The organism is Chromobacterium violaceum ATCC 12472, assembly GCF_000007705.1.
Taxonomy (GTDB): Bacteria; Pseudomonadota; Gammaproteobacteria; order Burkholderiales; family Chromobacteriaceae; genus Chromobacterium; species Chromobacterium violaceum.
This window is the reverse complement of sequence record NC_005085.1, coordinates 838,696-895,245: the sequence shown is the minus strand read 5'-3', so window position 1 is coordinate 895,245 and position 56,550 is coordinate 838,696. Positions and strand designations below refer to the sequence as shown.

The window sequence follows — 56,550 nt, the reverse complement described above, 5'->3', positions numbered from 1 at the left end:
CGAAAGCCGCGCCGGCGGCCTGGCGGTGACGCTGGACAACTACGAGCGGGCGCTGGAAGCCTACGCCGGCTACCTGGCCGGCCTGCCGGAAGTGGACGCCGGCCGCATCGGCATGTTCGGCATCAGCATGAGCGGCTACTGGGGCATGCGCGCCGCCGCCGGCGACACCCGGCTGGCCGCGCTGGCCGCCTACGAGCCGGTATGCGGCGACTTCCTCACCATCTTCGAGCGCGCCCAGCCCAGCTTCAAGAAAAACTACATGTATATGAGCGGCTACCGCGACGAGGCCCTGTTCGACCGCGAGATGCGCGACCGCATGCCGCTGGACGCGCTAGCCGCCGACATCCGCATCCCGGTGCTGCTGGGCATCGGCGAGTTCGACGAGCTGACGCCGCTGGAACAGGCGCTGGCCTGCTACCGGCGCATCCGCGCGCCCAAGGAGATGCGCGTATACGAGAACGAGTTCCACCCGCTGGGCGGCGTGGCGGCCGAAGTCTTCCGCTACGGCGCGGAGTGGCTGGAGCGCGCGCTGTCCGGCGACCCGGCATTGCGCGAGCCGGGCCGGGACGTCCGCCACTACCTGCGCCGCGACGGCCATATCGGCGACGGCAGCGCCGCGCCGGACTGGTGGCAGGGAGCAGACCCGACGGCAGAGTAAGCGCCCCGCCGGCGCCGGCAGGCGTTTGAACGATTGACGCCGCCCGGCGCCGACGCCAGACTGCCTTCATGCCAAAGACATGGAGGCGGTCATGAGTCAGCCTGTTCAGGCTCTGCTGTTCGACGTATTCGGCACGGTGGTGGATTGGCGCGAGGGCGTGGCACGCGACGCCGCCGCCTTTCTGCGGCGCCGGCCCGCAGCCAGGCAGGACGCTTACGCCTTCGCCGACGCCTGGCGAGCCCTCTACTCGCCGGCAATGGAAGCGGTGCGCGCCGGCCGCCGGCCGTTCACCCGGCTGGACCAGCTGCACCGCGAAAACCTGGAGGCCACGCTGCCGGCCTTCGGCGTCGATCCCGCCTCGGCGCCGGAAGACGAGCTGCAATGGCTGAACCGCGCCTGGCACCGGCTGGATCCGTGGCCGGACAGCGTGGCGGGCCTGGCGCGACTGAAGGCGGGCCATATCATCGCCACGCTCAGCAACGGCAACACCAGCCTGCTGCTGAATATGGCCAAATACGCCGGCCTGCCATGGGACGCGATACTCGGCGCCGAAGCGGCCCAGGCCTACAAGCCGATGCCGCAGGCCTATCTGCGCACCGCGGAACTGCTGGACCTGCCGCCGGAGCGGATCTGCCTGGTCGCGGCCCATAACGGCGATCTGGCCGCCGCGCGCCGCTGCGGATTCAAAACCGCCTTCATCATGCGTCCCCGCGAATTCGGCCCGGAGCAGCGGACGGATCTGGCGGCGGAACAGGATTGGGATTGGGTGGCGAGGGATTTGGTGGAGTTGGCGGGAATACTTGGGTGCTGAAACGTAAGGAAGACAAGCATTTGCGCTTGCCCTCCTGATGATGCCGCGCCTCTTCGGACCAGCTCAAGAAGCCAGAGGATGCTCCGCCATCCACTTGGCGGAGCCTCGACGTCCCTCCAACAAACCAATCAGAGATACATCCTCCTCCAAAGTCTCAAAATATACTCCCAGCCCCGAAGGACTGATTTCTATCTCACGCAACTGCTCTGGAGTTGCGCCATAAGTCGCCTGCAAGTCGTCAGGCCGAAACTTGAGTTCTCTGTCATTAGCCAGAATGAAGACGATAACCCCCTCCTCTGACCGATACTGGACCGATCGCAGGGTAGAATATTCCCGCTGCAGCATCTCCATCCGAGAAGACGCTGCTTCCAGCTCATTAGCAGACACTTCCATGGATATCTCCCCATGCTGTGCATAGCTCATTCAAGCGGGCATGTAACTCCTTGATGAGCTTGTTGATCTCATGGGCACCGAATCCCTTCTGCTCACGCAACCAAGGGGGCCCATCCGGACAATTCAAAATAAAAGCAGCTTCCCTCTTCCCATCGATTACGTGAACATGGGCTGGATTGTGATCGTTTGTCCGTATCACCACCCGGTAACCATTCCACTTCAACACATTTGGCATATCCGCCTCGTAATGGGATGATGTTGCCGCATAGCCAACCTTACTTTAGTTAGACCAACGCATAGCTCTATCACCCATCTAACTTTGGGAAAACACCCGATAAATTAAGCATTTATTTTTCACTATACGCTCACTGAGACAAGATTTTCTTGCCTCTATCAATGCGTTAGACATCCGCCCCTCTAGCCTAAAAACCATCAAACACTACATATAGCAAACAAATGGACACCGTCTCCCTCCTCCTGTGGTAAGCGTAGTTTTGTCAGGAAGACACGCAGCGCTCTCCCGCCATCTCCGGGTCAAGTCGACAAAGAAAAACGGGGCCGCTCTCGCCGCCCCGCTGCTGTTTACGCCTGCTCGCCGCCGTCCACCCGCCGCCGCGTCTGCAGAATCGGCGGCGCCCAGGTTTCGCCCGGCCGCTTCTTGCGGGTGGCCAGCGTCAGCTCGGACGGGGCGAAGATGTTGATGTTGTGGGTGTTGGGCGTAGTGATCAGGTACTGCGCCTCGGTGGCTTTCAGGAAGCCGGCGACGCGGTCGATGTTGAAGATGTCGAGGTGGGCGAACGGCTCGTCGATGAAGACGAAGCCGGACGGATTGGACTCGTCCATCATCAGGCCGATCAGCAGGATCAGCGACTTCATCACCTGCTGGCCGCCGGAGGCCTCGCCGTCGTTCATGCCCATCATGCCCTTCTGGTCGAAGTTGAACTTCAACACCAGGCCGGCCTGGGCCAGCACCGCGTCGTCGTTGGACAGCTGCGGCAGCTCCACTTCCACCTGGATGCCGGCCAGCTCGCCCAACCGCTTCACGTTCTGCCCATAGGCGCGCACGGTGGCGCGCAGCTTGCCGATGTAGGCGGCGCGCGCTTCGTCGGTCAGCTCGCGCGAGCGGTCCACCTCGCCCTGGCGGCGCTGGCGCTCGCGGTCAAGCGACGTCAGGTCTTCCACCAGCTTGTCCTTCAATGCCAGCACCGAGTCGTCCTGCTCCCAGTCGCCGCTCTGCAGCTTCTCTTCCAGGTAGTTCAGCTGGTGCTTGGCGTCGGCGGCGGTGTCGAACTCGTCCTCCAGCGCCGCCACATGCTCCGGCGCCAGCGCATCGGCCGACAGGCGTTCGGCCCATTCGCGCAGCTCGCCGCTCAGCCGGCGCAGCTGGCGGCGCGCCTGCTCCACCTCCTGCAGCTTCTGGTTGTACTTGGACAGGCTTTCCATCTCGCGCTGGCAGACGCGGTCGTGCGCCAGCCGCGCGTCGCCGTAGCGCTGGTCGGCGGCGTCCTTCTCCGCGCCGGCGGCGGCCAGCGCCGCGCCCTGGCGGGCGATCTCGGCCTCCAGCTCGGCCTTGCGCGATTCCAGCGCGGCGAATTCGTCGGCGCGGCTGTCCAGCTGGCGTATCGCGTCCATGCCGCCCAGGTACTCGGCCAGGCCCGCCGCCTCGCGCGTGGCGGCCACCAGCCGCTCCTCGTCGGCCAGGATGCGCACGTTCAATGCCTTCAACTCGTCGCGCACCGCCAGCAACCGCGACTGCCGCGCCGCTTCGCCGAACGCGTATTCGTGCGCCGGCACGCCGATGTGGCGCGCGCCGCGGCGCTCGCGGAAATACCCGTCGCGGGTGATCCAGTCTCCTTCAGCGCTGGCGCCTTCTAGTGCGTTCTCCACCCGCGTCACGCTGTTCATCTGCCGGTACAGCCAGTCCGGCGCGTCGGCGGAGAAGCGCACCACCTCCAGCAGGCTGCCCTTGTTGGCGCGCGGCGGCGCGGCGCGCTCCGGCACCACGAAATGGCGATAGCGCAGCTTTTCGCCTATCTTCCAGGCCTCGCGGCGGTCGGATTCCCGGTCCAGCAGCACCACGTGGCGGTAGCCGCGCAGCAGCGCCTCCACCGCGCCCTGCCAGTTGGAATCCATCACCTCGACGATGTCGGACAGCATCGCGTGCGGGATGCCGGCCTCGTCCAGCGCCGCCTTGAACTGGCGCACATCCTCCGGCGAGCGGCCGCGGCCTATCTCTAGCGCCTGCAGGTGCTCCGAGCTTTCCTGGCGCTGCTTTTTCAGCTCGCGCAGGCCGTCCTTCAATTGATCCGCCTCTGCGCGCAGCGCGGCCAGCTTGTCGGCCAGCTGGGCGGCGTCGGCGCCGTATTCCTTGCCGGCCAGGGCCTGCAACCGGTCGCGCTCTTTCAGTTGGCCGGCCACCCCGGCGTGCTCGCCCTTGGCCTTCATGAAGGCGTCCTGCGCCGCCAGCCGCATCGTCTCCGCCGCGGCGCGCGCCTCGGCGGCGCTCACTTCGGCGGCTTTCAGCTTGGCCACCAGATCCAGGGTGTCGGCATGCTCGGCGCGCGCCTGGTTCAGCACGTGGTAGCCGGCGCGATAATCGCCCCATTGCTTGCCGAAGGCGGCCTTGGCGTCCAGATAGGCCAATACCGGCAGCGCCTCGTCGCGCAGGCGGGCGATGCCGGTCTGCAGCTGCTTCCATTCCAGGTAGCGGTTGGCGCGGTTCCGCATCGCCTCCACCCGCACCTGCAGCGCTTCCTCCTGGCGGCCCAGCGCCTCCAGCTCCAACTCGGTGGCGCGCTGCTCGTCGCGGGCGCGCTGGTAGTTGTCCAGCACGTCCTTGTCGCCGAACACTTGGAACACCAGGTCCAGCAGCTGGCGCGGACTGTATTCGGTCAGCTTGTCGGTATCGCCCTGCTCCAGCGCCAACACCTCGGCCACCGCCGGAGTCAGGCCGGCCGCTTCCAGCCGGCGGCGGTATTCATGCACGCCCAGCCATTGCGCCTGGCCCTCGGCATGCTCCAGCGCGATGTCGCCGTCCAGGATCGCGTAGTGGCGCACCCAGTCGCCGCCCTGCTTCTTGATCCGGCACAGCAGCGTCACCGACTCCGACACGATGGGGAAGAACGGCGTCGGGTACAGGCCGCCGGACGGGCGGCGCGGATTGTCGACCACGCCGCGCAGATAGGCGAAGGCTTCCTTGTTGTTGCGCACGTAGCGCTTGTAGTCGCGCTTGCCGGAGCATTTGATGGCCAGCAGCGTGCGCATCGCGTCCAGCAAGGTGGTCTTCCCGGAGCCATTGGGCCCGATGATGGTGACGATCTGGGCGTCCAGCGGCACGCTCAGCCGTTGCCAGAAGTCCCAGTGCACCATTTCGACGGATTTCATCTGGAACATCAGCGCATCTCCTCGTCCGCCGCGTCGTCCGGCGGCAGGTCGAACAGCGGGCCGGCCGACTCCATGCCGCCGTCCGCGCCTTCTTCTTCGATATCGTCGTCTGCGCGCTTGTCGACCAGCGCCTCGCGTCCCTCGCGGCGCAGCAGCATGTCGGCCAGCGCGCCCTCGATGATGCGCGGCGCCAGCTGGGCGTAGTCGATCATCAAATCCAGCATCGGCCCCTCGTCCAGCCAGCGGTTGCGGCGGACGATGAAGCCCAGGTTGACCAGACGGCCCAGATTGGCGTTGAAGCGGGTGCGCCCGCCCAGCGCCTTGCCGAAGTCAGCGTAGAGCGCGTCCTCGGAAATGCCGGTGGACACGGCTTCGCCGGTTTCCAGCGGCTTCTGCGCGCCGAACATATCGCTCTGGTTTTCCTTGCCTGCCTCGACGCGGGCGATCTGCCGCTCGCGCTTGGGCAGGATGATCAGCGCCCACAGGATGACCAAGAGCGCCACGCCGTCGCGCGGCAGGCCCAGATTGTTGTTGAGCCAGGCGTCGCCGGAGCCGAACACCGGCTCGGTCATTTCCGGCAGCAGCGCCACGGCGATGTGTTCGGCGTACGGGTTCTCCACCAACCGGAGACCGACCGCGGCCAGGCTCTTGTCCAGCTCGGCGCGGAAGATATCGTCCAGCAGCGCCTTGCGCGCCAGCGCGTCGGCGCGCGGCACCACCCGGTGCGCCAGCAGGCGGGCGGTGAGGGTCTTGATTTCGTGTTCCATATTATTTCTTGGCTTGCGCCACGCCCTGGATCAGCATCAGCGCGGCGGAGGCCGCCAGCGCGGCATCGCGCGGGTCGGCCAGATTCTGGTTGAAGCGCGGCGGCAACTGCCGGTAATGGGCCAGCAAAGTCTGCACTTCCCGATTCTCGCTCTGGCCGAGACGGGCTTCCATCCGGCCCACGGTAGCGGTCAACTCAGCGAATGTGGCCATCATCGGCTTCCCTTGACGGCATGCGCCACCAGCCGCGCATCGGACAGCGTCGCCACCTCCGGGTGGTCTGGCGCGATCACGCCGTCGCCGCCCTGCAGGCTGAACGGCAGCTTGGCCAGCGCCGCGACGATGCTCTGGTCGTTGCTGGTTTCCGGGTCGCCGATCAACGACAGCAGGGACAGCCGGTATGCGGTTTCGTTGTAGCTGCCGGCCAGCACCGCCTGGCTGATATGGGCGTCGGCCTTGCCGCTCATGCCCAGCTCCAGCAGCAGGTCGTACATTTCCTCGGCCTCCAGCAGCCGTTCCATTTCCGGCGCGTCGGCCAGCGGCGCGGCCTCGCCGCCCGGCAGCACGTGCTCGCCTGCCTTGGCGCGCTCGCGCGCCAGCAACTCGAACTCGGCCACGTCGGCCAGCTCGGGCGTCGACAGGAAGGCCGGCTCCGGGCAGATGGACCAGCCGCCCGCCAGCTTGCCGGCCAGCATGGCCGCGCCCTGGCGGCGCAGCCAGTCGGCGATGTCGGTGGAGGTGAGGCCGGAATTGCCCAGGTGCACGCGCTGCGCGGCCAGCTGGGCCAGCCGGCGCTCGAAGGTGCCGGCCAGCGCCAGCATCCGGCTCTGCGCCAGCGCGATCGCCTGGGCCTGGTTCAGCACGGTCAGGCTCAGCGTGTCGTCCTGGGTCAGGCTCTTCACCACCTCGGTGGATTTGGCCACCCAGCGCCACACCGCTTCCAGCCGGTGCTGGGCGGCGCGGATGCGGAATTCGGACTGCGACTCCAGCGCCTCTTCGAATTCGGCGTACAGCTCGTTCAGCCGCGCCAGCAGGTGCTTCAGCGCCTCGTCCGACACCTGGCCGACCGCCTGCCCGGCTGCCACCTGGCTGGCCAGATAGCCCAGTTCGACGTCGTCGCCGGAAAAATCGACCACCGTCGCCAGCGCAGCCAGCGCGACGCGCGCGCCCTCGGACAGCTGGTAGACGCCGCCGTCGCTGTCGTAGACCAGCAGATCGCCTTCGCGCAGCCGCCCCAGAATGGTGGCCAGTTTGGTATCGTTAAGGTAGGAGAAGCGCTGGGCGATTTCCTGCGGCGTCCACAGCGGCGCCTCGGCGCGGCCGCCCAGCTCTCGCAGCACCAGGAGGCGCATCAGCACTTCCTCGTCGCCGCCGCGGAACAGCGTGACGAAAACGGACAGATAGCCCCATGCGCCTTGCAGCCGCGACACGGCCTGCAGCGAGCCGGGCTCGATGCCGGGCTGGAAGAAATCGGACAATGAATCCAAACGCGCTCCACAAGCTGGGGTGAATCAAAGCGGAGATTGTCCCGGCGGCCCGCCGCTTCGTCAACGCGGCAATGCGTTTTATCCTGGCAGCACGCGATAACAAATCACTAGAGGAGATGCCATGCTCACCCGCCACCACCCCCTGCTGTCGCCCAGCCTGGGCAGCCAGCGCGCGCTGACCAGCTTTCACTTCGGCCAGGCAGGCCGCGGCGAGAAAGTCCACATCCAGGCCAGCCTGCACGCGGACGAGCTGCCCGGCATGCTGGTGGCCTGGCACCTGAAGCAGCGGCTGCGCCAGTTGGAGGACGAAGGCGCCATCCTGGGCGAGATCGCGGTGTTGCCGGCGGCCAACCCCATCGGACTGAATCAGAACCAGAACAGCAAGCTGATGGGCCGATTCGAAGCGATGAGCGGCCAGAACTTCAACCGCCACTACCTGCCGCTGGCGGAGCCGGTGTTCGCCGCCGTGCGCCACCAGCTGGGCGCCGACGCCAAGGCCAACACCCGGCTGATCCGCGCCGCGATGCGCGCCGAGCTGGCCAGGCAGCAGCCGCAGACCGAGCTGCAGTCGCTGCGCCACGCGCTGCACTCGATGGCCTTCGACGCCGACATCATGCTGGACCTGCACTGCGACAGCCGCGCCGACCTGCACCTGTACACCGGCACGCCGCTGTGGGACCAGTGCGAGCCGCTGTCCCGCTATCTGGGCGCCTGCGCCACGCTGTTGGCCGAAGATTCCGGCGATTACCCGTTCGACGAGTCCTGCAGCCAGCCGTGGTGGCAGCTGCGCGACCTGGCCGCGCAGGCCGGGCTGTCCGCGCCTATCGAAATGGCCTGCCTGGCGGTCACGGTGGAGCTGCGCGGCGAATGCGACGTCAACCACGAATACGCGGCCCATGACGCCGAGGCCATCATCGACTTCCTGCAGCATCGCGGCGTGATCGCCGGCGACGCGCCGCCGCTGCCGCCGCTGCGCCACCCGGCCACGCCGCTGGCAGGCTCCGAAGACCTGCTGGCGCCCCACGCCGGCGTGGTGGTGTACCGCGCGGCGACCGGCAGCCTGCTCAGCCCGGGCGACTTGGTAGCCGACGTGATCGACCCGCTGAGCGACGCCGTCAGCCAGGTCTGCACCCAGCGCGGCGGCGTGCTGTACGCCACCAGCGACCGGCCCTACGCCACCGCCGGCCTCGGCATCGCCCGCGTGGCCGGCGACACCGCGTTCAAGAACGGCAAGCTGTTGACCGCCTGACGGAATTTTCGCTTGCGGCGGCGATCCAAGCTGTTTTGCATCGCCGCCGGAATCCGCCTCATGAAAACGCTCGCCCCCCTGCTATTGTCCCTGTCCATCCTGCTGCCGGCCGCGCCGGCCGTCGCCGCGCCCGCCTCCTCGGCGCCGGCCGCCGAAGCGGTGTTCGCCGAGCTGGCGCGCCAGCCGGATTACCAGGCGGCCTGGATGAGCATGACGGCAGGCGCCAAAGACGCGCCGGAGTGGCTGCGCGAAGCCCGCGCCACCAGCGCGCCCTACCACTCCGCCTTCATTGCCGGCAAACGCTACCTGGCCGGCGAGATGTGCAAGCCGCACGACTGCGCGTCCAACCGCTTCTTCGGCCTGTTCAGCGCCGACAAGCGCCGCGCCGTCGGCCTGCTGGTAACGGTGGCCGACGTGCCCGAGGCGGTGGATCACCCGGCCAAGCACGCCAGCTACCGCTGGTTCGGCAAGCCGGACAAAAACCAGCGCGCCTATCTGATGCAACAACTGAAACAGGATCCGAACTGGAAATGAAAACGCTGAAACCCCTACTCGCCACGCTGCCCGCATTCCTTCTGGCCGCCTGCGCGCAAAATCCCGCGCCGCAGCCGAAGGCGGTGGGCATGGCCAATCCGGCCTCGGTCCATTGCGTGAAGCAAGGCGGCAAGCTGTTGCCGCAGAAGGACGCCGCCGGCAACGAATACGCGCTGTGCCAGCTGCCCGATGGCCGGACGGTGGAGGAGTGGACGCTGTTCCGCTCGCAGCAGCCGGCCGCCGGCGCGCCCTGACCACCTTATCCACAGCGATCCGCCAAACCTGAAGTTATCCACAACCTTCGCGCGCGCCAAAAAACAAACCCGCCGGCTGACCGCTCCGGCGGGTTTCCTACCCCCTTTGGCAGGGATAGTCTTACTTTAGACTACCGGACAGGAAAGCCTTCAGCCTTTCGCTCCTGGTGTTGCCGAACACCTCGTCCGGATGGCCCTCTTCCTCCACGCGGCCCTGGTGCAGGAACATCACGTGGTTGGACACGTTGCGGGCGAAGCCCATCTCGTGGGTGACGACGATCATGGTGCGGCCTTCTTCGGCCAGCGCCTGCATCACCTTCAGCACCTCGCCGACCAGCTCCGGGTCCAGCGCCGAGGTCGGCTCGTCGAACAGCATCACCTCCGGCTCCATCGCCAGCGCGCGGGCGATGGCCACGCGCTGCTGCTGGCCGCCGGACAGATGGGCCGGGTATTTGGCCTGGGCGCGCTCGTCCAGCCCCACCTTGGCCAGGTATTTCTTGGCGCGGGCGATGGCCTCGTCGCGCGGAATGCCCAGCACGTGCACCGGCGCCTCGATCACGTTTTCCAGCACCGTCATGTGGCCCCACAGGTTGAAGTGCTGGAACACCATGGCCAGCTTGGTGCGCATGGTCTGCAGCTGCTTCTGGTCGGCCGGCACCAGCTCGCCCTGCTTGTTGCGCGCCAGGCGGATTTCCTCGCCGTTCAGCGCGATGGTGCCGTCGTTCGGCTTCTCCAGGAAGTTGATGCAGCGCAGGAAGGTGCTCTTGCCCGAGCCGGACGAGCCGATGATGCTGATCACGTCGCCGGCCTTGGCCTTCAGCGAGATGCCTTTCAGAACTTCGTGGTCGCCGTAGCTCTTGTGAATGTTGCTGATGTTCAGCTTGTCCATCTAATAAATCCCCAGTATTTCTCAGCTCTTGGTCGGATGCAGGTAAGCGAGCCAGCGGGCTTCAGCCTTGCGGAACAGGCCGACCAGAATAAAGGTGATGCTCAGATACAGCAAGGCTGCCAGGCCGAAGGCGTTGAAGGAATCGTATGTGGCGGCGTTGACGTCGCGCGCGACCTTCAGGATATCCGGCACGGTGGCGGTGAAAGCCACGGTGGTGGCGTGCAGCATCAGGATCACCTCGTTGCTGTACGCCGGCAGCGCCCGGCGCAGCGCCGACGGGATGATCACCCGGCGGTACAGCGTGAAGGGGCTCATGCCGTAGGCGCGCCCGGCCTCGATCTCGCCGTAGGGCGTGGCCTTGATCGCGCCGGCGAAGATCTCGGTGGTGTAGGCGCAGGTGTTCAGCGCGAACGCCAGGATGGTGCAGTTGTAGCCTTCGCGGAAAAAGTGGTTGAGGAAGCCCACCTCGCGCACCACCTCCAGGCTGTACATGCCGCTGTAGAAGAAGATCAGCTGCACGTAGAGCGGGGTGCCGCGGAACACGTAGGTGTACAGCCACACCGCGCGCGCCAGCCATTTGACCTTGGACACGCGCGCCACCGCCAGCGGGATGGACACGACGAAACCGAAGGCGATGGACAGCACCAACAGCCACATGGTGACGGCCAGGCCGGACAGGTGGTAGCCGTCGCTCCACAGGAAGGCCCGCCAGTATTGCTGGATGATGTCTATCATAGGTCGGCCTCCCGCACGCCGGTGGAATAGCGGCGTTCCAGCTTCGCCAGCACGAAATTGGACAGCGTGGTCAGCGCCAGGTAGATGGCGCCCGCCACCAGCGTGAAGAAGAAGACTTTATAAGTGCTCTTGCCGGCGTCCACCGATGCCTTCACCACGTCGGCCAGGCCGATGATGGACACCAGGGCGGTGGCTTTCAGCATCACCTGCCAGTTGTTGGAGATGCCGGGCAGCGCGAAGCGCATCATCTGCGGAAACTGCACGCGATGGAACACCTGCCAGCTCGTCATCCCGTAGGCGATGCCGGCCTCGATCTGCCCCTTGGGCACGGACAGGAAGGCGCCGCGCAGCGTCTCGGTGAAATAGGCGCCGTAGATGAAGCCCAGCGTGACGATGCCGGACACGAACGGGTCGAGGTCGATCTGCTCGATGCGCAGCGCCTCGGTGATCTTGTTCATGCCGATCTGCAGGCTGTAGAAGATCAGCAGCATCAGCACCAGGTCGGGCACGCCGCGCACCAGCGTGGTGTACAGCGTGGACACGCCGCCCAGCAGCGGGTTGTGCGACAGCTTGGCGCCGGCGCCGACCAGACCAATGGCGAAGGCCAGCAGCAGCGACAGCACCGACAGCTCCAGCGTCACCAGAGTCCCCTGCCAGATAATGGGACCGAATCCATCCAGAAACATATGTTCCCCTTGTCGAGTGGCCGCGGCCTCCGGCTTATGTTGCCGAATGGCGGCGGACGCTCCAGATCAATACGCCCCGCAAAGCGGGGCGCATCACAGCGCGGGCGGGCGGACGGGCCGCTCGCCCGGAACGGCGTCAGCCGCCGTACACGTCGAAGGTGAAGTATTTCTTCTCAATCTTCTTGTAGGTGCCGTCCTTCAGCATGTCGGCGATCGCCTTGTCGATGCCGGCCTTCAGGTCCTTGTCTTCCTTGCGCAGGCCGATGCCGGCGCCTTCGCCCAGGGTCTGCGGGTCGACCAGGTCCTTGCCGGCGAAGGCGAAGCCCTTGCCCTCAGGCTTCTTCAGGAAGCCGATGTCGGCCTGCACCGCGTCCTGCAAGGACGCGTCCAGGCGGCCCGCGGTCAGGTCGGCCAGCACCAGGGTCTGGTTCTGGTAGGGGACCACTTCCACGCCTGCCGGCGCCCAGTGCTTCTTGGCGTAGGCTTCCTGGATGGTGCCCTGCTCCACGCCCACGCGCTTGCCCTTCAGCGAGGCCGGGGTCGGCATCAGGCCGGAACCGGCCTTGGCGACCATGCGGGTCGGAGTGTTGAACAGCTTGGCGGAGAAGGCGATTTCCTTCATCCGGGCCTCGGTCATCGACATCGACGACAGCACGCCGTCGAACTTCTTGGCCTTCAGCGCCGGGATCATGCCGTCGAAATCGTTTTCCACCCACACGCACTTGGCTTTCATGCGTTTGCAGATTTCGTTGCCCAGATCGATGTCGAAGCCCACCACCTGGCCGTTCGGCGCCTTGTACTCGAACGGCGCGTAGCTGGCGTCGACGCCGAAGCGGATTTCCTTCCAGTCCTTGGCGTAAGCCCCCAGAGATGCGGCCATCAGGCCTACGGCCAGCGCAGCAAGTGCTTTCTTCATTTCCTTCTCCTCATCAATCGTACTGCCTTGTTGGTATCCGGACCGTGCCGGACTTTCTCTCCGGGCCGATCCCGCCCGGCCCGCGCCGCCCGGTGCGGCCCCGGTCCAAAGCGGCGGCTGCACCAGTTATATAGTTAGAGTATTTCGTCTAGCAAGCCGGATTTCGCCGCTCCGCCCGCCGGGCCCCCGGCTGGCGGATGACAAAACCTGGCGCCTGGTCCCGGACCGGCTCCTCCCGCCCCGCCGGCGAAACGGCGCGACAGGAAGGCGCGGCACGGCGCCCGGGGCTTTGTCTGCGGCTCTTCCCGGCTTCGGCTTCGACAAGCAGAATTCATGCCACGGCCATCCGGAGGCGGCTGTCGCCAGCGCGGCCGCCTGATGACAAAATACAACATCCAATCGACTTGGGAAGTAACGACGCGTGAAGGTATTGGTGTACAGCAAAGCGACGTAAATTGCCAGAAATCCGCCAAAACCCCGCATTTTGCCCAAGTGGAATAAAAAAACGGGCTAGATATGCATCCAGCCCGTCTCTCGTAGCAGTTAAATACTGCAATTTCGTTACGCGTCGTCACCTTCGCTGACGGCTGGCGCTTCCGGCATGATCACCTTCTGCTTGGCAGCGGCGGCCTGCTGCTGCAGCGCCTCGGCCTCCTTGCGCGCCTGGGCGCGCACCACGTCCAGGTAAGACATGATGGCGAAGGTCAGCTCGCGGGTGCCCTCGTGGTTCAGCGCGGAGATGGTGAACACGCGCGGTGCCTTGATGTCGAAGCCGAGGGAATCGTCCGGCCGCTCCTGCGGCCAGCCGTAGGCGTTGAGAAAGGCGGACACGGTCAGTTCGCGCTCGTCTTCCGGCAGCATGTCCACCTTGTTGAGCACCAGCCAGCGCGGCTTGCCGTGCAGCTCCTCGTCGAACTTCTTCAGTTCTTCGACGATGGCGCGCGCCTCGCGCACCGGGTCGACATCGGGATCGAACGGGGCGATGTCCACCACGTGCAGCAGCAGGCCGGTGCGCTGCAGATGCTTCAGGAAGCGGTGGCCCAGGCCGGCGCCTTCGGCCGCGCCCTCGATCAGGCCCGGAATGTCGGCGATGACGAAGCTGCGGGTATCGTCCATCCGCACCACGCCCAGATTGGGGTGCAGCGTGGTGAACGGATAATCGGCCACCTTCGGGCGCGCGGCGGACACCGAGCGGATGAAGGTGGACTTGCCGGCGTTGGGCATGCCCAACAGGCCGACGTCCGCCAACACCTTCAGCTCCAGCTTCAGCGTGCGCTGTTCGCCCTGTTCGCCCGGCGTGCACTGGCGCGGCGCGCGGTTGGTGGACGACTTGAAGTGGATGTTGCCCAGGCCGCCCTTGCCGCCCTTGGCGATCATGACGCGCTGGCCGTGGTGGGTGAGGTCGGCCACCAGCTCGCCGGTGTCGGCGTCGTGGATCACGGTGCCCACCGGCATCTTCAGCTCGATGTCGTCGCCGCCCTTGCCGTAGCAGTCGGCGCCGCGGCCGCGCTCGCCGTGCTGCGCCAGGTATTTCTTGACGAAACGATACTCGACCAAGGTATTGACGTTTTCGTCGGCCACCGCGTACACGCTGCCGCCCTTGCCGCCGTCGCCGCCGTCCGGACCGCCGAAGGGGACGAACTTCTCGCGGCGGAAACTGGCCACGCCGTTGCCGCCGCGTCCGGCCATCACTTCAATCCGGGCTTCATCGATGAACTTCATTGCACTCAACCTCTGTCTTGCGAGGAGTCAGGGGTCAGGGTTGGCCACGCCAGCCCTCACGCCTTGCCCCTCGGGTATGAAAAAAGCCCTATCGGAAGGATAGGGCTTTCTCGGATGTCAGAAAGCGAATTATTCGCCGTCTACACCGGTGTACGGAACCACGTTAACGGTCTTGCGCTGTTGCGCGCCCTTAACGGTGAATTCAACGTAGCCGTCAACCTTGGCGAACAGGGTGTGGTCCTTGCCCTGGCCGACGTTTTCGCCAGCGTGGAACTTGGTGCCGCGCTGACGCACGATGATGGAACCGGCCGGAATCAGTTCGCTACCGTAAACCTTAACGCCCAGGCGTTTGGCTTCGGAGTCACGACCGTTGCGGGAGCTGCCGCCTGCTTTTTTGTGTGCCATGACTGTTTATCCTTACTTCGAAATCGCGTCGATGCGGATTTCGGTGTAGTTCTGACGATGACCCTGGTGTTTCTGGTAGTGCTTGCGACGACGCATCTTGAAGATGCGGATCTTTTCGCCACGACCATGGGAAACAACGGTGGCCTTCACGGTGGCGCCGGAAACCAGCGGGGCGCCAACAACAACCTGTTCACCGTCAGCAATCATCAGCACTTCTTCAAGTACGATCTGGCTGTCGACGTCTGCAGGTATCTGTTCTACTTTGAGTTTTTCACCGATGGCAACCTTGTATTGCTTGCCGCCGGTTTTTATGACCGCATACATTCGCATGAGCTCCTGATAAATGAATCCCCCGCACATGATGCGCAGGGAACGCGAGACTATACAGGGCTGCCCGGCAAGTTGTCAATGATTTCATCGACTTAAGCGGCAAGCACGGCGGCATGGCGGCTGCGGGGGCTTTTCTGGTAACATCCAGAGCTTTGGCGTAGCCATCGCAACGATAAAACTGGTTGAAAACGTGTCCACCCCGCTTTTCCGAACCCTGATAGCCGACGACATGCAGACGGTAGACGGCGTGATCCGCGCCCGCCTGCACTCCGACGTCGTCCTGATCCGCCAGGTGGCGGAATACATCATCTCCGCCGGGGGCAAGCGCCTGCGCCCCATCCTGACCCTGCTGTCGGGCCGCGCGCTGGGCTACCGGGGCGAGCACCTGTTTGAACTCGCCGCGATGATAGAGTTCATTCACACCGCCACCCTGCTGCACGACGACGTGGTGGACGAATCAGACCTGCGCCGCGGCCGCAAGACCGCCAACGCACTGTTCGGCAACGCCGCCAGCGTGCTGGTGGGCGACTTCCTCTACACCCGCGCCTTCCAGATGATGGTCACCACCCGCAACATGACCATCCTGGAAGTGATGGCCGAGGCGACCAACATCATCGCCGAGGGCGAAGTGCTGCAATTGCTGAACATCGGCAACACCGACGTCAGCGAAGACGAATACCTGAAGGTCATCCAGTACAAGACCGCCAAGCTGTTCGAAGCCGCCGCCCGCGTCGGCGCGCTGATCGCCGACGCCTCCGCCGAGCAGGTGCGGGCGATGGCCGACTACGGCATGTACCTGGGCACCGCCTTCCAGATCATCGACGACGTGCTGGACTACAGCGGCGACGCCGACACCATAGGCAAGAGCCTGGGCGACGACCTGGCCGAAGGCAAACCCACGCTGCCGCTGATCTACACCATGCGCAACGGCAGTTCGGAAGCCTCCGCCCTGGTGCGCGACGCGCTGGAAAACGCCAACCGCGACCGTTTCCACGATGTGCTGAATGCGGTACAATCCTGCGGCGCGCTGGAATATGCCAAGAACGAAGCCGTGAAAATGGCCGAACAGGCCATCGCCTCCTTGCAGAGCATTCCCGATTCGGAAGTCCGCCAGGCTCTCATCGAGCTGGCCCGCCTGTCAGTGGACCGCAGCGCCTGACCAAACCAGTTTTCCAAGCGTCTCCGTAGTTAAATGGATATAACGGCCCCCTCCTAAGGGGCAGTTACAGGTTCGATTCCTGTCGGGGGCGCCACCCACTCTTCCAAAGCAGTCCAGGAAAGTCCACAAACCCGCAGCACGAGGCTTTGCGGGTTTTTTAACGTCCAAATAGGCCTGATCTCCTTCCAGCTAGAATCAGGATATCCGGAACTAAAAACGTGGTCTGTCCCCGCTTTCCCCTTTACCCGTTCAAACCGCGCAACAGCAAACCCTTGCATACGCAAATATGACAGAGACACTCGCAATCCGGCGAGAACGGCCGAAAATCACTGGTTTCCACGCCATTGGGTGCGGGAGGATGCGAAAAAAATCCGTATACAGCCCCCTCTTCATCAGCTAAGCCATTGATTGTTTAGAAAAACCCATCCACGGTTTCGCCCCCCACTTCCACGGTTTGCCCCATTTCTTCCACATCGTAGTTTTACGGACTTGCCCCACTTCTTCTCTTCTTCTTTTATAAAAAAACAAAGAGATAGAGAAGGAAAGCAGTGAAAAAGGAAGACAGGGGCTATCCACGGTTTCGGAGCGCTGCTTAAAATTTAATCCACGGGTTTGCCGGCCGATGTGGTGGAAATGGTGGATTCGCCCTTCCCTTCATAGCATTGATTTTATTGAGGTTTATGGAACATCCACGGAATCGGGGGGAGAGGTGGTGGACAAACCGTGGATGAAAAGCCATTGTAGGACAAGGACTTAGGAACCAATCCACGGTTTCTGGGGGATTTTAGGTGTGTGTGCCTAGCTGGGCGGCGGGAAAACTGCGGCTTACAATTGGCTGCTAACGGCCAAAAGTGGTCCTTCAAGAAACAGCCCCTGTGCCGTAATTCGTCAAAGCTAGTGAATTTGTTGAATAATTGTTATGCCTGTACTGCCACCTTAGTCGAGATTAATAATGGATGATGCAAACAAAATAAAATTCGCTCTCTATCTAGAAGGATGGAGTTATAACTCAGATGAAAAAAGTATTCTACGATTAAAAGCCATTGAAGTTACTCCGACTGAATACACATTAAATATGAAAGGCCATATATTCTGCCCTGAATGTTGCGTTGGGCTTTTCCGCTCACCAGAGGACAAAGAATATGATAGTAAAGGACGCAAGGCATTCTATGCGCACAGTAGAGCTTATACCCCAGAGTGTAGCCTTCGCGTTAAGAAAGCTGAAGGGAAGAGATTCGAGAATGAAGAATTAGCAAAGAAAGCCATTGAGAATGGCGAGCTAGCTATTGTAAAAGAATTTTTGAAGAAAAGACCGATTAGACCAGAAATTGATGAGCCTTTAGAATATCAAGGCAATCCAGTAGAAGATCAAAGCGGCAAACTTTCACTTGCACCCATTGGAAGGCATAGTGGAGATGAATTCAAGTTGCCAGGGGAATTTACATCAATTCGAGGACTTTGCCGAAACTTCAATAAAAATCTATATCGATACATTTATCTACCAGGAAGTAGATCTGCTTATACCCTGAAGGATCTATTGACAAATATCGAAAACGTCACAGAAACCTGCGACGAGCCGAAATTGTATTTTGGCAGAGTTACCAAATCTTGGAACTGCGGAAAGACACCAGAAAACATTCGGCAAACAATGCTTCGGTATCGCAGAAACCCTAAATATAAAGACTTCTGCCTAAAGGCTACCGACAAAGATAGCCAAGACCACGGAATTGGAGACGAATCAAGCGGGAAAGTGGTTATTATTTTCGGAAAAGTATTGGAAAGTGGTATTGGCTTGTGCATTAATAATTTGGGGTGGGGTGAATTTGCTATCTTGCCTGATAAATATGTACATCTACTCTACGAATAATCGACATAGTCCTTTGAAATCAAGCGATATTCCACAGCAAGCACAAGCCCATACTATTGAATTTTAACGAGGAAAGACAAGTGCGCACCCAGGATATGCGTATTGATTAATTTAATATACACCTGCGCAGGTGTATATTTCACGCCAGGCTTTTCAAGTATGAGTCATCGTCACGCAAAGAAGCACAAGCGCTCAAAAAAAGGACAAAATGTGCCGCCCTCTGACAGCCAAGAAATTGTTCGCATTGGGTCGGCACTACTTGATCCAGAAACCCAAAAAATTGTGGTGTTCACGGAGAATATGCTGCTAAACCAGCTACGTCGTGATGGACCAAAGATCGAAGCATCCTTTGACCGTTTATGCGAGGACGATCTAATTCAGCTCAGCGCATTATTTAGCAAAACTAACGGCCTAATTTATTCCGGCCTCACAATTGCCTCTCGTGAAGAAGATGAGCTACGCATTGCTTGCGCTCAGTTGCTTATGAATGCCTCGAACTCATTCGGAGCTGCTGTTGCCGTACTACGTATGGGCTATGTCTTGCAGCCAGGCATCATCCTTCGGTCACTGCTTGAAGCTGTATCCACCGCTCTATATCTAATTCAAAATCCAAATCACTTGCCGTCGTATCAGAACCATACGCTGCAATCCCAAAAAACTATCGCAGTCGCCAAGAAAGCTGTGCCGCCTTTAGGTTCGCTTTATGGGCACTTCAGCGACAACTTCGCCCATATTGGTCGCCTGCATAAGTCCATAACACCTGTTAATGAGTACAGCGAAGAAAATGATGCATTAACCGTCAACTTGAGCTCCCTTCGCATCGCAGCTTGGCTGCTATATGTTACGGCGGAACTGCTATTTAACGAACTTTTGGAAGTGCCTCGGTACTGGCAAGCAGTGAAACAAGGCTACATGTATAACCCTTCTGAAGAGGAGAAGGCATGGATGAAGAGTTACTTTCAGATGGAAAAACTATGAGTCTGCTGAAACTTCCCATCCAAGCATCTCTTGCCAGCCTAACTAGTTGTTCAACAGGACGTCTACCAGCTTCACTGGCCTCCTGTTAACGCTGGCGAAGTGTCAGCTTTTTTATGAAGGCGTCGACCACATTGGGTAGAAAGCTGTCACCCCTGCCAGCCAAAAATAGTATTGGGGGTATCTTTAGGGGTATTCGTTCATCGCCTAAAAAAGATATCTATTTATAAACAAAAGGTTTGAAAGCCAATTCAATTCCTGTCGGGGCAAAACAGGGACAACAAACCGGCGTCGCTGCGGCATTCGCTAAGCATGTCAAACCAGCGCACACCGGCACATTCCATGTCACGCCGTAAAAATGGCGAAGCGCGATACAATCCGCGCCAGGTTCATTCACTTGCCATTGCTGATGAAACGACTCTTTCCCACTACCTACTTGGCCGCGTTGCTGGCCGGCGCCGCGATGGCTTCCCCGCCTCCCGGCGCGCTGCAAGCCGGCACGCTGGCCAATCAAAAGCTGATCCGCGACGCGATGGTGGGCGTCGCCGCAGAGATGGGCATCCGCGGCTGCGCCAAACCGGAAAGCGTCCAGCCCTACATCCTGGCCCAGCCCCAGGGCAAGCCCGGCTCCCGTTTTTGGCGCGAAGCCTGGGTGGTGACGGGTTGCGGCCAGGCGTATCCGGTCCGCATCGAATTCCGCGAGGATGGGATGGACGCCGCCAACTGGTCGATCCTCAAGTAAGAAGCGGGCCGCATGCAGCCTTCGGTAGGCGGGTGGGTGCCGGAAGCGGCCGTCCATGAAGCGACATTTTCCCTGCGGCCGCCGCGCCGCCTCCGTCCGCCGTCACCGCGGCTCGCCGCCCCCCTCGCCCTGCTGGCAGGGCTGGACGGCGTCCCGCGCGGCGGACAGGCTGTGCTCCACCACGCTTTGCAGCGCGTCCAGCGGCATCGGCCGGTGGAACAGATAGCCCTGGATCAGATCGCAGCCCAGCTGGCGCAGCGTCTGCAGCTGCTCGCCGCTTTCCACGCCCTCCGCCACCAGCTTCAGGCCCAGCGCCTTCCCCAGGCCGATGATGGCGCGGATCAGCGTCACGTCCTGCTGCTTGCGGCCGATACCGTCGACGAAGGCGCGGTCTATCTTCAGCACTTCCACCGGCAGGCGCGTCAGCTGCGCCAGCGAGGAGTAGCCGGTGCCGAAATCGTCCACGGCCACGCGCAGCCCCAGCGCGTTGAGCGCCTGCAGCACTTTCAGGTTGACGTCGATGTCCGCCATCAACGCGGTTTCCGTCACTTCCAGCAGGATGCGCGCCGGGGCGGCCCCGGTTTCCCGCAGGATGCGTCCGAACTCGTCCGCCAGCCGCGCCTCGTCCAGTTGCCTGGCCGACAGGTTGACCGACACATAGGGAGCGTCCGCGCCCCAGCGCCGCCGCCAATCCGCCTCCGCCAGGCAGGCCTGGCGGAACACCCAGTAGCCGATGGCGACGATGGCGCCGCAGCTCTCCGCGATGGTAATGAACTGGGCCGGCGGGATCTCCCCGCCGGCGGCGTGCCAGCGCAGCAGCAGTTCCGCGCCCACCACCCGGACGCCGTCCGCGTCGACGATGGGCTGGTAGCGCGCGTGCAGCTCCTCCCGCTCTATCGCCGAGCGCAGGCCCTGGATGATGGAAAACCGCTGCCTGGCCTGGCCGTGCAGGCTGTCATTGAAGAAGCGCCAGCCGTCACGTCCCTTTTGCTTCACCGCGTGCATCGCGATGTCCGCCGACCGCAGCAGATCGTCGGCCAGGTGCTGGCGGCCGCTGCCTATGGCGATGCCGATGCTGGCGGTGCAGCCCAGCGCCAGGCCGTCCAGGCGGACCTCCTCCCGCAGCGCGGCGTTGATCCGCTCCGCCAGCGCGGAAATGTCCTCGGGCCGCGCCACCTGCTCGCACAGCACCACGAATTCGTCGCCGGCGAAGCGCGCCACGGTGTCGCCCGGCCGCAGCTGCGTCAGCAGCCGGGCGGCGATGGCCTGGATCAGCTGGTCGCCTATCCCGTGGCCGTGGGTGTCGTTGATCAGCTTGAAATTGTCCAGATCGACGAACAGCAGCGCCAGGCCGGCGCCGGTCCGCCGCGAGCGCTGCAGCGCCCGCTCCAGCCGTTCCAGCAACAGCGCGCGGTTGGCCAGGCCGGTCAGCGCGTCATGAGTGGCGCTCCACAGCAGCTCTTCCTGGGTCCGCATCTGCACGCTGACGTCGTGCAGCGTGGCGATCAGCGTCCAGCGCTCGCCCTTGCGGAATTTGGCGATGGAGATTTCCAGCGGGAAACAGCTGCCGTCCTTGCGGCAGCCGGTGACGTTGCTGCGGCTGGCCATGCGCCGGATCACGTCGCCGCTGGCGACGAACTGCTTCAGCATGCCGGCGTGCGGCTGCCGGAGGGCCGGCGGCAGCAGCTGGTGCACCGGCATGCCCGCCATTTCATCCGCGGTGTAGGCGAACATTTCGCAGGCGGCGGGATTGGCGTCGATGATCACGCCTTCTTCGTCCACGGACAGGACGGCCATGTCCACCAGGGTGAGTATCTGCTGCACCTGGTCGGAATCGATGCCTTCGGCGGAATGGCTCCGGCTCCGGGGGGAAGCCTGGCTGGACGGAACCGGCGCCGCAGCCTGGACGTAGCGTTCCGGCATCATCGGCGCGTGGCAGCCGAAGCGCTCCAGGATGCGGAATCCGCCGTCCCTGCCGCATTGGGCCAGGAAGCAGCTGACCGCGGCGTGGTGGCTGGCGGCGTCCATCACCACCGTGCCCTGAGGCCCATTGACGATGACGTACTCCAGCGCGGCCAGCAGCTTGTCGGTCTCCAGCGAGCCGGCCGCCCTGGCGGCCTGGGCGAAGGCATGCACGCACAGGTAGGCCCCCTCGCCGAAGTTGGTCAGCAAGCCATTGCCTTGCGGCCACAGGCCGTCGACGCCGGGCCGGCGCGCCAGCGCCGCCAGCAGCCGCCGGTTGCGCGCGGTGTCCACCGACATGAAATAGGTGTTGCAGCCGTACAGGCCTTCCCGCGCGTCTTCCGGCAGCAAGCTGGCCATCAGGTCGTCGAAGTGGCCCATCACCGCCGCCATCTGCCGCTTCAGGCCGCGTTCGGCGAAGCGCTTCAGCACCGCGATCTGGTTGGCGCCGGCGAAATAGGGCACGAAGACGTCGGCGCCCGACTGCCTCACCTCGTCCAGCATGGCGTCGATCTCGCGGGCATCCGCGTCGAACGGCAGGTAAACCTCGCCCACAGGCTCGCCGCCGACGCGGATCAGCGCCCGCTTGGCGGCATCGATGGAGCCGCGCGGCCATTCGTAGTTGTTGCCGGCGAAGAACATCTTCTGCCCCAGCCGCGAGGCGGCCCAGGCGATCATCTTGTCTATCTGCTGATTGGGCAGCGCGGAAAAATGGAAGAAATAGCGCGAGGCGATGCCGCCGGCGTAGAAAGCGAAATTGAGATAGGGCACCCGGCGCTGGCCGGCCACCTTGTCCGCCACCGCGATGCGGGAGTGGGTCAGCAGGTTGCCTATCAGCGCCGCGCAGCCGGAAAAGTCCACCAGGCCCAATGCCGCCGGCACCGCGCTGGCCGGGAAGCTGCCGTCGTCCGCCGACACCAGCTCCAACGGCAGCCCCAGCACGCCGCCCTCGGCGTTCACCTCGTCGCAGGCGATGGACGCGGCGCGGATGATTTCCTCGCCGTACATGCCCACCAGGCCGCTCAGCGGCGCCAGCAATCCCAGCCTGATGGTATCCCCGGACGCCTGCCCCGCGCTGTCATCCATGCGCATCCCCGCCGCTCCTCCTGTGGCGTGCGGCGCGGCCCGCTGCCGGCATTTGTTTTATCTAGTAAATTTTCACCATCACGCGATTTCAGCCTAGTTGAGACATCGCCTCCCCCACGTTGCGCCAGATCAAGGGTTTCGCCTGCCCGCGCGCGCGAACTAATAAATAACCAACGCTTTGAAATGCATCGGAAGATTTCTGCCATTCCACGCCATGCGCGCCAGGCAGGATGAGCTGGCCGCCGGCCAGATCTTGCTCCAGAAGCGACATGAAAAAACCGCGCCCATCAACGCGGTTTGCTTTTTCCGCTGCGAGGCTATGCTCGGCGCCACGCGGTCCAGGATCTGCCGCTTCAGCCGGTATTGGAGGCGGCGGCGCCGCGCCTTGATCGTCCTGCCCAAGAGGCTGGCTGCGGGTTGCAGCGCGCCGACACACTCGCCGGCCTCGTTCGCTCGCCCGCCAGCGCGCGGCTGACAGCGCGGTCACGGCCGGTGGGGCGCGACGCGAAAAGAATGGCAGGGAAATGTCAGACGCCGCATCTAAGCAACTGCGACTTCGGCAGCCGCTCCACCCCCGGATGCAAGACGATGCCGGGCAGGACTTCGTCCAAAACCTGCAGAAAGGTAAAGGCCGCGGGAGACAAGGGCACGCCGTGGCGCGTAAAGATATAGACTTCCCGCTTGATGGCCGGCTCATCAATCAAGCGGTATGGCAAGGCTTGCGCAAAGGGGTGCGACGCCGCCAACGCAGAAAGCACGCAGGCGCCGATGCCCGCGCGGATCAAGCAGACCTGGGTATCCAGATTGGTGACGACCACCCTGCTGTTCACATGCTGCCAAAGCTCCGGCTGAGCGGCGCCCAACGCCGACATGATGCTGGAGTCGTCATCAGCTTGCAGCAGCGGCAGTTCTCGCAATCTCTCTGCCGTCAATGGACCTTCCGGCAGCAGATAGTCCGGCGGAAACATGACACCCAATCGAGCCGTAAGCAACAGGCGCTTGTCCAGCGTCCTGCCGACCGAGTTGACGCAAGAAGCGATCCCCAAGTCCACTTCCCCCGATGTGATGCGACGCAGCACCCCGCCGCTGGTGTCATCCACCAGCCGCACATGTATGCCCGGAAAATCCTTCCTCAACCGTTTGAACACCTCCGGCAAAACGCAGGAGGCGAAAGCCATGCCGCAAGCGACTTGCACGCTGCCGCTGCTGCCTGCCGACTGCTCGCTGAGGTCGGACAGCGTCAGCTCGAAATCATTGAGCAGGCGATGCGCATTGGGCAGGAAAGCATTGCCATGCGCGGTCAGCACCACTTTGCGTGTCGTCCGCTCAAACAAGGATAGGCCGACAGCCTGTTCCAGCTCGCGAATGGTTTTGGTCAGCGTGGACTGAGTCAGGCACAGATTCTTTGCCGCAATGGTGAAGCTCTCTACCTGGGCAACAGCCACGAAAGCCCGCAGGTGGCGTAGGGATACGGTCATGAGCCAAAGCTAAATTGATTGATGTTGTTAATTCATTTTATACAATTTAAGTTGAAATGGAAGTCCATCCGGAGCTAGATGCTTTGAATGATTGACCAGATCAAGCAGGTTTGCAGATGAAATCTGGCAAGAAATCCGGTCTTGGCTGGCAAGCGTTCGATAAAATATTGCCACAACAAAAATACAAAAAGCATATAAAGCCAAAAATACGCAAACCCTGCGCGCAGTGCCGTATCCGCCGCGCGGGCGCTTGCGAGTACTTGAGCAGCGTCCCATGGGCGTCGGCCTCAACTGCATAGCGCGACGCATCCTGTTCTGGATGGCTGGGAACGAGAAAGCGCCTGAAAAACGATTTCTCAATCCAATGTCATGCAGCGTGGGAAGCCCTCCCCGAATTCCTCTCCCCTCATGCGATGCCACGCAGCGCGCGCCCTGGCGTCGTCCACCAGCCGCGCGGCGTGCCCCCTCCCGGCGGCGCGCAAGGAGACGAAAGCCATGCCTCAGGCAGCTGGCATGCCGTCACTGCCGCTGGCCAGCTGCTCGCTCAAACCGGGCCGCGGCGGCTCGAAGCCATTGCATGGCGACGATGGCATCGCCCTTCGCGCCAGCCCCTTTGCATGTCGCGCGCGGGTTCCTCCCGCCTAGCACCCGTTCCGACTGGCGGCCCCGTGCGGACCGGGTCAGGCGCCGATGCCGCGCCACGGCATCGCCACGGCATCCATTCACTCGCTGCGCAATGGCCGCGCGCGCACCGAGCGCCAAGGATGGATTCATGGAAAAATCGACTTAATCCATTCTATTAATTCATTTTACATTGAATGATATAAAGACGAGAATTACCCAGCAACTTCAGCAACTTAGTCATTGATGGATCGGGTAACTTCGTAGATGAAACTGGGCGGTACAGAGGACTTATCGAGGGCGAACCTGACAAGATCGGGTGGCGAAAAGGAACGGCCTTCGGTATTGCGGCAGGCGGAAGTCGCCATTCCCACCGATCGCGCCCCTTGGTTTGGCAAGCCGCGCGGCATGCCGCCGGCGCCATGTTTGCCTCCACGGCCCCTTTTGCGGTTTCTGCGCGCTTCGTCCGGTTTCCATGAACACACGGCGCAGTTCCAGCGCGGGCTGAGCTTGCCGCTGGGAATCGCCGCGCTGGCTCGGGCAGAAAGACCGGGCGGCCAAAAGCCGGCCGGCAAGCGCGGCTGCGAAACCACGCATCGCCCGGGACTGGCAAAAATCAGCGGAACGATCGATATCTTGCCGCAATGGCCTTGGGTGAATAGCCCCAAACGACTCCTCGCCGGCAACAACGAAGACGCCGTGGCCCGCGGGCGCGGCTGCCAGCGCCTGGGCCGCCCGATCTATTCCCGGCCTGGTGAGGATAACGATTCCGTAGCGCAGGCCGGCAATGGCTTCTATCCGGATTGCCCCATCCTCAACATTCTATCAAGAGACGATCCCTACTTCGGCAAGCCCAAAGCGAATCCGAGGCCAGCCGCTGGACACCTTCCGTCACGCCACACGTGCGGAGCGGGTGTTCCTGCCCGATGCGCCGCGCCCTCTCGACAACGAACCCGCGCACGCATTCACACCCATCGACTTCTCAGGAAGTCGTCGTCGAAAAAATTCTCATAACAAAAACAGACTCCCTCGAGGAGCTACGCCGCGGCATGCCGCGGCATTTCACAAGGGGAAGCTAACACCGTGGCCACGGCCATTTCGGGGTTTTCTTCACAATAAACAAAGAGATTCATCGGGACATGAAAACGTACCAACAAAAACAGGCTCCAGTAAAAGGACAGATCGCGCCTCCCCCACTGTTCAAAATCACCTCGCTGGCAGTGGCAGCTGCATTCTGCGTACCGCAGCAGGCTCATGCGGCATGCTCCGGAAGCAGCACCGTCAGCTGTACCGGCAGCCTCAGCGGCAGCCTCAGTTACGGCAGCGGCACGAGCGAGATCGACCTCGTCAACGCCAACCTCAGCGGCACTGTCACCTGGAATAATCCGACCGGGCCCAGCGTCATCACGATCAGCGGCAGTACCCTGTCGACCAATACCGGCCAAGCCTTCTCCGTGAACAACGCCAATGGCGCGCTTAGCATGAGTCTCGACGCGGCGAGTCAGATCACCAGCCCGAACAGCGGATCGGGCGCGGTTTCGCTCACGACCAGCACCAGCAATACCGGGGATATCCTGCTCAACAGCGCCGCCAGCGTCAGCGGCAAGGGCGGCCTGCTGACGTGGAACAACGGAAGCGGCTCCATCACGATGAGCAATAGCGGATCGGTTGTCAGCAACAACCAGTCCGGGCTGGGCGCCACGACTGCGGCGGGCGGCTCCATCAGCATCACCAACGCGTCCGGCGGACAGACTCAGGCCAGCAATGGAAACGCCATCGATACGCACAGCAATGGCGCATCCGGCGACACGGTGATCGTCAACAACGGCAGCGCGATATCCACAGGCAACGCCTCCGGCATCAACAGCACCAGCAATGGCGGCAATATCGCCATCCAGAACAACGGCCAGGTCGTGGCCGGCGGAACCGCGATCACGGCAAGCAATACCGGCGCGGGAAACATCACCATCAACAGCAGCGGCACGATCAATCAGGCCGGCACCGCCGCTGCCGCGATCGGCGTGAACAGCAACGGCGGGCAGGTCGGCATTGATACCCGCGCCGGATCGGTCAATGGCAGCATCTTCGTCACCGCCAACAATGGCGGCGTGCAGGCGACGGTGGGCAATATAGCCAGCAACAGCAACGCCGTAGTGGTGACCTACACGGGCAGCAATGCCAACGCGGGCGGGGTGTCGTTGAATACGGCAGCCGGCACCGATATCAGCACCTCATTTGCAGGCATCGCCGTTACCTCCCAGGGCAATAACGGCGGCATCAGCGTGACGACCAACGGCACGATCGGCGGCGCGCAAGCCGTCAGGAACGGCGTCATCGGCAGCATCACGGCCTCCGGCAACAATGCGAACGTGCAGATGCAGCTGAACAACACCGTCAACGCGGTGCGCACGGCCATCGCCGGCTCGACGGCGGGCAACGGGAACGTTGCCATCGTCAGCCAGGCCGCGTTGTCCAGCCAGCAAGGCCACGGCATCAGCGCAAGCTCGGCCGGCGGCAATGTCAGCGTGACCGCCAACGGCGCCGTCACCGGCGTCACCGCCATCCGCGGCAGCTCCGCCAGCGGCAACGTGGCGCTGACAGCCAATGCCAACACCACCGGCACCGGCGCTGTCGCCTTGAGCGGCAACCAGCTGTCCGGCGCGGCCTTGCAGGTCGCCAATGCGGTCCAGGCCACCGTGGACAATTACGCCAGCGCGACGACCCAGAGCGTTTCGGTTGCAGCGGTGGACGTGAATGCCGGCAGCGCCATCGTCAACAACCATGCCGGCGCCCTGCTGGCGGGCGCCGGCGATTTCGCCGTCAATGGCCGCAATGGGAACGTCACCGTCAACAACGACGGCACGATCACCGGCTACGTGACCTTGCAAGGCAGCGGCAATACCTTCAACAACAACTCTTCGCACTCCCTGGACCTGCGCAACTACGTCGCCGGCGTGCAAAACGTGGCCGTGGCGCAAATCAATGGCGTGTTCAACAACAACGCCGACGGCGTGCTGCGCGTGCTGGCGGTGAATGCGCCGCAAAGCGTCAATAACGCTGGCGCCTGGCAAACCGGCGGCAGCCAGCTGCCGGGCAATGGCGTGGTGCAAGGCCAGCTGACCGGCGTCAGCAACTTCAACAATAGCGGCACCATCACCCTGCAGAGCGCGGATATCGGCGCGGCGCAAGCCGTGGCGGGGAAACTGCTGGTCATCACCGGCGGCCAAACCGCAGGCGCCTCCGGCGGCGGCACCTACACCTCCAATGGCGGCCAGCTGCGTTTGGACGCGGTGCTGAACCAGGGCGGCGCGGCTAGCCTGAACGACATGCTGGTGGTAGACCGCACTGCGGTGGGCAGCGGCGGCGCCACCCGGGTGTCGGTGAACAATGTGGGGGGCCTGGGCGGCTACACCGGCAATGGCCCCAGCGACGGCATCGAGTTGATCAAGGTGCTGGATGCCGGCTACTCGGCGGCCAATGCGTTCTCCCTGGCGGCGCCGCTGGGGGCGGGGGCGTTCCAGTACAGCCTGCGTCAAGCGGATGGCCAGAACTGGTATCTGCAAACAACCGACCTGGTGCCGCTTGCCAAGATACAGGCCATGTTGCCGGTGGCGCTGAGCCAATACGGCCTGGACACGCTGGGCACGCTGTGGCAGCGCGTGGGAAGCCGCCGCTACCAGCCGCAGCAGCAGGAAGAAGCCGGCCGGCCGGCAGCGTGGGTCCGCGCCGGCGGCCACCGCGGCTACACGGAAGGCAGCATCGCCGGCAACGGCTTCAGCTACGCCTCCTCGTACCAGTTGAACGACGACTTCATCGAAATCGGCGCCGACCACCGTTTGTGGCAGAGCGGCAAGGGATCCTGGATCGGCAGCCTGTTCGGCAGCCATGGCAATGGCAGCATGAAGCTGCAAAATGGCGCGGATGGCCGCGCCGACCTCAGCAGCAACAGCCTGGGCTTGGCGGCGACCTGGTATGGCAATAACGGCTATTACCTGGACATGCTTGGCAAGTGGAGCCGCATCGGCACCCGGCTGGCGGCCACCGGCGTGAATGGCAGCCCCGATGGCCACAGCGCCTTATTCAGCCTGGAAACCGGCTATCAGCGCGCCATCAGCCGCGACTGGAGCGTGGTTCCCCAGCTGCAACTGGTCTGGCAGGACAACCGCCTGGATGGCTATACCGACTCCAACGGCGTCAAGCAGCAGGCTGACAATGACCGCAATCTGATGGGCCGTCTCGGCGTGGCCATGCGCTATGCCAAGCCTGAGGCGGAAGGACGCGGCTTCAACGGCTATGTCAAGGCCGACCTGCTGCATAGCTTCCAGAACAGCGGCTTGGTGACGTTCAGCGGCACGCCTCTGGCGTTCCAGTCGTCCAGAAACAGCATGGAGCTGGGAGTGGGAGGAAACTGGAGCAATGCCAAGCGTACCGTGGATACATACGTGGAATTGAACTACCGCCACGCGCTGGGCGGCAACGCCGGCTACACCGCGGGCGGCATGCTCGGCGCGCGCTACCACTGGTAATCTAGAACCTCGACAAAACCGTAGCCTGCAAACCGGGTCTTGGCCTGGAGTGAAGCGAAGCCTGGATTTTGTCGATGCCCTGACGGCTGCTTTCAGACTTGAAAGCAGCCTTTTTCATTTCAAGCCCGGCCTATTTCCATCCAAGGATGCATAAAGCCAGGGCCAGCGGCCAAGCTCCCCCATGCGACGCCAGCCCTCAGCCGGCAACCGGCATGAAAAAACCGCGCCAGTAAGCGCGGTTTGCGTTTTTCACTGCGAGGCTATGCTCAGCGCCACGCGCCCCAGAACAACCACAGCACGATGGGGCCGCCCAGGATCAGCCACTTCAGCAGGTAATAGACGAAACGGCTTTGCGCCTTGATCTTCTTGCCCAGCAATCGCACCTGCTGGATGTAGCGGAAGGCGCGATTCAGCGCGCCGACGCGGTCGCCGGCCTCGTTCGGCGAATTGGCCGCGCCCACCAGCACCCGGCTGACGATGCGGTTGACCACCCGCGCCGGCCAGAACCACATCGGCCGCTCCACGTCGCAGAACAGGATGATGCGGTTTTGGTCGGTGGTGTTCTCCGCGTAGTGCAGGTAGGTTTCGTCGAAGATCACCGCCTCGCCGTCGCGCCAGCTGTACTGCTGGCCGTCCACGTCGATATAGCAGCGGTCGTCGTTGGGCGTGATCAGGCCCAGGTGGTAGCGCACCGATCCGGCGAACGGGTCGCGGTGGCGCACCAGGCGGCTGCCGGGCGGCAGCGCGGTGAACATCGCCGCCTTGATGTTGGGAAACTGCTTCAACAGCTCGGTGGTGTACGGGCACAACGCCTGGGCGGACGGGTGGTCCTGGCCGTACCACTTCAGGTAGAAGCGCTTCCAGCCGGTCTTGAAGAAGGAATTGAAGCCCAGATCGTCGTACTTGTCCGAGGCCTTGATGTTGCCGCGGTCGTACAGGGCCACCGCCTCTTCGCGGATCTTCTCCCAATTGGCGGTCAGCGCCTGCAGTTCGGGGAAGCGCTCCACCGGCAGATAGGGTTTGGGCGGCACCTTGGAAAACAGGTACATGAAACAGTTGATCGGGGCCATGATGGTGGAGTGGTCGCTCAACTGGCGCCAGAACCCCAGCCGCACGCGGCCGCGGAAGTGCACGTAAAGCGTGGACAGCACGAAAACGGCCACCACCAGGATCTTGAAATAAGGCATCGGCAACTCCAGACAATCAGACCGGTATTCTAAAACGACCAGACCGCCCGCGCAGGCTCATTCAGGTAAAAACTGGCCGCAAGGTACAAAAAATTGCCCTATCTTCCTGTTTTTGTACACTTTTAGACAAATACGGTTCGCACCAAATAGCCATCTCCGTCGAAGTCGAACAGCCGGTATCCATGCCGGTCGTCGATCTCGATGTCGCACGCATCCCGCCTCCACTGGAAGCAGGTGGCCGGCCCCACTTCCAGCATCTTGCCGCGGTAAGCGATGCTGTGCTCGCCATGCACGTGGCCGCAGATCGCCAGCTTCAGCGCGGCCGATGCCGCCGCGATCCGCCAGAACGGCGAGGCCGGCGCCAGCATGCAGTCGTCCAGCAAGGGCGTGCCCACCGCCAGCGGGTGGTGGTGCAGCACCACGGCGGCCGGCCCGTCGCCCGCCTCATCCAGCAATCGGCGCAATCGGTCCAGCCCGGCATCGGATAGCCGGCCGCCATCCTGCCCCGCCACGCAGCTGTCGACGCCGATAAAGGTCCAGCCGCCCAGCGCCAGTGTCTCCAGCGGCCGCAGGAAGGCGTAGCCGGCGAACACCCGCGTCATCGCCGCGCGGTCGTCGTGGTTGCCGGCGATCCAGTGCACCGGCACGCCCAGCGCGGCCAGCGCTTCCGCCGCCAAATGGTACGACGCCTCCGATTCGTCCTGCGACACGTCGCCGGTCAGCAAGACGGCCTCCACGCCCTCCACCGTCCGCAGCGCAGCCAGCACCCCGTCCAGCGCGGCGTGGGTATCGCGTCCCAGCAAGCGGCCTTGCCTGTCCGCGAACAAGTGCAGGTCGGTCAATTGCGCGATTCTCATCTTCTGCCCCGCTTTCATGTCGAAGTCATCGATTATCGCCCAGGCGGCGCGCCGGCACAGCCATAAAAAAACCGGCGGGTCAGCCCGCCGGTTGTTCGCGCCCGCAGAGGGGGGATCAGAACAGCTGATCCTTGACGTTCTCCACCGCGTCCTGGGCGGCGGGCTTGCCGCTGTCGGTATCCGCCTGCGGCGCGCTGGCGTCGCCCTCGCCGCCCGGCACCGTGCCCTGGTTGTCGATGCGCAGTTCCGGATTGGTCTTCTGGAATTCTTCGTAGTAGTACTCGTCGCCGCCGCGCTGGCCGGCGCCCGGTTTCACCACGATGCCCTGCGGCACCGGCAGCTCCACTTCTGGCTGCCCCTTCAAGGCGTTGCCCATGTAGTTGATCCAGATCGGCAGCGCCGCGGTGCCGCCGTAGCCGTAGCGGCCCAACGAGCGCGGCTGGTCGAAGCCCACCCAGGTGGCGGCCACCAGGTTGGGGTTGAAGCCGACGAACCAGGCATCCTTCCAGTCCGAGGTGGTGCCGGTCTTGCCGGCCAGGTCGGTGCGGCCCAGGCTCATCGCGCGGAAGCCGGTGCCGTAGCGGACCACGTCGCCCAACATCGAACGCATGATGAAGGCGTTGCGCGGGTCGATCGCCTGCTGGGCGTTCTGGCCGGCCACGGTGGGCACGGTCTTGGCCAGCACGCGGCCGGACTGGTCCTCGATGCGGTCAATGAAGAAGGCCTTGGTGCGGTAGCCGCCGTTGGCGAACACCGAGTAGCCCTCCACCATCTGCAGCGGCGTGACCGAGCCCGCGCCCAGCGCCATCGGCAGATAGGCGGGGTGCTGCTTGGCGGAGAAGCCAAAACGCTGGATGTACTGCTGGGCGTAATCGGTGCCCACCGCCATCAGCACGCGCACCGACACCAGGTTCTTGGACCGGGTCAGGCCCTGGCGCAGGGTGATCATGCCGGAGAACTTGCCGTCGTCGTTCTTCGGCGTCCACAGCTGGCCGTTGACGCCGGGCACCGACAGCGGCGCGTCGTTGATCAGCGTGGACGGCGTGATGCCGCGCTCGATGCCCGACGAATAGATGAAGGGCTTGAACGAGGAGCCCGGCTGGCGCCAGGCCTGGGTCACGTGGTTGAAGCTGCGGCGGTTGAAGTCGAAGCCGCCGATCAGCGACTTGATCGCGCCGGTGCGGGTGTCCAGCGACACGAAGGCGCCCTCCACTTCCGGCATCTCCACGATCTCCCAGTAGCCCTTGGGATTGGCCTGCACGCGGATCACCGCGCCGCGGCGGATCTGCAGCTGGGCCGAGGCCTTGCTGCTCAGCGCGCGGCGCGCGAAATCGAGGCCCGCGCCCTTGATGGACGCGATCTTGCCGCCGCGCATATAGGCGCGCACCTCGGATGGGCTGGCCGACAGCACGATGGCCGGCAGCATGTCGCCGCTGTCGCGCAGATCGCCCATCGCCTCGTCCAATGCCTCGGTGGCGTCCTCGCCGTCACCGCCGGGCAGGTCGAGGAAGCTTTCCGGGCCGCGGTAGCCGGTCTTGCGGTCGTAGTCGATCAGGCCGGCGCGCAGCGCGTCGTACGCCCATTTCTGGTGGCGGCTGTCCACCGTGGTGTAGACCTTGAAGCCCTCGGTGTAAGCGGCTTCCTTGTAACGCTCGTACATCGCCTGGCGTACCATTTCCGCAACATACTGGCCGGGTTGGCTGGTTTCGGCCGCCTGGCCGGCCAGGTGCAGCGGCTCGTTCAGCGCTTGCTCGTACTGGTCCTGGGTGATGAAGTTCAGCTCGCGCATGCGGCGCAGCACGTATTGCTGGCGCAGCTTGGCGCGGTCGGGATTGACGATGGGGTTGTACGCCGATGGCGCCTTGGGCAGGCCGGCCAGCATCGCCATCTGGGCGGGACTCAGATCGTTAAGCGACTTGCCATAGTAGGTCTGCGCGGCGGCGGCGAAGCCATAGGCGCGCTGACCCAGGTAGATCTGGTTGAAATACAGCTCCAGGATCTGGTCCTTGCTCAGCGTGTGCTCGATCTTGAACGCCAGCAGCGCCTCGTTGAACTTGCGGGTGAAGGTTTTCTCGCTGGACAGGAAGAAGTTCTTCGCCACCTGCATGGTGATGGTGCTGGCGCCGGAACGCGCGTGTCCGGACACCAGGTTGCCGACGGCGGCGCGCATGATGCCGAGATAGTCGATGCCGCTGTGCTGGTAGAAGCGTTCATCCTCGGCGGCGAGCACCGCCTGCTTCATCAACTGCGGCACTTCATGGATGCGGGAAAACGAACGCCGCTCTTCGCCGAACTCGCCCAACAGCTGGTTGTCGGCGGAGTAGACGCGGAGCGGAATTTTCGGACGGTAATCCGTGATTACATCAAGGCTTTGCAGGCGCGGGTAGGTTATGATGATTGCAATCGCGGCGGCACCCGCAAGCAACACCACGCCACCTAGGAATACGCCTGCCAAGATAGCAAGAAATCGTCTGAGCATATTTACGATGGGCTTTCACTGGAAACCGGATTATAACGTCTTGTGAAAGCCAACAAGACAAACAATGGCGGCAACAGTTCGAATTTCTGTTGCATGAGACCGGATCGAGGCGCGGATGCTAGTCGATAAATTGAGGCTCGGGCGCTCCTTGCTCGAACAACTGGGGCTGGGGAAATCCCATAATTCGCCGCTGCTGGGACTGGACATCAGCAGCACCGCAATCAAGCTGGTAGAACTCTCGCGAAACGGCCGCAACATCCAGGTTGAGCGGTACGTGATCGAGCCGCTGCCCAAGGATGCGGTCAACGACGGCAACCTGGTCGACATCGAAGGCATCGCCGAGGCGCTGCGCCGCGGCTGGAAACGGCTGGGCAGTCCGATACGCAGCGTCGCCATCGCCATCCCCACGCCGATGGCCATCTACAAGAAGCTGCTGGTGCCGGCCAGCCAGACCGAGGACATGGACGAGCTGATCGAGTCCGAGGCCAACCAGATCATTCCCTTTCCGCTCGACGAGGTGAACCTCGACCACCAGGTGCTGGGCCCGTCGCCGTCCAGCATGGACGACCTGGAAGTGCTGCTGTGCGCCGCGCGCAAGGAAAAAGTGGAGGAGCGGGTGGCAGTGGTGGAGATGGCCGGCCTGCGCGCGCACGTGGTGGACGTGGAATCGTTCGCGATGATGACCGCTTTCGAGCAGATCCAGCAGCAGCTGCCGGAAGAAGGCATGAACCAGACCTTCGCCCTGTTCGATATCGGCGCCACCCGCATCCACTGCAACATCATCCGCAACAACCAGCAGATCTACTACCGCGAGCAGATGTTCGGCGGACACCAGCTGACCCGCGACGTCCAGCGCCGCTACAACGTCAGCTTCGAGGAGGCGGAAAGCGGCAAACGCAGCATGGCGCTGCCGGACGGCTACGAATCCGAGCTGATGCACCCGTTCATCGATTCGCTGGCCCAGGAAATCCAGCGCGCGCTGCAGTTCTTCTACACCACGGTCAGCGTGTCGCAGTACCTGCGCGTCGACTACATCCTGCTGGCCGGCGGCTGCAGCATGCTGCCCGGACTGGACGACGCAGTGGCCGGACGCTCTCAGATCAGCACCATGATCGCCAACCCGTTCACCACCCTGGTGCAGGCGCCCGGCATCCGGCTGAAGGAGCTGTTGATGGACGCGCCATCGCTGCTGATCGCCTGCGGCCTGGCGCTCAGGAGGTTCGACTGAATGATACGGATCAACCTCCTTCCCCACCGAGAGCAGAAAAAGGCAGCCCATCGGCTGCGCTTCCAACTGATGCTGGGCGCCACCGTGCTCGCTTCGCTGCTGCTGCTGACCATAGGCTATCTGACGCTGCAGCACCAGATAGCCGGCCAGGAAGCGCGCAACCTCTTTCTGCAAAAGGAAATCGGCAAGCTGGACCGGCAGATTAAGGACATCGGCAAGCTGAAGAAACAACGCGACGACCTGCTGGCGCGCAAGCAGCTGGTAGAGCGGCTGCAGGAAGGCCGCAACTCCGCGGTGCACCTGTTCGACCAACTCGTGCGCCAGACGCCGGACGGCGTCTACCTGAAAAGCTTCAAACAGACCGGCAACCAGGTGACGCTGACCGGCTACGCCCAATCGGGAGCAAGGGTCTCCAGCTATATGCGCCTGCTCGGCCAGTCCGAGACCTTCGACGCGCCGGTGCTGGTGGAAGTCAGCTCAAGCATCGTCAACAACCAGCGCGTCAGCGCGTTTACCCTTAATGCGGGCATAAGGCAAAGCCCGCCCGCCAACAAACCCGCCGGAGCCACGCCATGACGCTGGACGAACTGCGCGCGCTCGACCCCAAGGACATGCCCAACTGGCCGCTGCAGGCGCAGGGACTGATGATGTTTCTGCTGCTGCTGCTGGTGGTCGGGCTAGGCTATTTCTTCGTGCTGGGCGAACAGCTGGACAAGCTGAACCAGTCTCGCCAGCAGGAGGCCACGTTAAAGCAGACCTTCGTCGACAAGAAACGCCAGGCGGTGAACCTTGACGCGCTGGAGCAGCAGCTAAAGGAAATCGACGCCTCGTTCGGCGCCCTGCTCAAACAGCTGCCCACCAAGTCCGACATGGATACGCTGCTCACCGAGATCAACCAGGCCGGCATCGGCCGCGGCCTGCAGTTCGACCTGTTCAAGCCCGGCGGCGAAACCCGCACCGCGGAAATGGCCGAAGTGCCGATCACCCTCCGCCTGACAGGCACGTATAACGATCTGGCAGCCTTCGTCAACGACGTGGCCCAGCTGTCCCGCATTGTCACCATCGGCGAGATCAGCCTCACCCCGACCAGCGGCAACCGGCTCACCATGGACGCCACCGCACGCACCTACCGCGCGCTCGAACCCGGCGAGCGGATGAGCGTGCAGGCGCAAAAGTGAGGGAGGCGCGCGCGATGAGAACCATAGCGATCTGCCTGCTGCCCCTGCTTTTGAGCGCCTGCGGCGACAACAGCAGCGAAGACCTGAAACAATGGATGGCCAACAGCAGCCTGGGCTTGCGCGGCCAGATCGAACCCTTGCCGCAAGTGCAAACCTACAAGCCGTTCAACTACCAGGCCTACGATCTGACCGACCCGTTCAATCCGCAGAAACTGCAGGCCGGCAAGCAGCAGAACGCGGCCAACGCGCCGGACCTGAAGCGCCCGCGCGAGGCGCTGGAGAATTACGATCTGGACAAGCTGGCGATGGTGGGCACGATACGGCGCGGCGGCGCTGTCTACGCGCTGATCCGCACGCCGGAGGGGGCGGTCTACCGGGTGCAGCCGGGCAATTACCTGGGCCTCAACTTCGGCAAGATCACCTCGATCAGCGATGCGGAGGTGCAGCTTGCCGAAACCGTCGAAGACCTGAATGGAGAGTGGGTGCAGCGCAGCAGCGGCCTGCATCTGGAAGAACAAGGGCAGAACAAATGAAAAGACTCGGCATCGCATTGTGGACAGGCCTGGCCTTGTGCCTGAGCGGGGGACTCGCCGCCGCCGCGCCGGCCATCACCGCGCTGGACGCGGGCAAGGTGGACGGCAACCGGCAGACGCTGCAGATCACCTTCGACGGCCCCGCGGTCAAGCCCAACAGCTTCGCCCTGTCCAATCCGCCCCGCATCGCGCTGGATTTCGCCAACACCGGGGTCAAGATGGCCAAGCCTTCGCTCAATGTCGACAGCCCGCTGCTGCGTTCGGCCGTCGCGGTGGAGGCCAGCGGCCGCTCGCGGCTGGTGCTGAGCCTGGCCCGCAACGCCAGCTATCGCAGCGAGGTCAGCGGCAACCGCCTGCTGCTGACGCTGGACGGCTCGATGTCGACCGAACAGGCCGCCACGCCGCAGGAGCTGGTGCCGACGTCCCGCGCCGACGCGCAGGCGCAGATCGCCGCAAAAGGCGCGGCCGGCCTGGACTTCCGCCGCGGCCGCAATGGCGAGGGCCGGGTCGAGCTGGCGCTCCCCAGCGCCAACACGCCGGTGGACATCCGCCGAGACGGCGCCAACCTGGTGGTGGACATCGCCGGCGCCTCGCTGCCGCCCCAATTGGTGCGCCGCGTCGACGTCACCGACTTCGGCACCCCGGTGGCCAAGGTGGATGCCGCCAACCTGGGCGGCAACATCCGCGTCACGGTGATTCCGCAGGGCGACTGGGAATACTCGTCATACCAGACCGACGGCAAGCTGGTGGTGGAAGTGCGCCGACCGGCGCTCGAAACGGCTGGCGGCGCGGCCGGCAAGCCCCAGTACAAGGGCGACAAGCTGTCGCTGAATTTCCAGAACATCGAAGTCCGCACCGTGCTGCAGGTGATCGCCGAATTCACCGGCCTCAACGTCGTCACCAGCGACTCCGTCACCGGCAACATCACGCTCAGGCTGAAGGACGTGCCCTGGGACCAGGCGCTTGACCTGATCCTGCAGAGCAAGGGACTGGACCAGCGCCGCAACGGCAACATCATCCAGATCGCGCCGCGCGACGAACTGCTGGCGCGCGACAAGCAGGTGCAGGAGGCGCGGCAACAGCTGGCGACGCTGGAGCCGCTGCGCTCGGAAACCTTCGTGCTGCGCTACCGCTCGGCCGAGGACTTCAAGAAGGTGCTGGATGGCGACAACAACTCTGGCAAGAAGGAGAGCCTGCTGTCCGAACGCGGCAGCGTGCTGATCGACCCCAAGACCAACACGCTGATCGTCAACGACATCGGCACGGCGATAGACAAGATCCGCGACGTCATCACCAAGACCGACATCCCCGTGAAGCAGGTGTTGATCGAGGCCCGCATCGTCGAGGCCACCGACAACTGGGAACGCGATCTGGGCATCAAGCTCACCTACGACAGAATGGACCCCAAGGGCATCATTTCCGGCAACCCGCTCGGCACCAACGTCAACAACGTCACCAACCTGAACAACAACCAACCCTACGTGATCCAGACCACGCCCGCCGGCGTCAACCTGCCTATCGCCACCCCGTACGGCACGTTGTCCGCGCTGTACAACGTCGGCCACTCGGTGATCCTGGGACTGGAGCTGCAGGCGATGCAGGCCGAGGACAAGGGCCGCATCATTTCCAGCCCGCGGGTGATGACCGCCGACCGCCAGGAAGCCTCCATCGAGCAGGGCACGGAAATCCCCTACCAGGAGGCCAGCTCCAGCGGCGCGACCTCGGTGTCGTTCAAGAAGGCGGTGCTCCGCCTCAACGTCAAGCCGCAGATCACGCCGGACAACCACGTGATCATGGACATCACCGTCAACAAGGATTCAGCCAACTTCGAGAAAACCGTCAACGGCACGCCGTCGCTGTCGACCGAGAAGATCATCACCCAGGTGCTGGTGGAAAACGGCGGCACAGTAGTGCTGGGCGGCATCTACCAGCAACAGCTGAACGATGTGATCAACAAGGTGCCCTTCCTCGGCGACATCCCCTTGCTGGGCGCGCTGTTCCGCAGCTCGCAGAAGATCGACAAACGCAGCGAACTGCTGATTTTCATCACGCCCAAAGTGATCAACGACCTGGTCGCCGAGTCTCGCTAAGCGGCCAAGACAGATTCGTTAACGATCGGCTACAATGCCTGCCATGGAGAAACTGGCAGGCAACTTTTTTCTGGTCGGTCTGATGGGCGCGGGCAAGACCACGGTGGGCAGAGCGCTGGCGCGCCGCACCGGCAAAACGTTCTACGACTCCGACCAGGAGATCGAGGCGCGCACCGGCGTGCGCGTGGCCACCATCTTCGACATCGAAGGCGAAATGCGCTTCCGCAACCGCGAGGCCTGCGTGATCCGCGACCTGGCCCAGCAGCGCGACATCGTGCTCGCCACCGGCGGCGGCGCTGTGCTGCGCGAGGAAAACCGCAAGGTGCTGGCCAGCCACGGCACAGTGATCTACCTGCGCGCCTCGATAGACGACCTTCTGGCCCGCACCCAGCACGACAAGAACCGTCCGCTGCTGCAGATCGCCGACCCTCGCGCCAAACTGGAAAGCCTGTTCAACGAGCGCGATCCGTTTTACCGCGAAATCGCCGACATCATCATCGACACCACCCAGCAGAACGTCAATCTGCTGGTCGGCCGTCTGGTCGACCAGTTGTTGGACTCCCCGCACCATCCCAAGGAAACCGACTAGTGATCACCCTCGACCTGATCCTGCCCGACACCCGATACCCGATACACATTGGCCACGGACTTCTGGAACAGGTCGACCTGCTGCTACCCCACCTGCCGCTGCCCAAGGCGGCCATCGTCAGCAACGCCACCGTGGCCCCGCTGTACCTGCAGCGGCTGCAACAGGCGCTGGAAGCGCGCGGCGTGGCCTGCTCCAGCGTAGTGCTGCCCGACGGCGAGCAGCACAAGGACTGGCAGACGCTCAACCTGATCTTCGACGCGCTGCTGTCCGGCAACGCCGAGCGCAAGACCACGCTGATCGCGCTGGGCGGAGGCGTGATCGGCGACATGACCGGCTTCGCCGCCGCCTGCTACCAGCGCGGCGCGCCCTTCATCCAGATTCCCACCACGCTGCTCGCCCAGGTGGACTCCTCGGTCGGCGGCAAGACCGCGATCAACCACCCGCTGGGCAAGAACATGATAGGCGCCTTCTACCAGCCCAAAGCGGTGATCGCGGACATGGAGCTGCTCGCCACGCTGCCCGACCGCGAACTATCGGCCGGCTTGGCCGAGGTGATCAAATACGGCCTGCTCGGCGACGCCGGCTTCCTCGCCTGGCTGGAAGCCAATATGGCCAAGCTGCGCGCGCGCGACGGCGACGCGCTGCAGTACGCGGTGAAACGCAGCTGCGAAATGAAGGCCGCCATCGTCGCCGAGGACGAAAAGGAAAACGGCGTTCGCGCGCTCCTGAACCTGGGCCATACCTTCGGCCACGCCATCGAGGCGGGCATGGGCTACGGCGCCTGGCTGCACGGCGAAGCGGTGGCTGCCGGCATGGTTCTGGCCGCGGCGGCGTCCGCCGAGCTCGGCTGGATCGGCCGGGACGAGGCCGAACGCGTGCGTCGGCTGATCGCCGCCGCCGGACTGCCGGTCAAGGCGCCCTCCATGCCAACCGAACAATGGCTGAACCTGATGAGCCACGACAAGAAGGTGGAGGCGGGCACCGTGCGCTTCGTATTGTTGCGCGAGCTGGGCCAGGCCGTGATAAAGTCGGGGTTGGACACCGCCTTGCTGGACAAGATTCTGCGCGAAAACAGCTGATCTCCGGCTGTCCGGGTGGCCGGGCTACGGATTTATACGCATTGCCAAGCCACCCGCCTCGTCAGAATAATCAACAGACTAAATAAGATGTTGTTTCACACGAGGGGGGGAGAAATAGAATGGATGTCTTTACGGCACTGGCCAGCAGCCTGGCCCTGATGCTCGTCTATTATTCGTTGCGCCAGTTCTGGCGCCATATGCGTTACACCAAACCCGTCCAGCGCGGCATCGACCCAGTCGGAGAGGCCGAAGTCTTTCTGGCCTATGGCCGTACCCGCGAAGCCGTTCGCGTTCTGAAAGATTCCCTGAAGGACGATCCCGACAATCTGCACGCCAAAGTGGCCCTGCTGCGCGCCTACTCCAATGCCCGCGACAGCAAGGCCTATGTGTCGCTGGCGCGCGATGTCCATCCCCAGGTGCAAGGCCAGCCGGTCTGGCACACGATACGGGAAAACGGCCGCGAGCTGGCGCCGCAGGAACCGCTGTTCTCCAAACGTTGAGTGATTGAGCGCTCAGGCGCGATCGCCAACGAAACAAGGCTGCCCCAGGGCAGCCTTGTCGCTTTTCGCCAGCAGCCGCGGGGTGGCTCAGTCCGCCTGCGGCTCGCTGAACTGCAGGCTGTGCAGCCTGGCGTACAAGCCGCCTTGCTCCAGCAGCGCCTGGTGGCGCCCCTGTTCGGCCAGACGGCCCTGGTGCATCACCACGATGCGGTCGGCGTTCTCGATGGTGGACAGCCGGTGCGCGATGACGATGGTGGTGCGGTTCTTCATCAGGTTTTCCAGCGCCGCCTGCACCAGCCGCTCCGACTGGGTATCCAGCGCCGAGGTCGCCTCGTCCAGGATCAGCAGCGGCGCATTCTTCAGCAGCGCGCGCGCGATCGCCAGCCGCTGGCGCTGCCCGCCTGACAGCCGGGCGCCGTTCTCGCCGATCACGGTTTCCAGCCCATCAGGCAGGCCTTCGATGAACTCCATCGCATTGGCCGCTCTCGCCGCCTCGACGATTTCCTCCCGCGACGCGTCTTCCCTGCCATAGGCGATATTGGCCGCCACCGTGTCGTTGAACAGCTCCACCTGCTGGCTGACCAGCGCGATATGGCCGCGCAGTTGCCGCAGCGGGATATCGGCCAATGGCACGCCGTCCAGCAGCAGGCGCCCGGCCGAAGGCTCGTAGAAACGGGGCACCAGGCTAGCCAGCGTGGTCTTGCCGCTGCCTGACGAACCCACCAGCGCCACAGTTTCGCCCGGCTGGATTTCCAGGTCGATTCCCGACAGCGCCGGGCTATCGACATTGGGATAGGCAAAGCTGACCGCATCGAAGCTCAGCCGGCCGCGTGTGGCCGGCAAGGCGCTGGCGCCGTCGTCCGGCTCCCCCGGCTCGTCGATGAAGGCGAATACCGACTCCGCCGCCGCCAAGCCGCGCTGCATCGCTTGCGATACGCTGGAAATCCGCTTCACCGGGGCGAACAAGCCCAGCATCGCGGTCAGGAACACCATGAAGTCGCCGGCGGTCAGTCCGCCATGCTGGGCGCGCAGACCGGCGAAGTACAAAATCGCCGCCAGCGCGCACGCGATCATCAGCTGCGTGACGCCGGTATTGGCGGCGCTCGCGGCGCTCTGCTTGACCTGGTTGCGGCGCACCGACGTCGCCGTGTGGTCGAACCGCGCCATCTCGCGCTCTTGTCCGCCGTACACCTTGATCGCGCGCTGGCACTGGATGCTCTCCGCCAGCACCTGGGTCATCTGCGCCATGTGCTGCTGGTTCTGGCGCGCCAGGCCGCGCAGGCGCTGCCCGACCAGCCGCATGCAATAGGTGACCGCCGGCATCACCACCAGGCAGATCAGCGTCAGCTGCCAGTCGGTGGTCAGCATCAGCCCCAGCATGCCGAGCGCGGTCAGGCCGTCGCGCACCGTGACGGTGATCACGTTGAAACCGGCCTCGGTCACCTGGTTGACGTCGTTGGTGATGCGCGACATCAGCCGGCCGGACTGGTGCTCGTCGTAATAGCGCGCCGGCAGATTCACCAGCTTGGCGAACATCTGCTGCCTGAGCCGCTGCACCAGTTGCCCCGTCAGCCAGCTGGCGGTGTATTCGTTGATGAAGCCGGCCAAGCCGCGTATCAGGTAGATGCCGATGATGGCCAGCGGCACCCACATGATCACCTGCGGATCCTTGTTGACGAAGCCGCCGTCTATCAGCGGCTTGAGCAGCTTGGCGACCGCCGGCTCGGTCAGCGCCGCCACCGCCATCGACAGCATCGACAGCAGCAGCACTTTCCAGTAGCCCAGCAGATAGCCCAGCAGCCGCCGGTAGATGGCCCAACTATTCTTGAACGAATCTTTCATCCGAAATCCCGTCATCCGCGCGCTTGGCGCGGCAGTCCCGCCAATTGAAGAATGCTGTCCAGATTATGCTCGACTGAAAACCGCTGCCGGACATCGTGCCGTCCCGCATCGGCCATCGCGCGCATTCCGGGCAGGTCGGACAAGGCGCGGCCCAAGGCCTGCGTCCACTCTCCCACGTCGCCCGGCGCCGCGAGCAAACCGCTCACGCCATCCGATACCGTTTCCGGGATGCCTCCCGTGCGGCTGGCCACCACCGGAACGCCCAACCCCAGCGACTCGATCTGCGACATGCCCAGCGGCTCGTAAGTGGACGGCATGACCACGATGTCGGCGCGCCGGAGCAGCGGCGCGATGGGATCGACTACGCCGGCCAGCAGGACCCGGTCCCGCAGCCCCAGCCGCTCGATCTCTCCTTCGATCGCGCCTCTTTCGCCTCCCTCGCCCGCGATCACGTACCGCAATGTCGGCCATTGTTCTCGCAAGGCAGCCAATGCCTGCAGCAGGACCCGGTGCCCCTTTTCTCCGCGCAGCATCGCCGCATGCACCAGCACCGGCCCCTGCTCCCGGGCCAGCCAGGCGGAAATGTTTTCCGGCAGCGGCCGTTCGGCCGCCAGGTCCAGCCGGGCGAAATCGATGCCGGGATACACAACATGCAGGCGCTCGGGCCGGATCGCGGGATTCCGCAGCAAGGCCTGCCGCAGGCACTCGCTCGGCAACATCGTCGCGTCCACCAGCCGATTGTAGGTCCAGGCTGAAGGATAGCCGGCCTGGTAGGTTCGGGAGCGAAGCAGGAAAGGCCGCTTTGGCAACAACCTGGCCGCCAAGGCCAGGTTGTTGCAATCGTGGCCGCTATGGCAAATGGCGAGGGCCGGCCGGTGAGCGGCCATCCAGCGCCACAAGCCCAGCATCGTCGAAGGGTGCGCGCTGTTGCGAAAGCGGAACGGCAGGATGGCCAGTCCCTTGTCTTCCGCCACCTCGGCCACCCGCGTACCCGGCCGGCACGCCAAGACGGGACGATAGCCCGCGCCCTCCAGCAGCTTCATCTGCTGCATCAACTGCAGTTCCTGTCCGCCCACGTTCGGAGAGGACTCGGTGAAAAGTATGAAATCCGACATGCGAAGTCCGTTAAGCCTCCGGCGGACACAACTCGGCCCACGGCAGGCCTTCGGCCAGGGCCGCGGCAAGGTGCTGGCACAGCTCGAACTGCGACTCGAAACCGTTGTTATAGCTGATGCTGCCGATGTGATACCAGCAGTCGTCGATCACCTGGATGGTGAAGGGGTGTCTGCTGACCGGGTCAATGATCTCGCGCATGCGATGCTTGGCCATTCTCAGACGATCAGAATCGAGCTCGCGATACAGGGAGCGCCAGTTGCGGCCGCCGGTGTCGAGCCCGTTGGAAAAGTCATAGAGGAAATTGAGCCGGCGGCGCCTCACGTGGTCGAAAAGGAACGCGCAATACCCGGCCCACAGGTGCCAGCCCCACTCGCCGTGGTTAGGGAGACCGTACACGGGCTGGTCGTCCAGGTCGACCAGCAGCCTGCTGGACGCCACCGGAATCATGTCGTGGTCGATGAAGGCGAAGCTGCGGGGCGCGGCCGGAAGCACGACATTGCGGTAAATCCAGCTCATCGCGAAACCGTGCGAGCGATTGACATGGCGGGTCGGGTTGGCCGGCAAAGCCAGATAGGGCACCTGGTTCTCGCGGCAGACCTGCTCGATCTGCCGTCTCATTTCCGGACGCCTGGAATTGTCGAACACCGCCATCCGGGTATCCGGAATATTGACGCGGGCCCGCTCCAGCTGCCAATTCAGCGCCCAGGGCTGCTCGAATGCGACAACCAGGCCCAGATTCGCGGCCGGGTCGCGCAGGTCCTCGACAAAGCGTTCCTGCCCCGCGGCGCGCTTGGCCAGATACATGGATTGCCACACATCATTCCGCCACTGCTTGAGCGCATCATGGCACGGCGACAGCCTCAGCCAGTCGGCCAAGCCAAAATCGGACAGATCACGCATTACGCACACACACTCCAGATATTATTCTTCATACATCCACCCCGCTTCCGGCGCGCCTCGGCCAAATGCTTGGGGAGGCGCAATCATCGCAGCAATAATCATGGGCAGCAAGCTTCCTCAAGAAGGCTCCCATGTCGTATATAATCGCCTGATCGTGATGCCGCCGTGGCGTCTACTAAATCGCATCAGCGCGCCCGCCGAGCCTTCCCAGGCGTCGCCCGGGACAAACATCCGCACCCTCTTATGCCCCAGACCGAAGCACCCGACCGCATCCTTCTGATCAAGCTGCGCCATCATGGCGACATTCTGCTCACCACCCCGGTGGCCCGGACGCTGAAATCGCGCTTCCCGCAGTGCGAGATCGACATGCTGGTCTACCGGGAGACCGTCCCGCTGCTGCAACACAACCCCGACATCGCCCGCGTATGGACGCTTGACCGCTCATTGCGCGGCTGGCGCAAGCTGGTCTCGCAGCTGCGCCTGCTGCTGGCACTGCGCCGGCGGCGCTACCAGACGGTGATCCACCTGAGCGACCAGATGCAGGGGGCGTTTTTCGCCAAGCTGCTGGCCCGCCGGCACGCGATCGGCTTCGACTACCCGAAACGCCGCAAGAGCCCGTGGCACCGTTTCTTCACGGCCCTAGCCCCGCTGGCGCCGAGCGACACCCTGCACACTGTCAGCCAGAACCTGCTGGCGCTATCGCCGCTAGGCATCACGCCGACTGCCGACGAGCAGCGCTGCGTGCTGCCGATCCAGGCATCCGACCGGGAAGCGGTGGCGGCGCTGCTCCGCGAAGCCGGCGTCAGCGGTCCCTACATCGTCATCCACCCATCCTCCCGCTGGTTCTTCAAATGCTGGGAGGACGATAGATTCGCCGGGCTGGCGGAAGCGCTGGCATCCGACGGCTGGTCCATCGTTCTCACCGCCGCGCCCGACCCGGCCGAGATGGACATGGTCGCCGCCATACAGGGGAAAATCCGCTCCGACCGCGTCGTCTCCGTCGCCGGCCGGCTGACCCTGAACCAGCTGGCGGCCATCATAGACGGCGCCAGGATGTTCATCGGCGTGGACTCCGTCCCCATGCACATGGCCGCGGCACTCGGCAAGGACACCGTCGCCCTCTTCGGCCCCAGCAAGATCCACGAGTGGCATCCCTGGATGACCCGCCACCGGCTGCTGAACGCCGCCGACTATGGCGAACTGATCGATCCGGATCAGGTGGACACCTCGACCCGCCAGCGCTACCTGAAAAACATCCCGCTGGAGGCGGCGCTGCGCGCCAGCCGCGAACTGCTGTCCTCCCCAGCTCAGGAATAAAGCATGCGCCACACCATTCTGTTCATCATCGACGGCCTGCCCGGGGGCGGCGCCGAGCGCGTGGTCATCACGCTGGCCGGCGAGATGGCCGCCCGCGGCCATCAGGTCACGATCGCCTCGCTGCAGGCCAGCCTCGACTACGCGATACCCGCCGGCGTCGACTACCTGCTGGTGGAAGACCGCTACCGCGGGCCGCTCCGCCGCCAGACCGAAATCCGCCGCCGGGCCCGCCAGCTCGACGGCGCGCTGCGCCGGCACTTCGCAGGACGCCGCATCGACCTGGCCGTTTCCAACCTGCCCAAAACCGACAGGATCGTGGCGGCCTGCCCCTACCTGGAACAAGCCTGGCTGTGCCTGCATTGCGCGATCCAGGCCGGGCAACTGGCGGAGCGAAGCGGCATCCGGCGCTGGCTGAAAAAACGCCAGCTCGTCCGCACCTACTCAGGCCGCAAACTGATCACGGTCTGCCAGGCGCTGCAGCGGGACGTGCTGGACTGCGGCATACGACCGGCGCGGATGGAGGCCATCTACAATCCGTTCGACCTGGACTGGATACGCCGGCGCGCGGCCCAGCCCTGCCCGATGGACGGGGAGGATTTCATCCTCCATGTCGGGCGCTTCAACCACCAGAAACGACACGACCGGCTGCTGGAAGCATTCAAGCTGAGCGGCTATCCCGGCAAGCTGGCGCTGCTCGGCCAGGGCGGCCAGGCCGAACTGTCCGCAATCCAGGTCCAGGCAGAGCGGCTGGGCGTCGCGGATCGGCTGGTCGTCGCGGGCTTCACGGACAATCCATACGCCTACATGCGCGCCGCGCGCGCGCTGGTGCTCAGCTCCGACTACGAAGGGTTCGGCAACGTGCTGGTCGAGGCGCTGGCCTGCGGCACCCCGGTGGCCAGCACCAATTGCCCCGAAGGCCCGGCGGAAATCCTGACCGGCCCGCTGTCGATCGGTCTGAGCGAGCTGAATGGCCAAGCGCTGGCCGATGCGATCAAACGCGTGCTGGCCTCGCGCCCGCTTGCCGGGCCGGAGCAACTGGCCGCATTCGCTCAGGACGCCGTCGTCGAACGTTATCTGGCGCTGGTCAATCAGTAAGCTAAAGCCTCCTCTCATCCCTGGCGTCGAATATCGGCGCCAGGTATAAGCCAAGAGCTGCAAACATCGCGCCAAACATTGCAATCTGCGGACTCAGCAACAGCACGTCACTCAGACCGAATACCAGCCAGAATCCAATATAAAACAGCGCGAATCGCCTGAAAAAACCGCCCCTCTTCCAACCGTAGACGCCGAAGCCCAGCAGGAAAATCAACCAAGACAAAGCGCCCGGCAAGCCTTGCAGCGACAAAATCTCCAGCCATTCATTATGCAGATGGACATCCCGCATGATCAGGGCGGCTTTATTGAGCGCGCCATCTTTCACCAGCTGATGAAACAAGACATCTCGCGCCTGGATGCTTTGGCCCCATGGTTGTTCCCTTACCGCATGCACCCCGGCATCCCAAAGAGAAAAGCGAATGCCCAAAGACGTATCGGCATTGCCCTGGCTATAGGCGATCAGATCCGCTTGCGCCTGCTTGACTCTACTGCCCACCGCCGCCCAGCTGAGCCAGAGCGTCGCCACTGACAGCAACGCAGCGATCGCATAGGTGCGCCAGCTCTGATGCAAACCAAAGCGCCACAGGAGTGCGCAACCCAGCACAAACAGATAAACCAGAAGCGCCGCGCGGGTGCCTGTTGCCACGATGGACATGAACTGCAATGCAATCAGCAAGCAGAGGCCGAGCCATTGCCACTTTTTAAGGCGAAAGGGATGGAACAACAGCAAGGCGAAAAAATGAATCGCACTGAGGAGATAAGCAGCGCCGGTAGCATACAAACTCCCCAAACCGACCCTGACACCATGTGCATCATACCAAGCTTTCAAAGTAATCATGGACAGCAGCGCCGACGCCGATACCAAGGCGAGCGTCGCACCTGCGGGAGACAAACGCTCCCGGAATGGACTCCACAGAGGAAATAGAAGCAAGGGCAAAGCGCTGAGCCAGATCTTATTTGAGAGCTGGTAGGCGAAGGCCACGGGGAAAAGGCCCGCATCAGTAGGCGCGGGGAAATACCAGAGCCAAGCGGCGCGAAAACCAATGAAAATCAGCAGCGCAAACGATAACAACAGGTTCAGCGCCTTCGGCTTGGCCTCAAGGCGTTGAAACATGGCCAACGGCAAAAACAGCAGGGACAACGAGCACAGGATGTAAAACAGCGTACGCCCGGATGCCGGAAGCGTCAGGATTAGACAACACCCCAAAAGCAAGGCCAATGGAGCGGCCTGAACCACGCGCCCCAGCATTGGCATCCTCTGCGCCAGCCCCGCTGCGCCATCAAACCGCATGATAATTCCTGAACCATTCGACAAAACGGGCCATACCAACCTCAAGCGAAGTGGATGGCGTGAAACCCACCGCATCTCTCAAACGAGATGTTTCGGCGTAAGTGATCGGCACATCACCATCCTGCATGGGCAGGTACTCCTTGATTGCCTCTCTGCCGCAATATTTCTCGGTCAGTTGGATGAAGGTCATCAGCTCCACCGGCTGGTGATTGCCGATATTGAAAATCGTATGCGGCAACTCGCCGGACGGAACGTGCTCCATCACCCGCACCACCCCCTCAACGATATCGTCGATATAGGTGAAGTCACGCTGCATCTTTCCGTGATTGAACACCTTGATCGGCCGACCGTTCAGAATGGCATCGGTAAACAGCCAAGGAGCCATGTCCGGCCGCCCCCATGGGCCATAGACCGTAAAGAAACGCAAGCTGGTCGTAGGCAGTCGATACAAATGAGAATAGCTGGCGGCCATCAACTCGTTCGCGCGTTTGGTGGCAGCATAAAAGCTGACCGGATGATCGGCTCGCTGATCCTCCGAAAACGGCACAGCCGAACCGCTTCCGTAAACACTGGATGATCCGGCAAAAACCAAGTGCTTGACTGGATGGCGACGGCAGGCCTCCAGTACATTGGTAAAGCCCAACAAATTGCTTTCCGCATAAGCATGGGGATTCTGCAGCGAATAACGCACCCCGGCCTGGGCTGCCAGATGAATGACATAATCGAATTTTTCAGCCGAGAACAAGCGTTCCATCGCAGGCCAGTCCGCGATGTCCTGCCGATGAAAACTGAAATTGGACCGTCCCTGCAGAGTCGCCAGCCTGGCATGCTTGAGCTCGACCGCGTAGTAGTCATTCAGATTATCGATTCCGACAACCTGAACATCTCGCCGCTCCAGCAGCTTCTCGCATACTGCCCGACCAATAAAACCGGCGGCGCCGGTCACCAGAATCTTTGTCATTGAATACCTTGTGTCCACTCTGCAGAACCATCACTTATTACATTCACACCAGTCAGAATCCGACTGTTACAATCGCAGCCGCACTCGCAGGAAGCGTATTTTCCATTTGCAGGAAACTTGTGTAGCCACAAGATATTTCCATACCGAAATGGACTGAATTTTCTCAGCAACCGCAGGCTGTGTATCCAGGAACTGTCGTCCTGTAGACGTTTTGAGCAGATCTTTGGCAAAGCCGATCCACAAATGCGCGGTCTGCCAGACAGCGATGCGCCCTGCAAACGCAGCCTCTATGCTCTGCAATGCCCTGATGTACTCCTTGCCATAGCGCCATGTCTGACCGCGATCGGACAGACTGCCCGGCCGCTTGTAATAGGCATAGACAGGCACCTCGCCCCATACGATAGACTTCGCTTCAACGATCCAGTGGGGCGTTGTCATCATGTCCTCGTAACACTCCATGGCGGCAAGATCGTGCTGCAGCAGAATCTGACGCGTCACGCACTTTCCGGCGAAGTGCCCTTGCAAACGCTGATGCTCGCAAAACAAATCGCAGGCTTGCTGAGTCGACAACGGCACTACATCTTGAAACAATCCTGCAACTTCCGTCCCATCCAACGGCTGACCGGTTTCCTGCAGCGGCGTCATCAGCAAGTCCGGCGCGCGCTGACGCAGCACATTCACCATCCAGGCCAGACCGCCAGATAAAAAGGCGTCGTCGCTGTCAAGAAAGGTCACATATTGTCCACCCGCCAGGCCGATCCCGGCCTGGCGCGCCAAACCTACATTTGCGAAATCAACCGAAATCGCCTTCAACCAGGAATGGGTCCGCGCAAACTCCACAAGTATCTTGGCCGTCTCATCGGTAGAGGCATCATCAATCGCGACCACCTCCACCTGCTCCAATCCGGCGATTTGCTGTGCCAGCAACGCCAGTGTCCGCTCCAGATAAGCTGCAGCGTTATGCGCCGGCATGATGATACTTAGCAACATCAACTCATGAACCTTTCTTCAAGCAACAGCGCTAACCGACAACAAATCCCGGTAACAGTTCAACATCCGCTCCGCCATCGCCCCCAAGCTCAACCCTTCCACGCTGCGCCGAGCCGCCTCCGCCAGAACCGGCCAGTTCCGGCTAACGGATAACCACTCAGCCACGCTTCGGGCCAGCGCCTCCTCGTCGAACGCATCGCATACCCAACCGTTTTCTCCCTGTCTGACGAACTCCGCCGCGCCACACTGACGCGTTGTCAGAACCGGCAAGCCGCTGGCAAGCGCCTCGACGCAAACGTTGGGGAAAGGGTCATACAATGTAGGCAGAATGAAAGCATCCGCCATGCCATAAAAAGGCCTGACCTCTCCTTGCGCGCCGGCAAAAACCACCCGGGCATCCACGCCCAATTCGTCAGCCAATCGGCGGTAGCGAGCCAGCCGCTTGTCACCCCCCACCACCATCAGCCACGCTCCTGGATTCGCCTGCAATGCCTTCAAGGCGCGCGCCACGCCTTTGCGCTCGAAGCCGGAACCGACATACAGCAGCAGCGGCGCATCGCCAGGCACGCCCCACTGGCTGCGCATCGCCTGCCTATGCTCGGAACGAAGGCCTGGATGGAAGGACTGCAAGTCCACCCCGTTGTAGATGACGACGATCTGCTGATCGGACAGGCCGAAATATTGCTGTATCTCGCGTTTTACCATCTGAGAGTTGCAGATCACCCGCTTCAACCGGGGGTGATGGAACATCTCGGACTCAGCCCGCTGGATATAATGATGGTAGGGGTTGCACCACAATACAAACCGGCCCCATGCCGACATGCCCTGCCGCCTCAGTTGCAGCCAACGACGATGAACGCCATCTCCTGCCCGATAAACATCACACCCCGGTATGCGTTCATGCGACTGGACAAGATCGAACCCTTCCCGCAGCCATATCCGCCGGGCTTTCCGGGCAAAGCTCCAATCCCGCCAGACATTGCCCAGATAAGGGCCATCAACCTGATAAGCCTTGACGCCCTCCACAGGCTCCCAGCGGCGCGCGATCAACGACACCTCCAGTTCGCCCTTATCGCGCAAAGCAGCCAGCGCGCGGCTGACAAAGCGCTCGGCACCGCCAGCGGGGTTGTATTTCTGACGGACAATGGCCAAGCGTGTCATGCGGGGAGACCTCTCGAAATCCGGAAACTAAAAAGCCGGGTTAGGTGCCCGGCTCTGCATTCAGCATTTGCAACAGATCGGCTATTTTATCAGGGTCTTCCGATCTGAGCATGCGCGTCGCGATGGGCGCGATCTCGTCGAGATGGCTGGTCAGCACCCGCTGCTTGACCGACAGCAGGTTGGCCGGGTGCATGGAGAACTTGCGCAGGCCCATGCCCAGCAGCAGCCGGGTCAGCCGCGCGTCGCCTGCCATCTCGCCGCACACCGACACCGGCAGGTTGGCCTTGGTCCCGGTCTTGATGGTGTGCAGGATCAGCTTCAGCACCGCCGGGTGGATGGGGTCGTACAAGTGGCTGACGGTATCGTCGTTGCGGTCGATCGCCAGCGTGTACTGGATCAGGTCGTTGGTGCCGATCGACAGGAAGTCCACGTGCTTGGCCAGGCTGCCGGCCACCAGCGCCGCCGACGGGATTTCTATCATCGCGCCCACTTCGACGTCGTCGGCGTAGCCTATGCCCTCGTCTCGCAGCTCTTCCTTCGCGTACTCGAACTGCGCGATCGCCTGCCTCAGCTCGGGCAGCGAATTCAGCATCGGGAACAGCACCCGTATCCGGCCGTGCACCGAGGCGCGCAGCAGCGCGCGCAGCTGGGCGCGCAGCAGCGCGCGCAGCTGGGCGCGGAACATCAGCGGCTCGGCCAGGCACAGCCGGATGCCGGTCAGGCCCAGCGCCGGATTCTCCGCCTGGCAGTGGTTCAGCCATTTCGGGCTCTTGTCGGCGCCCAGGTCCATGGTGCGGATGGTGACCGGCATGCCCTTCATCGCCGTCGCCACGTGGCGATAGGCCTCGTACTGCTCGTCCTCGGTGGGCAGCGTGTCGCGGCCGAGGAACAGGAACTCGCTGCGGAACAGGCCGATGCCCACCACGCCGGATTCGCGCACCTCCTCCACGTCCTGCGGCCGCTCGATATTGGCCAGGAGCTCGATCACCGTGCCGTCGCGCGTCACCGCGTTGGACTTGCGGATCGACGACAGCTTGCGCCGCGCGCCGCGCCAGGCGCGCAGCCGGCGGCGGTACTCGGCCAGCACCAGCGCGTCCGGATTGATGATCACCACGCCCTGCTCGCCGTCGACGATGATCATCTCGTCCTCGCGGATCAGCTCGCGCGCGTGGTGCAGCGCGATCACCGACGGCAAGTCCAGGCTGCGGCCCAGAATGGCGGTATGCGAGGTGGCGCCGCCGACGTCGGTGACGAAGGCGGCGAAATTGGAATCCTTGAAATAGACCATGTCGGCCGGCGACAGGTCGTGGGCAACCAGGATGTGGTCCTCGACCAGGTCCTCCGGCGCCGGCAGCTGCGGCGAATCGCCGTCGAGATTGGTGAAGATGCGCTCGATCACCTGCAGCACGTCGTTCTTGCGCTCGCGCAGGTAGTCCTCCTCGATCGCGTCGAACTGCTCGACCAGGTGGTCGCACTGCAGCTTCAGCGCCCACTCGGCGTTGCAGCGCTGCTTCTCGATGATTTCGCGCGGCTCGCGCGAAATGGTGACGTCGCCCAGCAGCATGATGTGCAGCGACAGGAAGGCGCCCAGCTCCGCCGGCGCGTTCTCCGGGATGCTGCCCCACAGCATCTCCAGCTCCTTGCGCGTGGCCTTCACCGCCTCGTCGAAACGCGTCTTCTCCGCGGGAATCTCGTCGTCTTCCAGCAGGTAGTGCGCAACATCGTCCATGCTGCGCGAAATCAGGTGGGCTCGGCCGATGGCGATGCCGCCGCCAATGGCTACCCCATGCAGGATGATGCTCATTTCCCCCTCCCTGGCAGGCGGGTGTTATTGTGCTGTGCCTGCCGCTGTCTCCGCCCCGAGGGCCGCCTGACCGCCGCTTGCTGTCCACGTCCCGGACAGCCGCGCATTCGGGTCGGCAGCCTCAAGCGGGCTCCCTGAAAGCCGGGGAAATCCGGCCTTCCATCCCGCCGCGCCTTACTCCGCTTCGTCGAAGCGGTTGTTGATCAGCGCGGTCAGCGCCTCCAGTGCCTGCTGTTCGTCGTCGCCGCTGATCTCCAGTTCGACCTTGGCGCCCTTGGCCGCCGCCAGCATCATCACGCCCATGATGCTCTTGCCGTTGACGCGGCGGTTGTTGCGGGAAATGAAAATATCGCTTTTGTAACGGCTGGCCAGCTGGGTGAACTTGCTCGAAGCGCGCGCGTGCAGGCCCAGCTTGTTGATGATTTCGACTTCAGATCGCAGCATTTCCTTCCCCCGGGATTATATAAAGCACGCCTTCCAGACCGCCGGTGATCGCCTTGCTGACGACGATCTCCAGCGGCTGGCTGCTGTAGCACAGCGCGCGCACCAGCATCGGCAGACTGGCCCCGGCCACCGCTTCGACGCGGCCCGGCCGTATCAGCCGGCTGGCGATGTTGGACGGGGTGCCGCCGTACATGTCGGTCAACACCACCACGCCATCGCCGCCGTCCAGCCTGTCCACCAGGCCCTGCGCCTCGGCCAGCTTGCGCTCCGGGTCTTCGGTCTTGTCCACCGCCATCACAGCCAGATTGTCCGGCTCTCGGCCCAGGATGTGCTTGGCGCAATCGGCCAGGCTACGCCCCAGGTCCCCATGTGCAATTATCAGAACACCTACCATGCCCGAGTCTTCGAATTGGTGGGCCGGAATGAATCCAGCCGCTTGATTTGAACCGCGCGGCGTCCGCCAGACCGGCCGGCGCGCCGCGCATCCGCGAAATCAATCTTCCTGAATTGTAACAGCTGAATTCTCGCTGCGGCGGTACCAGGACAGCTTGTCCGCCAATTCCACCACTTCCCCGACGATGATCAGCGCCGGCGACGCGATGCCGTGCGAGGCCATCAGACCGGGCAGCGCGGCCAAAGTGCCGCATACCGTGCGCTGTCGCTCGGTGGTGGCCCACTCCACCGCCGCCGCCGGCGTGGACGCCGCGCGGCCATTGTCGACGAAGGCCTGGCACAGCTCGGCCGCGGTGGACACGCCCATATAGACCACCACCGTCTGCTGCGGACGGGTCAGCGCCTGCCAGTCGAGATCAATGCTGCCGTCCTGCTTGTGGCCGGTGACGAAGGTCACCGACTGCGCGTAGTCGCGGTGGGTCAGCGGGATGCCGGCGTAGGCGGCCGCGCCGCTGGCGGAAGTGATGCCAGGCACCACCTCGAAGGCGATGCCGTGCTCGGCCAGCGTGGCGATCTCCTCGCCGCCGCGGCCGAAGGTGAACGGATCCCCGCCCTTGAGCCTGAGCACCCGCTTGCCTTGCCGCGCCAGATCCACCAGCAGTTGGTTGATGTCGTCCTGCGGCAGCGCGTGGTTGGCCCGCGCCTTGCCGACGTAGACGCGCTCGGCGTCGCGCCGCACCAGCTCCAGCAACTCCGGCGCCACCAGCTTGTCGTACAGCACCACGTCGGCCTGCTGCATCAGCCGCAACGCGCGGAAGGTCAGCAAGTCCGGGTTGCCGGGGCCGGCGCCCACCAGGTAGACCGCGCCGGCGCGGTCGGCGCCGCCGGCGGCGATCCGCTTCTCCATCTCGGCGCGCGCCGCGGCCTCGTCTCCGTTCATCACCGCGTCGGCCAGCGGCCCTTCCAGCACGGTTTCCCAGAAACGGCGGCGGGCATCGACATCGGGGAAGCGCGCCTTCACCGCGTCGCGGAAAGAGGAACCGAAGCGCGCCAGCCGGCCGTAGCCCGCCGGGATCAGGCTTTCCAGCCGCGCGCGGATCGAGCGCGCCAGCACCGGCACGCTGCCGCCGCTGGCCACCGCCACCATCAGCGGCGAACGGTCTATGATGGCCGGGCTGATGTAGCGCGACGCCTCGGCGTCGTCCACCACGTTCACCAGGATGCCGCGCGCTTCGGCGTCGGCCGCCACCGCGCGGTTCACCTCGGCGTCGTCGGTGGCCGCCACCGCCAGCCGCATGCCGTCCAGCAGCGCGGGCGCGTAGCGTCCGGGCAGGTGCTCCAGCTCGCCGCGCTCGGCCAAGTCAGCCAATTCCGGCGCCAGCTCGGGTGCAACCACCTGCAGCGACGCGCCGGCCGCCAGCAGCAGCCGCGCCTTGCGCAAGGCCACCTCGCCGCCGCCCACCAGCAGGCAGCGCTGATGCCGCAGCTTGAGAAATATCGGAAAAAACTCCATGCCACACTCCATGCCAGGGGCCTGTCGCCGCCTTGTCCGCGCGCTGGGCGCGGGTTCGTCATTGCGTCCAAGCATACTGTATTTGTTGCATAAATACGACGCAAAACCTCGGCAATGAGGACTCATCCGGCGGCGGTCGGGCCGCAGATGTCAAAATTCCCGATTCGATTCACCGCCGTCGCCGTGGAGCGCAGTTTGATTCCCCGTCCCCTTGTCCGCCAGTCGGCCGTTTCCGCGCTGTTCTGCCTGCCGCTGCTGCTGTCCGTCCCGCTATACGCGCTGGCGGCGGACCAGCACGCGTTGCTGCTGGGCCAGGCCGGCTGGCTGGCCGCGCTCGGCTGCGGCACGCTGTGGCTGTACGGCCGCGGC

General features: G+C 63.3%; 52 protein-coding genes and 1 tRNA gene (2 of these 53 cut by a window edge). 23 read left to right on the top strand and 30 right to left on the bottom strand.

What is annotated here, in order from left to right; translation table 11 throughout:
- Together CV_RS04225 and CV_RS04220 are read left to right on the top strand one after the other, a co-directional pair.
- Positions 1-658, top strand: the 3' portion of a protein-coding gene (locus CV_RS04225) for an alpha/beta hydrolase (protein ID WP_011134420.1). It extends 584 nt beyond the left edge of the window; the window shows 658 of its 1,242 coding nt (coding positions 585-1,242); its start codon lies off the left edge, out of view; it ends in the stop codon at positions 656-658.
- A 91-nt stretch (positions 659-749) separates the two neighbouring features.
- A complete protein-coding gene (locus CV_RS04220) occupies positions 750-1,469 on the top strand; it encodes a haloacid dehalogenase type II (protein WP_011134419.1) in 720 nt (239 codons plus the stop codon).
- Between the two features lie 63 nt (positions 1,470-1,532).
- On the opposite strand, the gene CV_RS04215 is transcribed toward CV_RS04220, so the two are convergent.
- The 6 genes from CV_RS04215 to CV_RS04195 all read right to left on the bottom strand — a co-directional run bounded on the left by CV_RS04215 (position 1,533) and on the right by CV_RS04195 (position 7,498).
- Positions 1,533-1,862, bottom strand: coding sequence for a DUF2442 domain-containing protein (locus tag CV_RS04215; protein WP_011134418.1), 330 nt, complete (start codon positions 1,860-1,862; stop codon positions 1,533-1,535).
- Positions 1,846-2,097 (bottom strand): DUF4160 domain-containing protein, encoded by a 252-nt coding sequence (locus tag CV_RS24365; RefSeq protein ID WP_080508916.1) that lies wholly within the window; start codon positions 2,095-2,097, stop codon positions 1,846-1,848. Before CV_RS24365 ends, CV_RS04215 begins: the two co-directional genes overlap by 17 nt.
- Before the next feature lie 347 nt (positions 2,098-2,444).
- Entirely contained in the window at positions 2,445-5,255 is a 2,811-nt protein-coding gene (locus tag CV_RS04210; protein WP_011134416.1) for an ATP-binding protein, read from the bottom strand.
- Positions 5,255-6,013: a hypothetical protein gene (locus CV_RS04205; protein WP_011134415.1), complete on the bottom strand. Its 759-nt coding sequence runs from the start codon at positions 6,011-6,013 to the stop codon at positions 5,255-5,257. The genes CV_RS04210 and CV_RS04205 overlap by 1 nt, the downstream gene beginning before the upstream one ends.
- A gap of 1 nt (position 6,014) precedes the next feature.
- Positions 6,015-6,227 (bottom strand): hypothetical protein, encoded by a 213-nt coding sequence (locus tag CV_RS04200; RefSeq protein ID WP_148206059.1) that lies wholly within the window; start codon positions 6,225-6,227, stop codon positions 6,015-6,017.
- Complete coding sequence (locus CV_RS04195; RefSeq protein ID WP_043595487.1) at positions 6,224-7,498, bottom strand: hypothetical protein; 1,275 nt, start codon at positions 7,496-7,498, stop codon at positions 6,224-6,226. The genes CV_RS04200 and CV_RS04195 overlap by 4 nt, the downstream gene beginning before the upstream one ends.
- A gap of 121 nt (positions 7,499-7,619) precedes the next feature.
- Here CV_RS04195 and CV_RS04190 point away from each other — a divergent pair, with 121 nt between their 5' ends.
- The 3 genes from CV_RS04190 to CV_RS04180 are packed head-to-tail and all read left to right on the top strand — an operon-like array spanning position 7,620 to position 9,535.
- Complete coding sequence (locus CV_RS04190; protein ID WP_011134413.1) at positions 7,620-8,747, top strand: succinylglutamate desuccinylase/aspartoacylase family protein; 1,128 nt, start codon at positions 7,620-7,622, stop codon at positions 8,745-8,747.
- Positions 8,748-8,807: 60 nt separating this feature from the next.
- The gene (locus CV_RS04185; protein ID WP_011134412.1) at positions 8,808-9,281 is read left to right on the top strand and encodes an inhibitor of vertebrate lysozyme family protein; all 474 of its coding nucleotides are present in this window, start codon (positions 8,808-8,810) and stop codon (positions 9,279-9,281) included.
- Positions 9,278-9,535 carry a putative hemolysin gene (locus CV_RS04180; RefSeq protein ID WP_011134411.1) on the top strand — a complete coding sequence of 86 codons (258 nt, stop codon included), beginning with the start codon at positions 9,278-9,280 and terminating at the stop codon, positions 9,533-9,535. The genes CV_RS04185 and CV_RS04180 overlap by 4 nt, the downstream gene beginning before the upstream one ends.
- Positions 9,536-9,656: 121 nt before the next feature.
- On the opposite strand, the gene CV_RS04175 is transcribed toward CV_RS04180, so the two are convergent.
- The 7 genes from CV_RS04175 to rplU form a co-directional block, all read right to left on the bottom strand.
- On the bottom strand, positions 9,657-10,424 hold the full coding sequence (locus CV_RS04175) for an ABC transporter ATP-binding protein (protein WP_011134410.1): 768 nt from the start codon (positions 10,422-10,424) through the stop codon (positions 9,657-9,659).
- Between the two features lie 21 nt (positions 10,425-10,445).
- Positions 10,446-11,159: an ABC transporter permease gene (locus tag CV_RS04170; RefSeq protein WP_011134409.1), complete on the bottom strand. Its 714-nt coding sequence runs from the start codon at positions 11,157-11,159 to the stop codon at positions 10,446-10,448.
- Positions 11,156-11,845: an ABC transporter permease gene (locus CV_RS04165; RefSeq protein WP_011134408.1), complete on the bottom strand. Its 690-nt coding sequence runs from the start codon at positions 11,843-11,845 to the stop codon at positions 11,156-11,158. The genes CV_RS04170 and CV_RS04165 overlap by 4 nt, the downstream gene beginning before the upstream one ends.
- Positions 11,846-11,981: 136 nt before the next feature.
- Positions 11,982-12,761 (bottom strand): ABC transporter substrate-binding protein, encoded by a 780-nt coding sequence (locus tag CV_RS04160; RefSeq protein WP_011134407.1) that lies wholly within the window; start codon positions 12,759-12,761, stop codon positions 11,982-11,984.
- A gap of 561 nt (positions 12,762-13,322) precedes the next feature.
- Positions 13,323-14,483, bottom strand: coding sequence for a GTPase ObgE (obgE, locus tag CV_RS04155; RefSeq protein ID WP_011134405.1), 1,161 nt, complete (start codon positions 14,481-14,483; stop codon positions 13,323-13,325).
- A gap of 129 nt (positions 14,484-14,612) precedes the next feature.
- The gene (gene rpmA / locus CV_RS04150; RefSeq protein WP_011134404.1) at positions 14,613-14,888 is read right to left on the bottom strand and encodes a 50S ribosomal protein L27; all 276 of its coding nucleotides are present in this window, start codon (positions 14,886-14,888) and stop codon (positions 14,613-14,615) included.
- 12 nt (positions 14,889-14,900) lie between these two features.
- On the bottom strand, positions 14,901-15,212 hold the full coding sequence (gene rplU, locus CV_RS04145; RefSeq protein WP_011134403.1) for a 50S ribosomal protein L21: 312 nt from the start codon (positions 15,210-15,212) through the stop codon (positions 14,901-14,903).
- Positions 15,213-15,396: 184 nt separating this feature from the next.
- Between rplU and ispB the strand changes: the two genes are divergently transcribed.
- The 5 genes from ispB (at position 15,397) to CV_RS04130 (ending at position 19,961) form a co-directional block, all read left to right on the top strand.
- Positions 15,397-16,377 carry an octaprenyl diphosphate synthase gene (ispB, locus tag CV_RS04140; protein ID WP_043595482.1) on the top strand — a complete coding sequence of 327 codons (981 nt, stop codon included), beginning with the start codon at positions 15,397-15,399 and terminating at the stop codon, positions 16,375-16,377.
- Between the two features lie 19 nt (positions 16,378-16,396).
- A tRNA-Arg gene (locus CV_RS04135) sits at positions 16,397-16,471 on the top strand.
- An 858-nt stretch (positions 16,472-17,329) separates the two neighbouring features.
- Positions 17,330-18,244, top strand: a complete 915-nt coding sequence (locus tag CV_RS22695; RefSeq protein WP_011134399.1) for a hypothetical protein — start codon at positions 17,330-17,332, stop codon at positions 18,242-18,244.
- Between the two features lie 159 nt (positions 18,245-18,403).
- The gene (locus CV_RS23330; protein WP_011134398.1) at positions 18,404-19,222 is read left to right on the top strand and encodes a DUF5677 domain-containing protein; all 819 of its coding nucleotides are present in this window, start codon (positions 18,404-18,406) and stop codon (positions 19,220-19,222) included.
- A 406-nt stretch (positions 19,223-19,628) separates the two neighbouring features.
- Positions 19,629-19,961: a hypothetical protein gene (locus CV_RS04130; RefSeq protein WP_043595480.1), complete on the top strand. Its 333-nt coding sequence runs from the start codon at positions 19,629-19,631 to the stop codon at positions 19,959-19,961.
- A gap of 102 nt (positions 19,962-20,063) precedes the next feature.
- On the opposite strand, the gene CV_RS04125 is transcribed toward CV_RS04130, so the two are convergent.
- The 3 genes from CV_RS04125 to CV_RS04115 all read right to left on the bottom strand — a co-directional run bounded on the left by CV_RS04125 (position 20,064) and on the right by CV_RS04115 (position 24,487).
- On the bottom strand, positions 20,064-23,015 hold the full coding sequence (locus CV_RS04125; protein WP_052278760.1) for an EAL domain-containing protein: 2,952 nt from the start codon (positions 23,013-23,015) through the stop codon (positions 20,064-20,066).
- A gap of 82 nt (positions 23,016-23,097) precedes the next feature.
- Positions 23,098-23,280 (bottom strand): hypothetical protein, encoded by a 183-nt coding sequence (locus tag CV_RS23325; protein ID WP_147296164.1) that lies wholly within the window; start codon positions 23,278-23,280, stop codon positions 23,098-23,100.
- A 256-nt stretch (positions 23,281-23,536) separates the two neighbouring features.
- Positions 23,537-24,487, bottom strand: a complete 951-nt coding sequence (locus CV_RS04115) for a LysR family transcriptional regulator (protein ID WP_011134394.1) — start codon at positions 24,485-24,487, stop codon at positions 23,537-23,539.
- A gap of 888 nt (positions 24,488-25,375) precedes the next feature.
- Between CV_RS04115 and CV_RS23320 the strand changes: the two genes are divergently transcribed.
- Both CV_RS23320 and CV_RS04105 read left to right on the top strand, forming a co-directional pair.
- A complete protein-coding gene (locus CV_RS23320) occupies positions 25,376-26,122 on the top strand; it encodes a hypothetical protein (protein WP_147296165.1) in 747 nt (248 codons plus the stop codon).
- Between the two features lie 125 nt (positions 26,123-26,247).
- Positions 26,248-29,634 (top strand): autotransporter outer membrane beta-barrel domain-containing protein, encoded by a 3,387-nt coding sequence (locus CV_RS04105; RefSeq protein WP_011134392.1) that lies wholly within the window; start codon positions 26,248-26,250, stop codon positions 29,632-29,634.
- A 266-nt stretch (positions 29,635-29,900) separates the two neighbouring features.
- On the opposite strand, the gene lpxO is transcribed toward CV_RS04105, so the two are convergent.
- The 3 genes from lpxO to CV_RS04090 form a co-directional block, all read right to left on the bottom strand.
- Positions 29,901-30,821: a lipid A hydroxylase LpxO gene (gene lpxO, locus CV_RS04100; RefSeq protein ID WP_011134391.1), complete on the bottom strand. Its 921-nt coding sequence runs from the start codon at positions 30,819-30,821 to the stop codon at positions 29,901-29,903.
- Positions 30,822-30,943: 122 nt separating this feature from the next.
- Positions 30,944-31,678 carry a metallophosphoesterase gene (locus CV_RS04095; RefSeq protein WP_011134390.1) on the bottom strand — a complete coding sequence of 245 codons (735 nt, stop codon included), beginning with the start codon at positions 31,676-31,678 and terminating at the stop codon, positions 30,944-30,946.
- Positions 31,679-31,793: 115 nt separating this feature from the next.
- Entirely contained in the window at positions 31,794-34,133 is a 2,340-nt protein-coding gene (locus CV_RS04090; protein ID WP_227590070.1) for a penicillin-binding protein 1A, read from the bottom strand.
- Positions 34,134-34,272: 139 nt separating this feature from the next.
- Here CV_RS04090 and CV_RS04085 point away from each other — a divergent pair, with 139 nt between their 5' ends.
- From CV_RS04085 to CV_RS04050, 8 genes are all read left to right on the top strand, one after another.
- Positions 34,273-35,385, top strand: a complete 1,113-nt coding sequence (locus CV_RS04085; RefSeq protein ID WP_011134388.1) for a pilus assembly protein PilM — start codon at positions 34,273-34,275, stop codon at positions 35,383-35,385.
- Positions 35,386-35,961: a PilN domain-containing protein gene (locus CV_RS04080; RefSeq protein ID WP_011134387.1), complete on the top strand. Its 576-nt coding sequence runs from the start codon at positions 35,386-35,388 to the stop codon at positions 35,959-35,961. It begins immediately after the preceding gene.
- Positions 35,958-36,563 carry a type 4a pilus biogenesis protein PilO gene (locus CV_RS04075; RefSeq protein WP_043595468.1) on the top strand — a complete coding sequence of 202 codons (606 nt, stop codon included), beginning with the start codon at positions 35,958-35,960 and terminating at the stop codon, positions 36,561-36,563. The genes CV_RS04080 and CV_RS04075 overlap by 4 nt, the downstream gene beginning before the upstream one ends.
- Positions 36,564-36,577: 14 nt before the next feature.
- Positions 36,578-37,096 carry a pilus assembly protein PilP gene (locus CV_RS04070; RefSeq protein ID WP_011134385.1) on the top strand — a complete coding sequence of 173 codons (519 nt, stop codon included), beginning with the start codon at positions 36,578-36,580 and terminating at the stop codon, positions 37,094-37,096.
- Positions 37,093-39,186, top strand: coding sequence for a type IV pilus secretin PilQ (pilQ, locus tag CV_RS04065; protein WP_011134384.1), 2,094 nt, complete (start codon positions 37,093-37,095; stop codon positions 39,184-39,186). Before CV_RS04070 ends, pilQ begins: the two co-directional genes overlap by 4 nt.
- Before the next feature lie 34 nt (positions 39,187-39,220).
- Positions 39,221-39,775: a shikimate kinase AroK gene (gene aroK / locus CV_RS04060; protein WP_011134383.1), complete on the top strand. Its 555-nt coding sequence runs from the start codon at positions 39,221-39,223 to the stop codon at positions 39,773-39,775.
- Entirely contained in the window at positions 39,775-40,854 is a 1,080-nt protein-coding gene (gene aroB, locus CV_RS04055; RefSeq protein WP_011134382.1) for a 3-dehydroquinate synthase, read from the top strand. Before aroK ends, aroB begins: the two co-directional genes overlap by 1 nt.
- 119 nt (positions 40,855-40,973) lie before the next feature.
- Complete coding sequence (locus tag CV_RS04050; RefSeq protein ID WP_165691385.1) at positions 40,974-41,354, top strand: type IV pilus assembly protein FimV; 381 nt, start codon at positions 40,974-40,976, stop codon at positions 41,352-41,354.
- Between the two features lie 87 nt (positions 41,355-41,441).
- Here the strand turns inward: CV_RS04050 and msbA are convergent, their stop codons facing one another.
- Genes msbA through CV_RS22030 form a run of 3 tightly spaced genes read right to left on the bottom strand, consistent with a single transcriptional unit; the run spans position 41,442 to position 45,212 of the window.
- Positions 41,442-43,196, bottom strand: coding sequence for a lipid A export permease/ATP-binding protein MsbA (msbA, locus tag CV_RS04045; protein WP_011134380.1), 1,755 nt, complete (start codon positions 43,194-43,196; stop codon positions 41,442-41,444).
- A gap of 11 nt (positions 43,197-43,207) precedes the next feature.
- The gene (locus tag CV_RS04040) at positions 43,208-44,311 is read right to left on the bottom strand and encodes a glycosyltransferase family 4 protein (RefSeq protein WP_043595465.1); all 1,104 of its coding nucleotides are present in this window, start codon (positions 44,309-44,311) and stop codon (positions 43,208-43,210) included.
- A 10-nt stretch (positions 44,312-44,321) separates the two neighbouring features.
- A complete protein-coding gene (locus CV_RS22030) occupies positions 44,322-45,212 on the bottom strand; it encodes a hypothetical protein (RefSeq protein ID WP_011134378.1) in 891 nt (296 codons plus the stop codon).
- A 243-nt stretch (positions 45,213-45,455) separates the two neighbouring features.
- Between CV_RS22030 and rfaQ the strand changes: the two genes are divergently transcribed.
- Both rfaQ and CV_RS04025 read left to right on the top strand, forming a co-directional pair.
- The gene (gene rfaQ, locus CV_RS04030; RefSeq protein WP_011134377.1) at positions 45,456-46,529 is read left to right on the top strand and encodes a putative lipopolysaccharide heptosyltransferase III; all 1,074 of its coding nucleotides are present in this window, start codon (positions 45,456-45,458) and stop codon (positions 46,527-46,529) included.
- Positions 46,530-46,532: 3 nt separating this feature from the next.
- A complete protein-coding gene (locus tag CV_RS04025; protein WP_011134376.1) occupies positions 46,533-47,624 on the top strand; it encodes a glycosyltransferase in 1,092 nt (363 codons plus the stop codon).
- 1 nt (position 47,625) lies between these two features.
- On the opposite strand, the gene CV_RS04020 is transcribed toward CV_RS04025, so the two are convergent.
- The 8 genes from CV_RS04020 to cysG all read right to left on the bottom strand — a co-directional run bounded on the left by CV_RS04020 (position 47,626) and on the right by cysG (position 56,181).
- Entirely contained in the window at positions 47,626-48,915 is a 1,290-nt protein-coding gene (locus CV_RS04020) for an O-antigen ligase family protein (protein WP_011134375.1), read from the bottom strand.
- Positions 48,905-49,876 carry an NAD-dependent epimerase/dehydratase family protein gene (locus tag CV_RS04015; protein WP_011134374.1) on the bottom strand — a complete coding sequence of 324 codons (972 nt, stop codon included), beginning with the start codon at positions 49,874-49,876 and terminating at the stop codon, positions 48,905-48,907. Before CV_RS04015 ends, CV_RS04020 begins: the two co-directional genes overlap by 11 nt.
- A 66-nt stretch (positions 49,877-49,942) precedes the next feature.
- Positions 49,943-50,866 (bottom strand): glycosyltransferase family A protein, encoded by a 924-nt coding sequence (locus CV_RS04010; RefSeq protein WP_011134373.1) that lies wholly within the window; start codon positions 50,864-50,866, stop codon positions 49,943-49,945.
- Between the two features lie 18 nt (positions 50,867-50,884).
- Positions 50,885-52,027, bottom strand: a complete 1,143-nt coding sequence (locus tag CV_RS04005; RefSeq protein ID WP_011134372.1) for a glycosyltransferase family 4 protein — start codon at positions 52,025-52,027, stop codon at positions 50,885-50,887.
- A 40-nt stretch (positions 52,028-52,067) separates the two neighbouring features.
- Entirely contained in the window at positions 52,068-53,831 is a 1,764-nt protein-coding gene (ptsP, locus tag CV_RS04000) for a phosphoenolpyruvate--protein phosphotransferase (protein ID WP_011134371.1), read from the bottom strand.
- Between the two features lie 174 nt (positions 53,832-54,005).
- On the bottom strand, positions 54,006-54,275 hold the full coding sequence (locus CV_RS03995; protein WP_011134370.1) for an HPr family phosphocarrier protein: 270 nt from the start codon (positions 54,273-54,275) through the stop codon (positions 54,006-54,008).
- Positions 54,262-54,669 carry a PTS sugar transporter subunit IIA gene (locus CV_RS03990; protein WP_011134369.1) on the bottom strand — a complete coding sequence of 136 codons (408 nt, stop codon included), beginning with the start codon at positions 54,667-54,669 and terminating at the stop codon, positions 54,262-54,264. The genes CV_RS03995 and CV_RS03990 overlap by 14 nt, the downstream gene beginning before the upstream one ends.
- A gap of 99 nt (positions 54,670-54,768) precedes the next feature.
- A complete protein-coding gene (gene cysG, locus CV_RS03985; RefSeq protein ID WP_011134368.1) occupies positions 54,769-56,181 on the bottom strand; it encodes a siroheme synthase CysG in 1,413 nt (470 codons plus the stop codon).
- Between the two features lie 147 nt (positions 56,182-56,328).
- Between cysG and CV_RS03980 the strand changes: the two genes are divergently transcribed.
- Positions 56,329-56,550, top strand: partial view of a sensor domain-containing diguanylate cyclase gene (locus tag CV_RS03980; RefSeq protein ID WP_052278759.1) — the 5' portion only. 1,767 nt of this gene lie beyond the right edge of the window; only the first 222 of its 1,989 coding nucleotides appear in the window; it begins with the start codon at positions 56,329-56,331; its stop codon lies off the right edge, out of view.

What these genes read in the sequence shown, in the direction of transcription:
- CV_RS03995 (WP_011134370.1), bottom strand. Translation starts at nt 54,275, where the DNA reads ATGCTGCGATCTGAAGTCGAAATCATCAACAAGCTGGGCCTGCACGCG.
- CV_RS04125 (WP_052278760.1), bottom strand. Translation starts at nt 23,015, where the DNA reads ATGCGCATGGATGACAGCGCGGGGCAGGCGTCCGGGGATACCATCAGG.
- CV_RS04095 (WP_011134390.1), bottom strand. Translation starts at nt 31,678, where the DNA reads ATGAGAATCGCGCAATTGACCGACCTGCACTTGTTCGCGGACAGGCAA.
- CV_RS23325 (WP_147296164.1), bottom strand. Translation starts at nt 23,280, where the DNA reads ATGTCGCTTCTGGAGCAAGATCTGGCCGGCGGCCAGCTCATCCTGCCT.
- CV_RS04070 (WP_011134385.1), top strand. Translation starts at nt 36,578, where the DNA reads ATGAGAACCATAGCGATCTGCCTGCTGCCCCTGCTTTTGAGCGCCTGC.
- lpxO (WP_011134391.1), bottom strand. Translation starts at nt 30,821, where the DNA reads ATGCCTTATTTCAAGATCCTGGTGGTGGCCGTTTTCGTGCTGTCCACG.
- CV_RS22695 (WP_011134399.1), top strand. Translation starts at nt 17,330, where the DNA reads ATGGATGATGCAAACAAAATAAAATTCGCTCTCTATCTAGAAGGATGG.
- CV_RS04085 (WP_011134388.1), top strand. Translation starts at nt 34,273, where the DNA reads ATGCTAGTCGATAAATTGAGGCTCGGGCGCTCCTTGCTCGAACAACTG.
- CV_RS04180 (WP_011134411.1), top strand. Translation starts at nt 9,278, where the DNA reads ATGAAAACGCTGAAACCCCTACTCGCCACGCTGCCCGCATTCCTTCTG.
- CV_RS04015 (WP_011134374.1), bottom strand. Translation starts at nt 49,876, where the DNA reads ATGACAAAGATTCTGGTGACCGGCGCCGCCGGTTTTATTGGTCGGGCA.
- CV_RS04025 (WP_011134376.1), top strand. Translation starts at nt 46,533, where the DNA reads ATGCGCCACACCATTCTGTTCATCATCGACGGCCTGCCCGGGGGCGGC.
- CV_RS04215 (WP_011134418.1), bottom strand. Translation starts at nt 1,862, where the DNA reads ATGGAAGTGTCTGCTAATGAGCTGGAAGCAGCGTCTTCTCGGATGGAG.
- CV_RS04185 (WP_011134412.1), top strand. Translation starts at nt 8,808, where the DNA reads ATGAAAACGCTCGCCCCCCTGCTATTGTCCCTGTCCATCCTGCTGCCG.
- aroK (WP_011134383.1), top strand. Translation starts at nt 39,221, where the DNA reads ATGCCTGCCATGGAGAAACTGGCAGGCAACTTTTTTCTGGTCGGTCTG.
- CV_RS23330 (WP_011134398.1), top strand. Translation starts at nt 18,404, where the DNA reads ATGAGTCATCGTCACGCAAAGAAGCACAAGCGCTCAAAAAAAGGACAA.
- CV_RS04205 (WP_011134415.1), bottom strand. Translation starts at nt 6,013, where the DNA reads ATGGAACACGAAATCAAGACCCTCACCGCCCGCCTGCTGGCGCACCGG.
- CV_RS03990 (WP_011134369.1), bottom strand. Translation starts at nt 54,669, where the DNA reads ATGGTAGGTGTTCTGATAATTGCACATGGGGACCTGGGGCGTAGCCTG.
- CV_RS04200 (WP_148206059.1), bottom strand. Translation starts at nt 6,227, where the DNA reads ATGATGGCCACATTCGCTGAGTTGACCGCTACCGTGGGCCGGATGGAA.
- pilQ (WP_011134384.1), top strand. Translation starts at nt 37,093, where the DNA reads ATGAAAAGACTCGGCATCGCATTGTGGACAGGCCTGGCCTTGTGCCTG.
- rpmA (WP_011134404.1), bottom strand. Translation starts at nt 14,888, where the DNA reads ATGGCACACAAAAAAGCAGGCGGCAGCTCCCGCAACGGTCGTGACTCC.
- rplU (WP_011134403.1), bottom strand. Translation starts at nt 15,212, where the DNA reads ATGTATGCGGTCATAAAAACCGGCGGCAAGCAATACAAGGTTGCCATC.
- CV_RS04175 (WP_011134410.1), bottom strand. Translation starts at nt 10,424, where the DNA reads ATGGACAAGCTGAACATCAGCAACATTCACAAGAGCTACGGCGACCAC.
- CV_RS04080 (WP_011134387.1), top strand. Translation starts at nt 35,386, where the DNA reads ATGATACGGATCAACCTCCTTCCCCACCGAGAGCAGAAAAAGGCAGCC.
- CV_RS04105 (WP_011134392.1), top strand. Translation starts at nt 26,248, where the DNA reads ATGAAAACGTACCAACAAAAACAGGCTCCAGTAAAAGGACAGATCGCG.
- CV_RS04160 (WP_011134407.1), bottom strand. Translation starts at nt 12,761, where the DNA reads ATGAAGAAAGCACTTGCTGCGCTGGCCGTAGGCCTGATGGCCGCATCT.
- CV_RS23320 (WP_147296165.1), top strand. Translation starts at nt 25,376, where the DNA reads ATGAAACTGGGCGGTACAGAGGACTTATCGAGGGCGAACCTGACAAGA.
- obgE (WP_011134405.1), bottom strand. Translation starts at nt 14,483, where the DNA reads ATGAAGTTCATCGATGAAGCCCGGATTGAAGTGATGGCCGGACGCGGC.
- CV_RS04005 (WP_011134372.1), bottom strand. Translation starts at nt 52,027, where the DNA reads ATGACACGCTTGGCCATTGTCCGTCAGAAATACAACCCCGCTGGCGGT.
- msbA (WP_011134380.1), bottom strand. Translation starts at nt 43,196, where the DNA reads ATGAAAGATTCGTTCAAGAATAGTTGGGCCATCTACCGGCGGCTGCTG.
- CV_RS22030 (WP_011134378.1), bottom strand. Translation starts at nt 45,212, where the DNA reads ATGCGTGATCTGTCCGATTTTGGCTTGGCCGACTGGCTGAGGCTGTCG.
- CV_RS04115 (WP_011134394.1), bottom strand. Translation starts at nt 24,487, where the DNA reads ATGACCGTATCCCTACGCCACCTGCGGGCTTTCGTGGCTGTTGCCCAG.
- CV_RS04210 (WP_011134416.1), bottom strand. Translation starts at nt 5,255, where the DNA reads ATGTTCCAGATGAAATCCGTCGAAATGGTGCACTGGGACTTCTGGCAA.
- CV_RS04020 (WP_011134375.1), bottom strand. Translation starts at nt 48,915, where the DNA reads ATGCGGTTTGATGGCGCAGCGGGGCTGGCGCAGAGGATGCCAATGCTG.
- CV_RS04190 (WP_011134413.1), top strand. Translation starts at nt 7,620, where the DNA reads ATGCTCACCCGCCACCACCCCCTGCTGTCGCCCAGCCTGGGCAGCCAG.
- ptsP (WP_011134371.1), bottom strand. Translation starts at nt 53,831, where the DNA reads ATGAGCATCATCCTGCATGGGGTAGCCATTGGCGGCGGCATCGCCATC.
- CV_RS24365 (WP_080508916.1), bottom strand. Translation starts at nt 2,097, where the DNA reads ATGCCAAATGTGTTGAAGTGGAATGGTTACCGGGTGGTGATACGGACA.
- cysG (WP_011134368.1), bottom strand. Translation starts at nt 56,181, where the DNA reads ATGGAGTTTTTTCCGATATTTCTCAAGCTGCGGCATCAGCGCTGCCTG.
- CV_RS04220 (WP_011134419.1), top strand. Translation starts at nt 750, where the DNA reads ATGAGTCAGCCTGTTCAGGCTCTGCTGTTCGACGTATTCGGCACGGTG.
- CV_RS04010 (WP_011134373.1), bottom strand. Translation starts at nt 50,866, where the DNA reads ATGTTGCTAAGTATCATCATGCCGGCGCATAACGCTGCAGCTTATCTG.
- CV_RS04075 (WP_043595468.1), top strand. Translation starts at nt 35,958, where the DNA reads ATGACGCTGGACGAACTGCGCGCGCTCGACCCCAAGGACATGCCCAAC.
- CV_RS04130 (WP_043595480.1), top strand. Translation starts at nt 19,629, where the DNA reads ATGAAACGACTCTTTCCCACTACCTACTTGGCCGCGTTGCTGGCCGGC.
- CV_RS04050 (WP_165691385.1), top strand. Translation starts at nt 40,974, where the DNA reads ATGGATGTCTTTACGGCACTGGCCAGCAGCCTGGCCCTGATGCTCGTC.
- CV_RS04040 (WP_043595465.1), bottom strand. Translation starts at nt 44,311, where the DNA reads ATGTCGGATTTCATACTTTTCACCGAGTCCTCTCCGAACGTGGGCGGA.
- CV_RS04170 (WP_011134409.1), bottom strand. Translation starts at nt 11,159, where the DNA reads ATGATAGACATCATCCAGCAATACTGGCGGGCCTTCCTGTGGAGCGAC.
- CV_RS04165 (WP_011134408.1), bottom strand. Translation starts at nt 11,845, where the DNA reads ATGTTTCTGGATGGATTCGGTCCCATTATCTGGCAGGGGACTCTGGTG.
- rfaQ (WP_011134377.1), top strand. Translation starts at nt 45,456, where the DNA reads ATGCCCCAGACCGAAGCACCCGACCGCATCCTTCTGATCAAGCTGCGC.